The 57671-nt window shown below is 45.0% G+C and carries 49 protein-coding genes (2 of these 49 running past the window's edge); 32 read left to right on the top strand and 17 right to left on the bottom strand.

Features of this window, described 5'->3' with window-relative positions:
- A protein-coding gene (locus tag VER99_RS08885) for a DUF3943 domain-containing protein (RefSeq protein WP_024372913.1) crosses the window boundary here: on the bottom strand, positions 1–851 show its 5' portion. It extends 52 nt beyond the left edge of the window; the window shows 851 of its 903 coding nt (coding positions 1–851); the start codon lies at positions 849–851; the stop codon falls past the left edge of the window.
- Positions 852–1220: 369 nt separating this feature from the next.
- Between VER99_RS08885 and VER99_RS08880 the strand changes: the two genes are divergently transcribed.
- On the top strand, positions 1221–2453 hold the full coding sequence (locus VER99_RS08880; RefSeq protein ID WP_020335556.1) for a CinA family nicotinamide mononucleotide deamidase-related protein: 1233 nt from the start codon (positions 1221–1223) through the stop codon (positions 2451–2453).
- Positions 2454–2513: 60 nt separating this feature from the next.
- On the opposite strand, the gene VER99_RS08875 is transcribed toward VER99_RS08880, so the two are convergent.
- Positions 2514–3137, bottom strand: a complete 624-nt coding sequence (locus VER99_RS08875) for a TetR/AcrR family transcriptional regulator (protein WP_020335555.1) — start codon at positions 3135–3137, stop codon at positions 2514–2516.
- Positions 3138–3245: 108 nt separating this feature from the next.
- On the opposite strand from VER99_RS08875, the gene VER99_RS08870 reads away from it, so the two are divergent.
- Complete coding sequence (locus tag VER99_RS08870) at positions 3246–4310, top strand: MBL fold metallo-hydrolase (protein WP_076633405.1); 1065 nt, start codon at positions 3246–3248, stop codon at positions 4308–4310.
- A 34-nt stretch (positions 4311–4344) separates the two neighbouring features.
- Positions 4345–5337 carry an NAD-dependent epimerase/dehydratase family protein gene (locus VER99_RS08865; protein WP_020335553.1) on the top strand — a complete coding sequence of 331 codons (993 nt, stop codon included), beginning with the start codon at positions 4345–4347 and terminating at the stop codon, positions 5335–5337.
- Positions 5338–5446: 109 nt separating this feature from the next.
- Here the strand turns inward: VER99_RS08865 and VER99_RS08860 are convergent, their stop codons facing one another.
- The 4 genes from VER99_RS08860 to ubiG all read right to left on the bottom strand — a co-directional run bounded on the left by VER99_RS08860 (position 5447) and on the right by ubiG (position 10434).
- Positions 5447–5728 carry a 2Fe-2S iron-sulfur cluster-binding protein gene (locus tag VER99_RS08860; protein WP_014232384.1) on the bottom strand — a complete coding sequence of 94 codons (282 nt, stop codon included), beginning with the start codon at positions 5726–5728 and terminating at the stop codon, positions 5447–5449.
- A complete protein-coding gene (nrdB, locus tag VER99_RS08855) occupies positions 5728–6861 on the bottom strand; it encodes a class Ia ribonucleoside-diphosphate reductase subunit beta (protein WP_020335552.1) in 1134 nt (377 codons plus the stop codon). Before nrdB ends, VER99_RS08860 begins: the two co-directional genes overlap by 1 nt.
- A gap of 92 nt (positions 6862–6953) precedes the next feature.
- Positions 6954–9236 (bottom strand): class 1a ribonucleoside-diphosphate reductase subunit alpha, encoded by a 2283-nt coding sequence (nrdA, locus tag VER99_RS08850; RefSeq protein WP_020335551.1) that lies wholly within the window; start codon positions 9234–9236, stop codon positions 6954–6956.
- 490 nt (positions 9237–9726) lie between these two features.
- Positions 9727–10434 (bottom strand): bifunctional 2-polyprenyl-6-hydroxyphenol methylase/3-demethylubiquinol 3-O-methyltransferase UbiG, encoded by a 708-nt coding sequence (gene ubiG / locus VER99_RS08845; RefSeq protein WP_020335550.1) that lies wholly within the window; start codon positions 10432–10434, stop codon positions 9727–9729.
- A 310-nt stretch (positions 10435–10744) separates the two neighbouring features.
- Here ubiG and gyrA point away from each other — a divergent pair, with 310 nt between their 5' ends.
- The 10 genes from gyrA to VER99_RS08795 all read left to right on the top strand — a co-directional run bounded on the left by gyrA (position 10745) and on the right by VER99_RS08795 (position 23331).
- Positions 10745–13369, top strand: coding sequence for a DNA topoisomerase (ATP-hydrolyzing) subunit A (gyrA, locus tag VER99_RS08840; protein WP_020335549.1), 2625 nt, complete (start codon positions 10745–10747; stop codon positions 13367–13369).
- 682 nt (positions 13370–14051) lie between these two features.
- Entirely contained in the window at positions 14052–14228 is a 177-nt protein-coding gene (locus VER99_RS08835; RefSeq protein ID WP_024372911.1) for a hypothetical protein, read from the top strand.
- 217 nt (positions 14229–14445) lie between these two features.
- Entirely contained in the window at positions 14446–15093 is a 648-nt protein-coding gene (locus VER99_RS08830) for a GTP cyclohydrolase II (RefSeq protein WP_014232379.1), read from the top strand.
- Positions 15094–15269: 176 nt separating this feature from the next.
- Positions 15270–16532 (top strand): imelysin family protein, encoded by a 1263-nt coding sequence (locus tag VER99_RS08825; protein WP_014232378.1) that lies wholly within the window; start codon positions 15270–15272, stop codon positions 16530–16532.
- Positions 16533–16625: 93 nt separating this feature from the next.
- A complete protein-coding gene (locus VER99_RS08820) occupies positions 16626–18026 on the top strand; it encodes a di-heme oxidoreductase family protein (RefSeq protein WP_020335544.1) in 1401 nt (466 codons plus the stop codon).
- A 10-nt stretch (positions 18027–18036) separates the two neighbouring features.
- Complete coding sequence (locus tag VER99_RS08815; protein WP_020335543.1) at positions 18037–19074, top strand: imelysin family protein; 1038 nt, start codon at positions 18037–18039, stop codon at positions 19072–19074.
- Positions 19055–20137 carry a DUF1513 domain-containing protein gene (locus VER99_RS08810; RefSeq protein ID WP_024372910.1) on the top strand — a complete coding sequence of 361 codons (1083 nt, stop codon included), beginning with the start codon at positions 19055–19057 and terminating at the stop codon, positions 20135–20137. The genes VER99_RS08815 and VER99_RS08810 overlap by 20 nt, the downstream gene beginning before the upstream one ends.
- Positions 20138–20268: 131 nt before the next feature.
- Positions 20269–21831, top strand: coding sequence for a L,D-transpeptidase family protein (locus tag VER99_RS08805; protein WP_455685309.1), 1563 nt, complete (start codon positions 20269–20271; stop codon positions 21829–21831).
- Between the two features lie 172 nt (positions 21832–22003).
- Positions 22004–22552 (top strand): DUF882 domain-containing protein, encoded by a 549-nt coding sequence (locus VER99_RS08800; RefSeq protein ID WP_014232373.1) that lies wholly within the window; start codon positions 22004–22006, stop codon positions 22550–22552.
- Between the two features lie 122 nt (positions 22553–22674).
- Complete coding sequence (locus VER99_RS08795; RefSeq protein ID WP_020335539.1) at positions 22675–23331, top strand: MBL fold metallo-hydrolase; 657 nt, start codon at positions 22675–22677, stop codon at positions 23329–23331.
- A gap of 26 nt (positions 23332–23357) precedes the next feature.
- Here VER99_RS08795 and VER99_RS08790 read toward each other — a convergent pair whose 3' ends face one another.
- A complete protein-coding gene (locus VER99_RS08790; RefSeq protein ID WP_020335538.1) occupies positions 23358–24038 on the bottom strand; it encodes a DUF2982 domain-containing protein in 681 nt (226 codons plus the stop codon).
- Positions 24039–24373: 335 nt separating this feature from the next.
- On the opposite strand from VER99_RS08790, the gene VER99_RS08785 reads away from it, so the two are divergent.
- The 6 genes from VER99_RS08785 (at position 24374) to VER99_RS08760 (ending at position 30428) form a co-directional block, all read left to right on the top strand.
- The gene (locus VER99_RS08785) at positions 24374–24775 is read left to right on the top strand and encodes a hypothetical protein (protein WP_014232370.1); all 402 of its coding nucleotides are present in this window, start codon (positions 24374–24376) and stop codon (positions 24773–24775) included.
- Between the two features lie 522 nt (positions 24776–25297).
- Complete coding sequence (locus tag VER99_RS08780) at positions 25298–26386, top strand: TRAP transporter substrate-binding protein (RefSeq protein WP_020335537.1); 1089 nt, start codon at positions 25298–25300, stop codon at positions 26384–26386.
- Positions 26387–26505: 119 nt separating this feature from the next.
- A complete protein-coding gene (locus VER99_RS08775; protein ID WP_014232368.1) occupies positions 26506–27045 on the top strand; it encodes a TRAP transporter small permease subunit in 540 nt (179 codons plus the stop codon).
- Between the two features lie 12 nt (positions 27046–27057).
- Positions 27058–28344 (top strand): TRAP transporter large permease, encoded by a 1287-nt coding sequence (locus tag VER99_RS08770; RefSeq protein ID WP_014232367.1) that lies wholly within the window; start codon positions 27058–27060, stop codon positions 28342–28344.
- A gap of 97 nt (positions 28345–28441) precedes the next feature.
- A complete protein-coding gene (locus tag VER99_RS08765) occupies positions 28442–29797 on the top strand; it encodes a cache domain-containing protein (protein ID WP_014232366.1) in 1356 nt (451 codons plus the stop codon).
- Complete coding sequence (locus VER99_RS08760) at positions 29790–30428, top strand: response regulator (protein ID WP_020335536.1); 639 nt, start codon at positions 29790–29792, stop codon at positions 30426–30428. The genes VER99_RS08765 and VER99_RS08760 overlap by 8 nt, the downstream gene beginning before the upstream one ends.
- A gap of 37 nt (positions 30429–30465) precedes the next feature.
- Here VER99_RS08760 and cosR read toward each other — a convergent pair whose 3' ends face one another.
- Positions 30466–30954, bottom strand: a complete 489-nt coding sequence (gene cosR / locus VER99_RS08755) for a MarR family transcriptional regulator CosR (protein WP_014232364.1) — start codon at positions 30952–30954, stop codon at positions 30466–30468.
- Between the two features lie 392 nt (positions 30955–31346).
- Here cosR and VER99_RS08750 point away from each other — a divergent pair, with 392 nt between their 5' ends.
- A complete protein-coding gene (locus VER99_RS08750) occupies positions 31347–32918 on the top strand; it encodes a BCCT family transporter (protein ID WP_020335534.1) in 1572 nt (523 codons plus the stop codon).
- A gap of 208 nt (positions 32919–33126) precedes the next feature.
- Positions 33127–35010, top strand: coding sequence for a methyl-accepting chemotaxis protein (locus VER99_RS08745; RefSeq protein ID WP_020335533.1), 1884 nt, complete (start codon positions 33127–33129; stop codon positions 35008–35010).
- 70 nt (positions 35011–35080) lie between these two features.
- Here VER99_RS08745 and VER99_RS08740 read toward each other — a convergent pair whose 3' ends face one another.
- Positions 35081–35800: a 3'-5' exonuclease gene (locus VER99_RS08740; RefSeq protein ID WP_020335530.1), complete on the bottom strand. Its 720-nt coding sequence runs from the start codon at positions 35798–35800 to the stop codon at positions 35081–35083.
- An 8-nt stretch (positions 35801–35808) separates the two neighbouring features.
- Positions 35809–37698 (bottom strand): DUF294 nucleotidyltransferase-like domain-containing protein, encoded by a 1890-nt coding sequence (locus VER99_RS08735; RefSeq protein ID WP_020335529.1) that lies wholly within the window; start codon positions 37696–37698, stop codon positions 35809–35811.
- A 206-nt stretch (positions 37699–37904) separates the two neighbouring features.
- Here VER99_RS08735 and VER99_RS08730 point away from each other — a divergent pair, with 206 nt between their 5' ends.
- Positions 37905–38546: an outer membrane beta-barrel protein gene (locus VER99_RS08730; protein WP_020335528.1), complete on the top strand. Its 642-nt coding sequence runs from the start codon at positions 37905–37907 to the stop codon at positions 38544–38546.
- A gap of 68 nt (positions 38547–38614) precedes the next feature.
- Here VER99_RS08730 and VER99_RS08725 read toward each other — a convergent pair whose 3' ends face one another.
- Both VER99_RS08725 and VER99_RS08720 read right to left on the bottom strand, forming a co-directional pair.
- Entirely contained in the window at positions 38615–39805 is a 1191-nt protein-coding gene (locus VER99_RS08725) for an amino acid aminotransferase (protein ID WP_014232358.1), read from the bottom strand.
- A gap of 692 nt (positions 39806–40497) precedes the next feature.
- Positions 40498–40758 carry an SMI1/KNR4 family protein gene (locus tag VER99_RS08720; RefSeq protein WP_020335526.1) on the bottom strand — a complete coding sequence of 87 codons (261 nt, stop codon included), beginning with the start codon at positions 40756–40758 and terminating at the stop codon, positions 40498–40500.
- Positions 40759–40930: 172 nt separating this feature from the next.
- On the opposite strand from VER99_RS08720, the gene VER99_RS08715 reads away from it, so the two are divergent.
- Together VER99_RS08715 and VER99_RS08710 are read left to right on the top strand one after the other, a co-directional pair.
- Entirely contained in the window at positions 40931–42328 is a 1398-nt protein-coding gene (locus VER99_RS08715; RefSeq protein ID WP_031334744.1) for an aminotransferase-like domain-containing protein, read from the top strand.
- An 86-nt stretch (positions 42329–42414) separates the two neighbouring features.
- On the top strand, positions 42415–42633 hold the full coding sequence (locus VER99_RS08710; RefSeq protein ID WP_020335524.1) for a hypothetical protein: 219 nt from the start codon (positions 42415–42417) through the stop codon (positions 42631–42633).
- A gap of 72 nt (positions 42634–42705) precedes the next feature.
- On the opposite strand, the gene asnS is transcribed toward VER99_RS08710, so the two are convergent.
- On the bottom strand, positions 42706–44106 hold the full coding sequence (gene asnS, locus VER99_RS08705; RefSeq protein ID WP_014232354.1) for an asparagine--tRNA ligase: 1401 nt from the start codon (positions 44104–44106) through the stop codon (positions 42706–42708).
- A 513-nt stretch (positions 44107–44619) separates the two neighbouring features.
- On the opposite strand from asnS, the gene queD reads away from it, so the two are divergent.
- A complete protein-coding gene (gene queD, locus VER99_RS08700) occupies positions 44620–44982 on the top strand; it encodes a 6-carboxytetrahydropterin synthase QueD (RefSeq protein ID WP_014232353.1) in 363 nt (120 codons plus the stop codon).
- A 133-nt stretch (positions 44983–45115) separates the two neighbouring features.
- Here the strand turns inward: queD and VER99_RS08695 are convergent, their stop codons facing one another.
- From VER99_RS08695 to pabB, 4 genes are all read right to left on the bottom strand, one after another.
- Positions 45116–46477, bottom strand: a complete 1362-nt coding sequence (locus tag VER99_RS08695; RefSeq protein ID WP_014232352.1) for an L-serine ammonia-lyase — start codon at positions 46475–46477, stop codon at positions 45116–45118.
- A 98-nt stretch (positions 46478–46575) separates the two neighbouring features.
- Positions 46576–47829 carry an aromatic amino acid transport family protein gene (locus VER99_RS08690; RefSeq protein ID WP_014232351.1) on the bottom strand — a complete coding sequence of 418 codons (1254 nt, stop codon included), beginning with the start codon at positions 47827–47829 and terminating at the stop codon, positions 46576–46578.
- A 365-nt stretch (positions 47830–48194) separates the two neighbouring features.
- Positions 48195–48794, bottom strand: a complete 600-nt coding sequence (locus VER99_RS08685; protein ID WP_020335522.1) for a CoA pyrophosphatase — start codon at positions 48792–48794, stop codon at positions 48195–48197.
- 196 nt (positions 48795–48990) lie between these two features.
- Positions 48991–50352, bottom strand: coding sequence for an aminodeoxychorismate synthase component I (gene pabB / locus VER99_RS08680; RefSeq protein WP_020335521.1), 1362 nt, complete (start codon positions 50350–50352; stop codon positions 48991–48993).
- A gap of 288 nt (positions 50353–50640) precedes the next feature.
- Here pabB and VER99_RS08675 point away from each other — a divergent pair, with 288 nt between their 5' ends.
- The 7 genes from VER99_RS08675 to VER99_RS08645 form a co-directional block, all read left to right on the top strand.
- Positions 50641–52158 carry a fumarate hydratase gene (locus VER99_RS08675; protein WP_014232348.1) on the top strand — a complete coding sequence of 506 codons (1518 nt, stop codon included), beginning with the start codon at positions 50641–50643 and terminating at the stop codon, positions 52156–52158.
- 175 nt (positions 52159–52333) lie between these two features.
- Entirely contained in the window at positions 52334–52519 is a 186-nt protein-coding gene (locus tag VER99_RS08670) for a hypothetical protein (RefSeq protein ID WP_014232347.1), read from the top strand.
- 178 nt (positions 52520–52697) lie between these two features.
- Positions 52698–54074 (top strand): YcjX family GTP-binding protein, encoded by a 1377-nt coding sequence (locus VER99_RS08665; protein WP_020335520.1) that lies wholly within the window; start codon positions 52698–52700, stop codon positions 54072–54074.
- Positions 54071–55111, top strand: coding sequence for a YcjF family protein (locus VER99_RS08660; RefSeq protein WP_020335519.1), 1041 nt, complete (start codon positions 54071–54073; stop codon positions 55109–55111). Before VER99_RS08665 ends, VER99_RS08660 begins: the two co-directional genes overlap by 4 nt.
- A gap of 100 nt (positions 55112–55211) precedes the next feature.
- Entirely contained in the window at positions 55212–56756 is a 1545-nt protein-coding gene (gene tyrR, locus VER99_RS08655; protein ID WP_014232344.1) for a transcriptional regulator TyrR, read from the top strand.
- A gap of 36 nt (positions 56757–56792) precedes the next feature.
- Positions 56793–57377, top strand: a complete 585-nt coding sequence (gene rimJ / locus VER99_RS08650) for a ribosomal protein S5-alanine N-acetyltransferase (RefSeq protein WP_020335516.1) — start codon at positions 56793–56795, stop codon at positions 57375–57377.
- Position 57378: 1 nt separating this feature from the next.
- On the top strand, positions 57379–57671 hold the 5' portion of the coding sequence (locus tag VER99_RS08645; protein WP_020335515.1) for an HD domain-containing protein. The gene runs 295 nt beyond the window's last position; 293 of the gene's 588 nt are visible here — the first part of the coding sequence; its start codon is at positions 57379–57381; its stop codon lies beyond the right edge, outside the window.

The raw sequence follows: 57671 nt of genomic DNA, 5'->3' as shown, positions 1-57671 counted from the left end.
CCTGCGTTCATCGCAAACTTGGCTACATCCTGATTACCAAACCAAGGGGATGAACTAAATTGAAGTTCGGCACTGCCACCCCATGCGTCGGTGACCCAGTAGTGGACATGACCAACTGGGTTTAGGAAGAAAAGTGATATATCACCCACCGTTTCTGAACCCAATACTTCACCACCATTTGCCAGGATATCTTGCTCAGCGGTTACCATCATCTCACCAACGACAGCACCAAAAAACGGCGTAATGAAAAGGTCTTGCCAAGAAGGCACTTCAGCAAAAGCTTCCACACCATACTCCCAGAAGAACGCTGACATCGTAGCGGAATACAAGAACGATTCAAATTCGTTATAACCAGAGTGGCGGGCCGCGGTATAGTAAACACCACCAAAATAAGGGTGCATAATATAGTTGAGAACATGCTCATCTCGGTCCCAAACCGGACCATCAGAGACATTATCTTTCCATTTCTGCCCCAGCTTACTCATATCACGGTCTTCTTCATCCCACTTAGTGATACTTTCTGGAAGGAAGGTCATCAAACCGACAGTCGCAACACTCAAGCCAAGAATGGTGTACGTTTGGCCCATGAGGTAATCCCAGTCTTTATCTTGAGGAACGATAAGATGTTTGGGTTGAAGACCAGCGTCAAGATTTAAAGAATCATCATTATCCTGTTCAAAAGCCAGACTGCGGTTTTGAGCTTCAAAGGTGTATAGATTGGTCGTTGCACAGTAGCCGGACAGGCAATCAGGGGCGTACGAAAACTCCGAATGTCTGGCCATATCGTATTGGCTTGCGTTTGCAACGGTTGTTGTTACAAAGCCGAGTCCTGCTAGAGTCTTCTTGAATATGGATGATTTTGACACAAAGGTCTCCGAGTAATTGATTTGATGATCTAACTCAAATTATCCCTTAAATAAAAAACCATTTAAATACTTGATGTTAATTTATATCAAAATGATTTCATTACACTAGCTTGCACCTAGAGGTGTTCGGCTTAAATTATCAACGTGATTAGAGCGTCGGCATGTGTCCTTTTTCATCACCCTCAAGCGCTGTCGTGGTGGCTTCTTTTGTTCCGGTTACCCAGTTTGAACCATGCAATTCAAGCGGATTTGTGTATAGTTAACACCAGTGCAGGTAAAACTAATTCAATAAATAGAACATGATATGAGTACAGCATACAAAATTAGAAATGTGCTCATGGTGAGGAGTCAGTTGTGAAAATTGCAATGCTTAGTACCGGTGAAGAAGTTCTTCACGGGGATATTGTTGATACAAATGCGGCCTGGATGTCTAGTCTGTTTTATCAGCAAGGATTTGGCTTAACTAAACGCTCAACAGTCGGTGATAAGCAATCGAGCTTGATTGAAGAGTTTTTAATGCTGAGTTTTAATAATGACGTTGTTATCGTTAATGGTGGTTTAGGGCCAACGACCGACGACTTGAGTGCCGCGGCAGCAGCAAAAGCGGCTGATTGTAAGTTGGTGCTGTTTAAAGAATGGCTTGAGCAGCTAGAGAGCATGTATGCGCGACGTGGCAAACCTATGCCAGATAGTAATTTAAAACAAGCTATGCTCCCTGAAACTGCTCAAATACTCGATAACCCAATCGGTACTGCCTGTGGTTTTAAAATGTTGATTAACGATGCGGTTTTCTATTTTACGCCAGGCGTACCCAGCGAATTTAAACTGATGGCAGAAACGCAGATTTTGCCTGATTTGAAGCGCACTTTCCCTGATGTTCAAGGCTCTTCATGTAGCCGCATTTATACATTTGGACTCTCAGAGTCGGGCATCTCAGATAAGTTGGATCCGATAAAGTTACCTGAGGGGTATGAGCTTGGTTATCGCTCTTACTTACCTTTCATTGAAGTGAAACTGTTTGGTCCTAACGATCAGTTTGATCAGCGTTTAAAGTTATTGCAGATAATCAATCAACATCTGGAGGCTAATACAGTCAGCATCGACCAGCCTATGATCGAGCATGTCGGCCAGGTGTTAGTAGAGAAAGCGTTAACGCTATCAGTTTCTGAAAAGAGCAGTGCAGGGTATTTGACCTATTGGCTCAACGGTGATGAAAACGCCGAAAAGCAACTTGGCCACAGCTGGGTTTTATCAGGCAATAATCAAGCTATCAAAGACGAAGGTGACCCATTAGCCGCAACGTTTGCACTATCGGGAGCCACTCGTGAAAAATGCCGAACTGATTTGTCGTTAGTTACAGGCGAACTCGATGATGGTCTGTTTTCTGTCGCGCTATCGACGCCTAAAGGGGAATGGGGAGCTGTCTACAAGCTGTCCAGAAAATATCAGCGCGATGATCAAGTAAAAGTTATCAGTACGGCTGCTCTCGATCTACTGCGCCGTTATCTGGAAGGTAAGCCGATGTTTGCCCACTATGCATTTTTAGAAAAAGTGAAAGAGATGCACATTCCATCCAGTTTAATTTAGTGCCGGTTTTTACACGACTTTTGGATAAAAAAGCCAACTCTGTTGGCTTTTTAAATATGCCTATTCTTCACGTTGGGATTTTTCATAACGAGCAAGGAAAAGTCGTGTCGTTTCTTCGACCAAACGTTGCTTCTCTTTTTCTGTTAGTGGTGCTTTGATACGCATCAACTGTGGCCACAGCGCGCTTCCTTTGATCAAACTATGCAGCTGTTCTTTAGCAAACTCGGCATCAAGATCGATCAGTTTGCCGTCATCACTCGCAGCAAGGATCCAGCGATAAACTGCGGTTTCTTTTTCTGCCAGCTTCTTCAATTCTTCCTGCAACATATCCGGGTTGCTGAACAGATAGTCAAATGCTACTCGAGCCAAGTCTTGATATTGTGGCGAAGATAGAAATTCCAACTCTTCGGTCAGTAGTGACGCAAGTTGAGTACTCAATGGCTGCTTGCCACTGTATGTGACGTTGCTTTGTATTATCGCTCTTTGCCATAGTTCAGAAAGCAAATGTAGAACCAGCGCTTCCTTACTTTCAAAGTGATTGTAGATCGTGCGCTTTGACACATTGGCTAACGCGGCTAATTTATCCATGCTCGTCGCTTTCACGCCTTCTTCACGAAAAGCTTCAATGGCTGCCTCAACTATCGCTTCCCGTTTTAACTCACTTCGGCTCAGCTTTTTTTCCATCATAAAGATCATTGCTCGTAATTATTTGATCCAATTTTACACTGCATAGTTTACTTTTCAATCTAGTTAAGTAAACTACACCGTATAGTTTACTTTTGGTGACAAAGAATGAAGTCAGTTACTTTTATCTTCTTAGGAATATTGGTGGTCGGTATGCTAGCGAGCTTAGCTTCTAATAAACAAAAGTTTTACAACAGCGAAATGCGATATTCATCGACGCTGGGCGACTCGGTGAAGATCGTTCATGCATTCTTAACTGCAAAACGTGTTGATGCCGTACCAAAAACACCGCTTCTCAATTATGAAATCAATCCTAACGATCTTCGTCATCCGAAGAGCGACTTCTTATATCGTCTCGGCCATTCAAGCGTGTTAATGCACATCGATAGCACTTGGATTCTTACGGATCCTGTATTCAGTGAGCGTGCTTCTCCAATACAGTGGGCTGGACCGAAGCGCTTTCATCCGGCTCCAATCACAGCAAGTTCGTTGCCCTACATCGGCATTGTGATTATCAGTCACGATCACTATGACCACCTGGATAAAGCGACGATAAAAGCGATCGATGAAAAAGTTGGTGTATTTGTTACGCCTCTTAAAGTGGGTGACCGATTGCAAAATTGGGGCATCTCGAGAGAAAAGATCATCCAGCTAGATTGGTGGCAATCGGTGTCGCTGAACAACATTGAACTCGTTTCAACGCCTTCTCAGCACTTTTCAGGTCGTGGCTTGTTGGATCGTAATCAAACCCTCTGGTCGAGCTGGGTTATTCTAGGCAGCAAACATCGTATTTTCTTTAGTGGAGACAGCGGGTACTTCTCTGGTTTCAAATCTATCGGCGAGCGTTATGGCCCATTTGATTTCACTCTAATGGAAGCGGGGGCTTACAACTCGCTTTGGAGCGATATTCACATGATGCCGGAAGAAAGCGTGCAAGCACATATCGACCTGAAAGGGAAATTTATGATCCCAATCCATAACGGTACATTCGATTTATCCATGCACCCATGGTACGAGCCTCTTGAACGTATATCCGCAATAACTGCGAATCGTGGCGTTCAACTCGTCACTCCTGCTTTCGGTGAACAAGTCGTACTTGATGCGCCATCACTTAAGAATCGTTGGTGGCTAGAGCAATCAGCAAACAGCAACCTCGAAATCGCTCAGTTTTGAACCAATAGTCGATGAAAACTTTAAGGAGAAGATTATGAATAGATGTTTAGTCACAGGCGCAAGTGGTCACGTTGGTAATAACCTTGTCAGGGCTCTCTCTCGACAAGGAGACTACGTGCGTGCAGGCATCCGTAACTTGAAGAAGTCTGATTCATTGCAGGGAATCGATTGTGATGTTGTTTACTGCGATTTATTAGATAAAGCGTCACTGCGAGAAGCGCTTAATGGCATTGATACCCTCTATCAGGTTGCAGCAGTCTTTAAACATTGGGCAGAAGATGAGGAGGCTGAAATCGTAACCCCGAACCTGATCGGAACGAGAAACATACTGGAAGCCGCAAAAGAAGCAGGGGTAAAACGAGTCGTTTATGTAAGCTCCATCGCTTCTTTAGAACAAACACATCGCAACGAAAACGGCGAAATTATTGTTGAAGGATACAATGTTTCTGACCAGGTCAACCCATACTGCCGCGCGAAAACCCTTGCAGAACAAGAGGCATGGAAAGTTTCGGAAGAGTTAGATTTGGATATGGTGACGGTACTACCTTCCACTATTCTAGGCGGGGAATACAAACCGAATACTGAATCGCTCGACGCTTTCTCTGCAATCGTGAATGGTAAAATGCCATTCTTATACGAGTTATACTTAAGCCCTATTGATGTTGATGATGTCGTTAAAGGAATGATTAGCGCAGCAAAAACAGGCGTTCGTGGGCATCGCTATGTTTTAGCCAACACTTCCACCATTTCCACTAAACAAATCATTGATATTGCCCGCGAGATCAACCCGTCTCTCGTTGCTCCGAAGATACTGGATGAAAATGAGATTTACGCACTTGTTGATCAAGCTGAAGCGGAAGCGCTTAACACGAATACTCGGCCTAAGATCATTCGCAGCAATGTGGCACGTACCCTCAAACATAAGTTTGTGTTTGATTTGCACAACTCATTGATGCATCTCGGCCATTCACCTAAAGCGGCAGAGACGGTTGTTAGAGAGACCATGCAATCTTTGTATGTCCGCTGATCAATGTGTAGTCTCACAAAAAACGAACCCCACCTGTATGAGGTGGGGTTCTGAAAACAAACAAAGGTGTTTACTTTGTCTTGTTACGTTCGATGCTACTCAGTTGACGTCAGGCACGCTGTTTTTCTTTCATCGTGTAGTTAACGCCACTGAGTGAAACATTGGACTTCGCTTTACAGATACAAGGCAAGATTTCTTCGCCTTGAGTGTAAGCCATAGCAAAACCAACATACTCAACTTCACCAGACTCTAACGTACAGCGACATGCACCACAGTGGCCGTCACGGCAGTTATATTCTGGTAATAAGCCAGACTGTTCCATTGTCTCCAAAATAGTATTGGAAGGGTTAGATTCAATGCTGATAAGTTTGTTGATTTTGATTGTCGGCATTACAGCTCAAATCCTTCAAAGTCGTCCGCGCTTACTTCGTTGTCAATCTGACCAACAAGGTAAGATGAAATCTCTGCTTCTTGAGGCGCAACTTGAACGTTATCAGAAGACAACCAAGCATTAATCCATGGAATAGGGTTGCTTGTCGCTTCAGGGTACGCTGCTGGTAGACCTACCGCTTGCATACGAATATTGGTGATGTACTCAACGTACTGGCTCAGAATGTCTTTGTTCAGGCCGATCATTGAACCGTCTTTAAACAGGTACTCTGCCCACTCTTTCTCTTGCTCTGCCGCTTCTTTGAAAAGTTCAAAACACTCTTGTTTTGCTTCTTCTGCGATTTGCATGAAAGTGAAATCATCCTGACCGTTACGTAGCAGGTTGATCATGTGTTGAGTACCGTTTAAGTGAAGCGCTTCATCACGAGCAATCAGTTTGATGATTTTCGCGTTACCTTCCATTAGCTCACGCTCTGCGAAAGCGAATGAACATGCGAAACTTACGTAGAAACGAATCGCTTCTAGTGCATTCACAGACATCAGACAGATGTACAGTTTCTTCTTAAGGTCGTACAGGCTGACTTTAACGGTTTCACCGTTAAGGACATGCTCACCTTCACCGTAGCGATGGTAGTCATTCGTCGCTTGAATCAAATCGTCGTAGTAGTGCGCGATGTCTTTCGCACGCTTTAGAATGTGTTCATTCTCAACGATGTCATCAAATACCACAGCAGGGTCGTTCACGATGTTACGAATGATATGCGTGTACGAACGAGAGTGAATCGTTTCAGAGAAAGACCAAGTCTCAATCCATGTTTCTAGTTCAGGCAGAGAAACAAGAGGAAGCAGCGCAACGTTCGGGCTACGGCCTTGGATTGAATCGAGAAGCGTTTGGTACTTCAGGTTAGAAATGAAGATGTGCTTCTCGTGATCTGGCAACTTGTTGTAGTCGATACGGTCGCTAGATACGTCAACTTCTTCTGGACGCCAGAAGAAAGAAAGTTGCTTTTCGATCAGTTTTTCGAAAATTTCGAATTTTTGTTGGTCATAGCGAGCAACGTTTACTGATTGACCCAAGAACATTGGTTCTTTTAGTTGGTCATTTTTTTTCTGGTTAAAAGTACTGTAAGCCATAATGCCTCAATTCCTTTTAAACCTCCCGTGTAGGGGAGGTTTTCGATATTCTGTTACTATTCAGTTACTGCGGATTGCTAGGGTCGTGTAGATTAAATCTTACAACCGCCACCTGCACAATCTTCTTCTTCCGGTTGAACTGCGTCTTTCTGTTCATCCTTAGCGCCATCACGAGTGTTATGGTAGTAAAGCGTCTTCACACCAAACTTGTACGCAGTCAGCAGGTCTTGAAGAAGTTTCTTCATTGGAACCTTACCCGTCTCGTAGCGTGATGGGTCGTAGTTAGTATTCGCAGAGATCGCCTGGTCAACGAATTTCTGCATGATACCGACAAGGTGCAAGTAACCATCGTTAGAACCGATGTTCCAAAGCAGCTCGTAATTGTCTTTTAGCTCAGTAAATTCTGGCACAACTTGTTTCAGGATACCGTCTTTCGACGCTTTTACTGACACAAAACCACGAGGTGGCTCAATGCCGTTTGTTGCGTTCGAAATCTGAGAAGAGGTCTCAGAAGGCATCAGCGCAGTCAGCGTTGAGTTACGTAGACCGTGTTCCATGATTTCTGCACGTAGGCTATCCCAATCGTAGTGAAGCTCTTCGTTACAAATCAGGTCGATATCTTTCTTGTAAGTATCGATTGGCAGCAAGCCTTTCGCGTAGTTTGTCTCGTTGAACGAAGGACACTTACCTTGCTCTTTTGCCAGCGCTACTGAAGCTTTCAATAAGTAGTACTGCATCGCTTCAAATGTACGGTGAGTCAGGCCGTTTGCACTGCCGTCAGAGTATTTCACACCGTTCTTCGCTAGGTAGTAAGCAAAGTTGATCACACCAACGCCCAGAGTACGACGGTTCATTGTCGACTTGTATGCTGCTGGTAGTGGGTAATCTTGGTAGTCCAATAGTGCATCAAGAGCACGAACAACCAGATCAGATAGCTCTTCAAAATCATCCAGAGACTTGATAGCACCTAAGTTGAACGCAGACAGCGTACATAGTGCGATCTCACCTGAATCATCTTCTACGTTAGTCAGTGGTTTGGTTGGAAGTGCGATTTCCAAACACAGGTTAGACTGACGAACAGGCGCTACTTCAGAATCAAATGGGCTGTGAGTGTTACAGTGGTCCACGTTCTGAATGTAAATACGACCTGTAGACGCACGCTCTTGCATTAGCAAAGTGAACATCTCAATCGCTTTGACGGTTTCCTTCTTAACTGAAGGATCGTTCTCGTACTTAACGTACAGACGCTCGAACTCTTCTTGGTTTTCGAAGAATGCGTCGTATAGACCTGGCACGTCCGAAGGTGAGAATAGCGTGATGTTACCACCTTCAACCAGACGCTGGTACATCAGCTTGTTTAGCTGTACGCCGTAGTCCATATGACGAACACGGTTTTCTTCAACACCACGGTTGTTCTTAAGCACCAATAGTGAGCGTGCTTCACCATGCCACATTGGGTAGAAAACAGTTGCAGCACCGCCACGTACACCGCCCTGTGAACAACATTTCACAGCGGTTTGGAAGTACTTGTAGAAAGGAATACAACCAGTGTGGAATGCTTCACCACCACGGATCTCTGAACCTAGAGCACGGATACGACCTGCGTTGATACCGATACCAGCACGTTGAGAAACGTAACGAACAATAGAGCTTGCTGTTGCGTTGATAGAATCCAGGCTGTCACCACACTCAATCAGTACACAAGAGCTGAACTGACGGGTAGGCGTGCGCACACCTGACATAATCGGTGTAGGCAGAGAAATCTTGAATGTTGACGTCGCATCGTAGAAACGTTTGATGTAATCAAGACGTGTTTCTTTCGGATACTTAGCAAACAGACATGCAGCCACAAGAATGTACAAGAACTGAGCACTTTCGTAGATTTGGCCCGATACACGGTTCTGTACAAAGTACTTACCTTCAAGCTGTTTAACTGCAGCGTAAGAGAAGTTCAGGTCGCGCTTGTGGTCAATGTACGAATCCAGTACGTCTAGCTCTGCTTTTGTGTAATCTTCTAGCAGATGTCCGTCGTACTTACCCATATCAACGAGTCTAGCTACGTGATCGAAAAGCTTAGGTGGCTCATATTGGCCATACGCTTTTTTACGTAGATGGAATACAGCTAGACGAGCTGCCAAGTACTGGTAATCCGGTGTCTCTTCTGAGATAAGGTCGGCCGCAGATTTAATGATAGTCTCGTGTATGTCTGACGTTGTAATACCATCATAAAACTGGATGTGAGCTCGTAACTCTACTTGAGAGACAGAAACGTTGTGCAGACCTTCTGCAGCCCAAGTAATAACGCGGTGGATTTTATCCAGATCGATAATTTCTTTACGGCCATCACGCTTGGTGACGGTAAGTTGTTGGTTCATTCTGCTTTATTTCCCTAAGAAAACTGATAAAAGCCGTGTTTTTGTCTATTTATATGCAAAGCTTTTGAGTCTTGCGGTGGCTTTGTGATCAAAGTCTATCTATATATTGTAGCTTAAACACAATATATAGGGGTTAATTTGTTTGCGGGTTACAAGATAGTGCTATTGCTCAGATTGATCAAGGTACATGTTTGGGATGACTTGTGGATAACTACCCAAATGAAAAAAAACAGTAAGTGAACACTAACCGATGAGAAAAGGGCAGACTTGAATAGGTAAAATCACAGTTTTGAGATCGGTTTAGAAATAACCGCTCGGAAAAATATTTTCCTTGATCTTTGGACATTTTTATTTGCGAAAAATAGGTTGGTTAAAATGCTATCTACAGCACAAATCTTATACACAAAAGCGGTAACTTTGTGCTACCGCTTCTGACGATTTTCTTAACTGAATGGTCAACTAGAACAAGGTTTTTTTAACGTTACGGCGTTCAGTATTTTTTAGTATGAACGATGTAGTTTACATCCACATTACGACCAAGTTTATAAGTGTCGTTAAGTGGGTTGTAATGCAAACCTGTGATACCTAAATCAGTCAGATCGGTTTGGTCAATCATCTTCAGCATTTCTGCTGGTTTGATGAACTTCTCATGGTCGTGAGTGCCTTCCGGAACAATCTTGAGTAACTTCTCTGCGCCAACGATGGCAAACAAGTAAGATTTTACGTTGCGGTTCAAGGTTGAAAAGAACACGTGACCACCAGGTTTCACCAGTGCCGCGCAAGAACGGATAACAGAAAGAGGGTCCGGTACGTGTTCAAGCATTTCCATACACGTGACGACATCGTAAGTCGCGGCATTTTCTGCAGCGTGATCTTCGATGGTGCTTTGGATATAGGTTAGCTTTGTGCCCGTTTCCAGAGCATGCAAGCGCGCCACTTCTAGTGGCTCTTTACCCATATCTAGTCCGGTTACGATTGCGCCTTCTTTTGCCATGCTCTCTGCGAGAATGCCACCACCACAACCAACATCGAGTGCGCGTTTGCCAAACAAACCATCTGCTTTTTCGAGTACATAGTTCAAACGAAGTGGGTTAATTTGGTGAAGTGGTTTGAATTCACCCTCTAAATCCCACCAACGAGAAGCCATGTCCTCGAATTTCTTAATTTCACTAGGGTCGACGTTTTGTGCTTTAGTCATAATGGTTGTACTGCATTCAATCTGAGTCCGTTAGAGGGCGTCAGTATACTCTAACGTTTTATCAGTATTAAACTGATTAATCCCCGTTTTGTTCACCAGAATTCTATTTTTGCTTAATATTGAACGAAATATAGTCACTTTTCATAAGGATATCGGATGAGTGTGCAAATTCTCGACATTTGAATCTCAACAAAGCTCACAACCTGATAAAAGGAGAGGGAAAGGGATGCCGAAGTGATGAAATGTGTGTTATATTTTTCGCCTTACACGTATCGTAATTACGATCAGATAATAGAGGGATAATGGCTCCATGAGCGATTTAGCTAAAGAGATCACGCCCGTAAACATTGAAGACGAGCTTAGAGGTTCATATCTAGACTACGCGATGTCAGTAATCGTGGGTCGTGCTCTTCCAGATGTGCGTGATGGTCTAAAACCAGTGCACCGTCGCGTTTTATTCGCGATGAACGTACTAGGCAACGATTGGAACAAACCATATAAAAAATCAGCCCGTGTTGTCGGCGACGTAATCGGTAAATATCACCCTCACGGTGATAGTGCTGTGTACGACACAATCGTACGTATGGCTCAGCCGTTCTCACTTCGTTATATGCTGGTCGATGGCCAAGGTAACTTTGGCTCAATCGATGGCGATTCTGCTGCGGCAATGCGTTATACCGAAGTACGTATGGCAAAAATTGCCCACGAGCTTCTGGCTGACCTAGATAAAGAAACCGTAGACTACGTACCTAACTACGATGGTACTGAACAGATTCCAGCGGTTCTTCCAACAAAAATTCCAAACCTATTGGTAAACGGTGCCTCTGGTATCGCAGTAGGTATGGCGACCAACATCCCGCCACATAACCTTGGCGAAGTGATCGATGGCTGCCTTGCATACATCAATAATGAAGCCATCACTATTGATGAACTAATGGATTACATCCCTGGTCCAGATTTCCCGACGGCAGCACTTATCAGTGGTCGTAAAGGCATTGTAGACGCGTACAAAACAGGTCGCGGTAAGATCTACATGCGTTCAAAAGCGGACATCGAAACAGAGAAAAACGGTAAAGAAACCATCATCGTTACCGAAATTCCTTACCAAGTGAACAAAGCTCGTTTGATCGAGAAGATTGCTGAACTGGTTAAAGATAAGAAAGTAGAAGGCATCAGTGCGCTACGTGACGAATCTGACAAAGATGGTATGCGTATCGTTATTGAATGTAAGCGTGATGCAGTAGGCGAAGTGGTTCTGAACAACCTTTACGCTCAAACTCAGCTGCAAACGACTTTCGGTATCAACATGGTAGCGCTGAACAACGGTCAGCCACAGCTATTCAACCTGAAAGACATGTTGAAGTGCTTCGTGGATCACCGTCGTGAAGTGGTAACTCGCCGTACTATTTTCGAATTGCGTAAAGCTCGTGAACGTGCCCACATCCTAGAAGGTTTGGCACTTGCACTAGCAAATATCGATGAAATCATCGACCTAATTCGTAAAGCACCAACGCCAGCAGAAGCAAAAGCAGGTCTTATCGCACGTGGTTGGGATCTTGGCAACGTAGCAGCAATGCTAGAGCGTGCTGGTACTGATGCTGCGCGTCCTGAGTGGCTAGAGCCTCAATATGGTATCCGTGACGGTCAGTACTTCCTGACTGAGCAACAAGCGCAAGCAATCCTAGATCTACGTCTACACAAATTGACTGGTCTGGAACACGAAAAGATTCTGGCGGAATACAAAGAGCTTCTAGATGAAATCGCTGAGCTAATGCACATTCTTGCAAGCACTGAGCGTTTGATGGAAGTGATTCGTGAAGAGCTAGAAGCCGTTCGTGACGGTTTTGCTGATGAACGCCGTACTGAAATTACTGCAGCGAGCCATGACATTGACATGGAAGAGCTGATTGCTCGTGAAGACGTAGTAGTCACTCTGTCTCACGGCGGTTACGTTAAGTACCAAGTACTGAGCGACTACGAGTCACAGCGCCGTGGTGGTAAAGGTAAGAGCGCAACTAAGATGAAAGACGAAGACCATATTGAGCGTCTTCTAGTGGCGAATACCCACGACAACATCCTGTGTTTCTCTACGCGTGGTAAAACTTACCGTTTGAAAGTTTACCAATTACCGCTTGCGAGCCGCACTGCTCGTGGTAAGCCTATCGTTAACATTCTTCCTCTGGAAGATGGTGAGCGTATCACGGCTATCCTGCGTGTAGATGAGTTCTCTGAAGATAAGTTCATCTTCATGGCGACGGGTGACGGTACAGTTAAGAAGACACCACTGAACCAGTTTGCCAACGTTCGTTCAAACGGCCTTATCGCCGTTAACCTGCGTGATGATGATTCGCTGATCGGTGTTGATATCACCAATGGTGACAGCGACATCATGCTGTTCTCTAAAGCAGGTAAAGTTGTTCGCTTCAGCGAAGATAAAGTACGTGCTATGGGTCGTACTGCTGCTGGTGTTCGCGGTATGAAGTTGGGTGAAGATGACCAAGTTGTGTCTCTAATTGTTCCTTCAAACGAAGGTGACATCCTGACTGTGACCGAAAATGGCTATGGTAAACGTACCGAGCTTGCCGAGTACCCAACTAAGGGTCGTGCAACGCAAGGTGTAGTATCTATCAAAGTTTCTGAACGTAACGGACCTGTGGTTGGTGCGGTACAAGTAGAAGAAGGCGACGAGATGATGATGATCACCGACGCTGGTACTCTAGTTCGTACTCGTGTAGCAGAAGTTAGCCAGGTTGGTCGTAACACTCAAGGTGTCACACTGATCAGAACCGCTGAAGATGAAACAGTAGTAGGCCTGCAACGCATTGATGAAATTGAAGACGCTGATTTACCAGAAGGTGAAGACGGCGAGTCAACGGAACCAAGTGCAGAGCAACAAGCTCCTGAGTCTCCTGCTGCGGAAGATAGCGAAGATTAATCTTTAATTCTGCATCTCTTCTAACTAAAAGCCGAGTATTTTACTCGGCTTTTTAGTGCCTACCCTAAAATCCACCCAATATATTGTTCTTGTTGGTATTAACTCACACGAATATAACGAGTGTCTTTGATTTTAATAAATGAGAGATATAGTTACTGCTTATATTCTGTTGCTACTTATATGTTTTTCATTATCTGAGGTTTTAATATAAATCCTCGTAGCTATTCGAAACTGATTAACTTGGAGTTTGTCTCATGTATAACGGCGTTTGTATAGAGTCGGTGTGTATAGTGTTAAAGTTATTGCATATTTCGTGATCGTCTTTATAGCCAAATAACTTCTAAGTGTTTGGTTCGCTGAGAATGAACCGATCCTCAGATGTGGTAAGGGCTCATTATGGCAATTGGACGCTTCATATATATGAGAGTGGATGAGTTAGAGGGGAATTAGCGTATGTCGAATAACATAATATGTCGGTGATTGATTTCAGCTTTTAATCATTGGCTAGAATAAAGACAAGTCAAATTAGTGTTAGTTGTGTGACTGTAATTCCATAATTTGAAACAATCTGTGAAAATAACAAGCAGAGTGTTATTCTTTCTTAAGATTTCGAAGGCTCCAGCATATATAAAATGAAAACGTTACGCTGGGTACGTAATAAAAGATCTCAATAGGTAAACGAGTGGATTCAGTTATATCGCAGTTAAGAAAGGACTTTCATGCGCATATTCGCGCTATGCAGGCACTAAGATTGCCACAAGTTACTTCAACTCTCGCCGTTTTGACCGACGAAGAAATTCAAGAACTCGAAACCGTATGGGTAGAGTTTGCCGTCTGGAAGCGTCGTCAAACACATTAATCCTCTTTTTTACACTCGCATTTATCAACCCCAGGCAAAATTTGTCTGGGGTTTTTTATTGTAGTTTGACGGAAATGTTATATTATAACACTTCGTCAACGTGACGGAGGTCATCCATCGTCATGTATCGTTGAGAGGAAAAGATCTAAGATATAGTGATCTATGCATTGAAAAATGTGGTATCAATCCCCATAGTTGAAGAGCATGAGTTCATCCCATGAATGTAATAACGAAAGTGCATCAAGAAATAAATCGAGTGAGTGTAGATATGGCTGAAGTACGTGCCAGAGTAGATTTTAAAGTCGGGGCTAAGAGTAATATTGATGCTGAAATCCTGTCTTTCCGTGGTTTGAAGACGGATAAAGAGCATGTAGCAGTTATCTTTAAACAAGCAGACCAAGTTCAAGAAACGCCACTGGTGCGTATGCATTCTGAGTGTCTGACCGGCGATGTTTTTCACTCCTCTCGTTGTGACTGTGGTGAGCAATTAGAAGAAACGATTCAACGTATGGGAGAATCGGGCGGTATTATTCTGTACTTACGTCAGGAAGGTCGAGGTATTGGCCTGTACAACAAGATTGATGCTTACCGACTACAAAGTCAGGGTATGAACACCTACGAGGCGAATAACCACTTAGGGTTTGATGATGATCTGCGTGACTTCACTGAAGCAGCTCAAATGTTGCAAGCTTTAGGTGTGAGCAAGATCCGCCTTGTGACGAATAATCCTAAAAAAATCCGCGAGCTCGCCGAGTACGGGGTCGAAATTGTTGAAGTTGTAAACACTTCTGCTCACGTCAAAGATGGTAACGAGAATTACCTCAAAGCAAAAGTCTCTCACGGCAAACACAATCTCAAGGTTTAGCCTTAAAAACAGAACTGTTAACAAGTCATGTTAAAAGCCTCACATTGATGAGGCTTTTTTTTCATCTTAAGTTGCAAAAAAATTGTAAATTTGTATTATCTCGTGACTAAAAGTGCAAATAAGAATAATTAGCACTTCGAATACAAAAAACAATTTGCTCAACAAGGATGCTTCTAATGAATGCAAAAACAGTATTAGTTCAAGCTATTGCTGCTTCACTTCTTATTTCCAGTGGTACTGCGGTTGCTGCTCAAGTAACCAAACAAGGCGTTGTCGAACATTATGCAGACGTCGCACATGCTGTATTCGCAGATTCATTAAACACGGCTAAAGCGCTAGACGTGAAAATTGATGAGTTCCTCAAAGCCCCTTCAGCGAAAAAGCTAGAAGAGGTTAAACAAGCATGGCTTGATTCTCGCGTACCATATCAACAGTCTGAAGTATTCCGCTTTGGTAACGCGATCGTCGATGATTGGGAAGGTCAGCTTAACGCTTGGCCGTTGGATGAAGGCTTAATCGACTACGTCGCTACGGATTACCAATATGAACTTGGTAACGAAGGCGCTGCGGCAAACATCGTGGCTAACAAAAGTCTGACTATTGGTGCTACGACACTAGACGTATCAAAAATCACACCTGAACTGATTGCTGATCTGAATGAAGTTGGTGGTTCTGAGGCGAATGTTGCTTCTGGCTATCACGCGATTGAATTCCTACTTTGGGGACAGGATCTTAACGGAACAAATGCTGGCGCAGGTCAACGTGCTTACACGGACTTTGTTGTCGGTTCTGCTTGTACCAATGGCAACTGTGACCGTCGTGGTGAATACCTGAAAGCGGCAGCTGATCTATTGGTTCAGGATCTTGAATGGATGGAGAAACAGTGGTCTGCGGATGTGAAAGACAATTACCGTCAGGAACTACTGGCAGATTCAGCAGAGAATGGCCTGCGCAAAATGATGTTTGGTATGGGCTCGCTGTCTCTTGGTGAACTGGCCGGTGAGCGCATGAAAGTGGCGTTAGAAGCGAACTCAACAGAAGATGAGCACGATTGTTTCTCTGATAACACGCACAACTCTCACTACTACAACGAGCAGGGTATCTACAACGTGTACATGGGGCTTTATAAGCGCCAAGACGGTACGTTACTGACTGGTCCAAGTATTGCTGACCTGGTTGCACAACAAGATGAGCAAGCGGCGAAAGAGATTCAAAAGCAGTTTGATGACACTCGTAGTCAAGTAGGTGAGTTGGTGACTTCTGCCGAGAAGAAAAACCAACACTTCGACCAACTGATTGCTGCTGATAACGTTCAAGGTAATGCGCTAGTGAACGAAACCATCATGTCGCTGGTGGCTCAAACGGGAGCAATTGAACGTGCTGCAAACATCATTGGCATTGAAAGCTTAAGCCCAGATACAGCAGACCACGAGTTCTAATAAAAAATATAATAACCAATCAAGGGCTCATTTTACGGACTGAGCCCTTTGCTGTTTGCGCTCGCTGTTATCAATTCATTTAAGAGCAATGATATGAAGCCATCATCCCTAAATTACTCCCATTTAGCGCTACTTTTTACTGCTGCATTTTCTACGTCTGTAACTGCCTATGAAGTGCGTTCTGGCGGAAAAACCAGTGTTAAAAAAGACGGTGCGAATGCTTATTCCCTTCCTGCGGCAAATTTACCGATGAGTAAGCGACTCGACTTTAGTGTCGGGAATAGCTTTTTTAGAAACCCTTGGGTACAAGCGCCAGCGACTACAGAAGCGCGAGATGGACTCGGACCACTATTCAATACCAATGGTTGTCAGAACTGTCATATCAAAGATGGCCGAGGTCATCCGCCTGAAGAAGGGGATATCCACGCTGTTTCAATGTTGGTGCGTTTGAGCATTCCTGCTGTAACGCCAGAGCAAAAAAAAGCGTTCATCATTGATGGTGGTATTCCAGAGCCAACCTATGGTGGCCAGTTACAAGATTTTGCCCTACAGAATCAAACTCCCGAAGGTAAAATTTCGATTACTTATAGTTATGTTCCGGTGCAATTCAACGATGGCACAATGGTAACGTTACGAAAACCAACGCTAAAGATTACTGATCTGGGTTATGGAGACATGCACCCGGATACCCAATTTTCTGCGCGTGTTGCGCCACCAATGATAGGTTTAGGGCTGCTGGAAAGCATTCCTGACGACACTCTACTTGCTTGGGCGGACGAAAACGACACTAACAAAGATGGTATTTCTGGGAAGGTAAACAAAGTTTGGGACATCGAAAAAGGTGACTTCGCGCTCGGTCGTTTCGGCTGGAAAGCGGGTCAACCAACATTGATGCAGCAGAATGCAGCCGCCTTTAATGGTGATGTTGGCCTCACAAGTCATTTGTTCCCAAATGAAAACTGTACCTCAAAGCAGACAATATGTAATGAGCTGCCAAATGGTGGTGATCCAGAAGTTAGCCAGAATATTCTCGACTTCGTGGAGTTTTACAGTCAGCACCTGGCCGTGCCAATTCGTCGTAATGTCGAAGACCCGCAAGTGCAACTAGGTCAGAAAATTTTTGCTTCATCAGGTTGTGAAAGCTGCCATAAAACTAACGTTAAAACCGCTAAACGAGCTGGTTTACCTGCGCTTTCAGAACAAGAAATACACCCATATACCGATCTACTGTTACACGATATGGGCGAAGGTTTGGCAGACCACCGACCTGAATATCTGGCGAATGGTCGTGAATGGCGCACCCCACCTCTTTGGGGGCTTGGCTACACCGAAGAAGTTAATGGTCATACTTACTATTTGCACGATGGTCGTGCACGTAACGTTATGGAAGCAGTACTTTGGCACGGTGGCGAAGCAGAAAATTCAAAACAGAGCGTATTGGCGTTAAGCAAGAGCGAGCGTGAAGCGCTGGTGGCTTTCCTGGACTCGTTATAAGGAATCGAATGTGAATAAAAAACTATTAGTGTGTGCCGTTGTTACTGCGCTGAGTCTGACGGGTTGCCAATCGACATTGAGTTCAGCCGATGATCAGGCAGAGAAAACGAGCCATATTTCGCAAAGTGTGTATGAAATCGAGTATCAATCTGCTCATACCTTTTTAGAACAGAGCGCATCATTAGAACGTGCTTTTAATGATTTTTGTGCATCAGGGGATAAAGACCCATCTTCAGTAAAACAACAATGGCATGAAACCATGCGCGCCTGGATGGCTCTACAAGGACAGGAGCGCGGGCCTGCGAGTGCGTTGGAGCAAAGCTGGAATGTGCAATTCTGGCCAGATAAAAAGAATACCACCGGACGAAAAATGTCGGCACTAACCAAATCGGATCAAGTCTGGAGTGCACAACAGATCTCAACGCAGAGCGTGACGGTACAGGGCTTGGGTGCACTAGAGTGGTTACTTTACGATAGTGGTTCGACACTGGAAACAAACAGCAATACCTGTTCCACAGCGGTATCAATTTCTCAAAACCTCAACGCTAAAGCCGACTTGATTGCGAACGCTTGGGCCGAGAACCCGTGGAAAGCAATGAAAAAGACGGAGTGGGAGTCGGAATATATTTCGCTACTGTCCAACCAGCTTGAATACAGCATGAAAAAGTTGAGCCGCCCGATGGCGAAAATTGGTCATCCGAGACCTTACTTTTCTGAGTCTTGGCGTTCAGGCACTTCACTCGCGAATTTGAAAGCAAACGTGCAAAGCATGCAAGCTTTATACTTGGCCAATGGCGATGGCTTAGACGCTCTTTTGCGCGAACAGGGCAAGTTGGAACTCGCCGATCGAGTTTCGCGTCAGTTTGACATGACACTTGAGACTTGGCCTGAGGAGAATAGCTTATTCGAAGCACTACAAACGGTAGATGGTTACCGCATGGTGTTGGCGCAATACAACAAGTTAGAGCAATTGAAGTACCTCATTCATGAAGAGGTAGCAATCGAACTCGGCGTGGTTATAGGATTTAATGCTACCGATGGTGACTGATCAAACAAGACGCACATTGCTTAAAGCCGCTCTATTTGGAGCGGCAGCCCCATTACTGCCTTTTGGTTGTGCTAGTACGACTCCGCGAACGCCAGCGTTAATTGGATGTTCAATCATTGGCCGTGACAAATATGCAGCAGTTGTTGCCGATGAACATGGGATGCCGATTTCCAAATTGCCAATTCCAGAACGTGGTCATGGTGTTGCTATCAACCAACACGGTCATGCGACGGTGTTTGGTCGTCGGCCGGGTACCTTCTTCATGGTATTTGACTATCGGAATGGGCAAGCGATAAAGCTGCACACGGCAAAAGCAAATCGTCACTTCTATGGTCACGGCGTGTATTCCCACGATGGGAACTATCTGTTTGCGACAGAAGGTGAAAGGGGAACAAGCCGAGGTATTATTGGCGTTTACGATGTGCGCAAGCAGTATCAAAAGATGGATGAGCTGTCAGGCTTTGGTATCGGACCACATGAAGTCATCATGATGCCCGATGGTGCATTAGCGACCGGTGTTGGCGGTGTGCATACTAATGGAAGAGAGCCTCTAAACCTCGATTCGATGACCCCAAGTCTGAGCTACCTGTCTCAAGATGGTGAGTTGCTCGATCAAGTTTCTCTGCCCGATCACAAGCTGAGCATTCGTCATCTTGCGCACGATGGCTCAGAGACAGTGCTATGCGGCCAGCAATATCGAGGTGAGCCAGATGAATACCCGGCTCTTATCGCGATGCACACTCGGGGTGAAAAAATGCTGGAGCTTGAGGCTGAACCTGAAGAATGGGCGCGTTTCAATCATTACGTTGCCAGCATTGCGGCGACTGATGAGTGGATATTAGCCACTTCTCCTCCGGGAAGCTGCTATGGCATTTGGTCCAAAGCGACGGGCAAGTTGGTTGAGTTGAACGCGTTACCCGATGCATCGGGTGTTGTGATCTACGGGGATGAGTTCCGCATTAGCTCTGGTGCAGGCAAAGTTGTCGAGCAACAGCCAATAGAATTTAAGAATACATTTTCAACAGGTATACAGTGGGACAATCATTGGTCTAGAATTGTGTGAAAAACAACCTTATTGATAGTTTTATGTGAAACTTATCGGAAAAAATATTGTCCCGTTCTTATTTTTAAAGCAGCAACCTGTGAGATATTTGCCATACTTTCTAATAAGGCAAGTAGGTAAGGGTTGTATCAGTGTTTGCTAGGGTTCTAATAATGACGGCACTTTTAGTGCCGTTTTGCAGCTTTTCTACCGCAGTTTCTCTTGACGATACTTCACAAGTGGAGCAAGAGGGAGCGGTTAAGCAGCTCTCAATTGAAAAAATGATCCACTATCCATCTGTGGTGGAGCAATTGTACCAGAGCACAAACTACCGTTTGAACTGGCAGAATGAAAGTGACGTTGAACAGTTCATCTTTCAGCTGAATGTTGTCGCGCTTGCAGACGTCACTAAAGAGTTTGATAACCAGCTGCATAGAATCAACCAGATCAAATGGCAAGGTGACAACCTCGACTTTGATTTGGTGATGACAGATTCATTGCTGATGTATTTAAGTTACCTGGAGCAGTTGCCTCACGAAGGGGTTAACTGGCTATTTGCCAATAAAACGCAAGTTGATCTTCCTCCGCCGAGTATCGATACATTATCGGTTCTTAGCAATGAGCTGACTGTTGGTAAGCTGGGTCAGTTTTTGTCCAGTTTGCGTTCTCCGCTGCAAATGGATCGAGATTTCAACTCGGCTTTTTCAGCCTTATCTGAGCACGCGCAATACCAATACCCTTTATACGAGCAACAAGGCTTGCTTCGTCTTGGCGATCCAATAACCAATAAAGCCTCTTTGGCAGAGCGCCTTGCGATAGTGGGCGTGGATGTCAGCTATGTTGACCCAAATTCGGCGCGATATGATGAGAACCTTGAACTGGCTGTAAAAGAATTTCAGCGTATTCATGGTTTGAAGCAAGACGGCGTTATCGGGCCAAATACGATCCGTTGGATTAACTTTTCTCCTAAGCAGAGGCTGCATTTGCTTGCTTTAAATGCTGAGCGCTCAAGAATATGGGCGAAAGAGAGAGATAATGTCGTATTCGTCAATGTGCCAGGGTATCAAGTTACATACTGGCATGATGGACAGCCACTGTTTGAGTCGAAAGTCGTGGTTGGTAAGAGTTCAAGAAAGACGCCGATAATGACGGTCAATATGGATTCGGTTATTTTGAATCCAACATGGAATGTGCCATGGAAGATCATGGTCAAAGACATCATTCCTAAAGTAAAAAGCAACCCAATGTATTTGATTCACAATAACATTCAAATCATTCGATCTTGGACTTCACGAGAGATCATCGATCCTACCACTATCAATTGGGCGACGGTTAATCCTCGAACTTTCCCATACCGAATGCGTCAGGCATCGGGTTCACAAAATGCGTTGGGCTTGTATAAGTTCAACATGCCAAACCCGCAGGCCATTTATTTACACGATACGCCAAGTAAAAACTTGTTTGAGCAAGATCGTCGAGCATTCAGTTCTGGTTGTGTTCGCGTGGAAAATGCCGATCAATTAGCTGAACTGCTTTTCAAAACGCAGGGGCTGGAAGAGCGTTTCGCGAAAAAACGCGAAAGTGCCCGTCGTTCTAATACGTCGGTTCCTTTAGGCGAGCGTATTGCGGTCCACATCATCTACCAAACTGCGTGGTTAGAAGAAGGTACGCTGTATTACCGTGATGATATTTATTCTTACGATAATCAAGGGTAGCGGCACACAAAACTTTAAGTAAATTTACATTGCAGAAAATTTACTTGTCGTTCAACCAGTAATCCATCCAAAATAGTCGATTAGGACATTCCAGACTGATTTGTGCGTTTGACGAAATGCACCAGTTTGGTTAATGTCCGCCTTTCGTGTAGTTTTTGAGCAGTATTTCTATATGGTAAGTCGTAATTTTTCCCGTCGTGATTTTCTTAAAATGACCGCTGGTGGTGTTGTATTGGCGTCTGCAATGCCAACTCTCTCATGGGCTTCATTGCCTGATGAACCTCGCGTACTAGCGATGAATAACCTGAATACTGGTGAGCAATTGGAAACGTGCTACTTTGATGGAAGTGGCTACGTAAAAAGTGAGCTTGAAAGGTTAGATGAGTTCTGTCGCGATCACAGACGTAATGAAACCTTCCCTATGGATCGACGTTTGTTTGATCAGATCAGCCAAATCCAAAAGCTTATTGGTACGGAGTCAGAAGTCATTGTGATCTCTGGGTATCGTTCACCAAAGACGAACTCTTCATTGCGTAACAACTCTTCTGGTGTGGCAAAGAAAAGCCTTCACATGGAAGGTAAAGCCATCGACTTTCGTTTAGACGGCGTAAAGTTGTCTACTGTACGTGACGCCGCTTTAAGTCTGAAAGCTGGTGGTGTTGGCTACTACCCGGGCAGTAACTTCGTTCATATTGACACTGGTGCGGTTCGCTCCTGGTAGGTGAGGTTGCAAGTCACCTTGAAAGTCTTGACGCGCAAGGTTTTCACAAGTCTTGAAGTCATTTAGGCTTAGTGTCATAGTTGCGGAAGTCTTAATAAAATTTATGTGGTGATAGGTTATCCATGGCTCTTAAATACCAAATTGTCCCGGTGACAGCTTTTTCTCAAAACTGTTCTATTGTCTGGTGTGATGAAACGATGAAAGGCATCGTGGTTGACCCGGGCGGTGATGAGAAGCAGCTTGCTGTGTTAATCAAAGAGTTAGGCGTTGATGTTGTTCAATTGGTATTGACGCATGGACATTTGGACCACGTTGGTGGCACTCAGCCATTAGCGGCTTTGCTTGGTGGAAAGGAAATTGTTGGGCCTCATAAAGCGGACAATTTCTGGTTACAAGGCTTAGAAGGGCAGAGCAAAATGTTTGGCTTCCCGCTAACTGAAGCATTTGAACCTGATCAATGGCTTGATGAGGGTGACACTGTCACATTTGGTAATCAAGTGCTGAAGGTGATCCACACTCCGGGTCATACACCTGGTCACGTTGTGCTTTACAGTGAAGAAGCTCGCGTAGCATTTGTGGGTGATGTCCTGTTTAACGGCAGTATCGGTCGTACAGACTTCCCTCAAGGTGATTTCAATACCTTAATCACGTCGATCAAAGAGAAGCTTTGGCCACTGGGTAACGATGTGACCTTCATTCCAGGCCACGGCCCACAATCTACTTTTGGTCATGAACGTAAAACCAACCCATTTGTTGCCGATGAGATGCCGCTTTACTAGCGAAGTCTGACTCGGGCAGAACAAAGTTATTTTGTCTCGAGTAAGTCTGGCTCGGCGGCAGCTAAATACCGCCGAGTTAACCCGACAAAATCTTCGGCTTCTCTATCCAAATCACTGGCTGAGATAAACACGTCGTAGCCATAAAAATCTCGCTGATATTTCATTCTGTTTGCAAGCATCGCAAGCAAGCCATCGTATTGCTTTCCCTGACTGCTCAGGTATGGCCTTGGATCGAGCACCATATCTTCGAACTTTTCTTCACATTGATTTTGTCGTGCCCCTAAATACAGAAGCGCACGTTGGCTCAGGAGGATTTCTGTCGCGATGCGAGGGCAAATCGCATCCAAGTAAGGAGAGTAGTGTTTTAACCGTACGCCAATCCAGGGCAGTGGTTGGTACCATCCGTCTTGTTGATAGCTACAAATACCTATCGATTCAATATTGCACCAGCGAACAACCCAACCACCCTTAAAAAGGTGTTGTTGAAAGTGGGTTGCGGTTAGCGTAAACGAGACTTGGCTTTTCTTAATCATCATAACTGCAAAGCCGACAATAACCGCCATTAATACCACAGACAATATCGCTTGCTTCCATCCAGGTGATATCAACACAAGAAAAAAAGTTATTAAAGCGACAACCAACAAGGTTATTCGGGTAAGAATAGAACCAGGTTTAAAATGTGAATTTGTGAGATGTAGCGTTTCCATGCATTTAACCTCATAGAGTCAACAAAATACCCAAATGCTTTCCCGTTGATCACGATCTAATTTAACTGTGCTTCTAGGCTATTTGCGGTGCGATTACTTCATTTGTCCGGTGTGAAACAAAATGCATTTGGTGGATAAAAAACCTCTGTTTTTATACCCAGTATTCAATAAAACAGTTCACAAATTACCTGTATAAATTCTAGACGCTCTGCGTTTTGAGCGCATTTTTCATCGCGTTTCGGCGCTAAAACCTACAAATTGCTTGTGAATTTTGGTATAAAACGCGCTTCAAATTTTCATCCCTGCTGATATGCAGTGAACTGGAGACATATTCAATGAGACTTGCTCATAAGCGTAAAGTGCAAATGAAATTGCAAAAGCGCATTAAAGCGACAGTAGCAAACATTGCTGCAGTACAAAAAGCAGCGAAGCCTGTTGCTGAGAAAGCAGCACCTTCTGTTACTGAGAAAGCTGTTGCCGAGAAAGTAGTAGCTGAGAAGAAAGTAGCTGTAGCGAAAACAGTAGAAGTTGCGCTAACTCCAAAACAGCAACAAGTGCTAGATATTGTTGTCGCAAATGCGGACGGTATTAACCCTAAAGGCATCGGCCTTGCTGCAGGTCAAGAAGACACTAAAGCGGCATCATGGGCAACTGGCGCTCTGAAGAAGCTTCTTGAAGAAAACCTGGTTCAAAAAGAGCAATTGGCAGGTAACAAAGTTATCTACAAAGCGATTTAGTTTTTAAATCCTCAATCTTATTAAGATACAGCTCTCTAATACCTCGACTATTGTCGGGGTATTTTTTTGAGCGACCTAACGTCCCGTCACTCCGTGTTTCTGCTCCTTCTTTGGCAAGTCTAGCGACGTCAAAATGGCAAATGTCACAATTCTTTAAATACTTTGTAAATTTTTTGGAAAGTTACTACTTACGTGGTTTTCTATTTTCGATATTTTTAATCTCTTCCTAACTAACTGTTTAATTTAGGCTTGAAATTTTAATTGGGTTAATCTCCTACGTATAAATACGTACTACCAATGGCTAATGTATGAGTGGTAGGCAGTAAAAATTGCGTGTTCCTGCCCATTTAAGAATCAACGTTATTGATACATCTTTAGCATCAAGTTACGCCCTGTAACTCAAATGATGCTGCGCTATTTTAAGAGTCAACTTTAGACAAGCACATTGTTCGTTACTTGGTGTAATACAAATCCTTGTGAAATGGATGATAACAATAACCTTGGTGACAAAGGACGTGAACGATGAGTTTGATCCAAAAATCTCTTAAAAGAGTGCTGAAAACTACTGCTGTGGTTGCCGCGATGGCCTTCGCTGCAACTTCTGCTAATGCTGCGGAAAAAGTCTACCGCCTGAAACTTGCAGAAACATGGGGACCTAACTTTCCTATCTTCGGCGATACCACGAAAAATATGGCTAAAATGGCAGAAGAAATGTCAAACGGCCGTCTGCAAATTCGTATTGACTCAGCAAACAAGCACAAAGCACCTTTTGGTGTGTTTGACATGGTGAAATCAGGTCAATACGACATGGGCCATTCGGCGTCTTACTACTGGAAAGGAAAAGTGCCAAACACACTTTACTTTTCTTCTATGCCTTTCGGTATGTTACCTACAGAGCAGTACGCTTGGTTCTACTATGGCGGTGGCATGGAGTTGATGGACAAAGTGTACGCTCCTCATAACCTGATGTCGTTCCCTGGTGGTAACACAGATACTCAAATGGGTGGTTGGTTTCAAAAAGAAATTAAAACACTGGATGACCTTCAAGGTCTGAAAATGCGTATCCCTGGTTTTGCTGGAGAAATTTTGGCTGAACTGGGCGCTAAGCCAACCAATATCGCACCGGGTGAACTGTACACGTCTCTTGAACGTCGCACCATTGATGCACTTGAGTGGGTTGGACCTTCGCTAGACCTTCGCATGGGCTTCCACAAAATTGCGCCTTACTACTACACAGGTTGGCATGAGCCAGCGACAGAGCTTCAGTTCCTGGTCAACAAGCGTACTTGGGAAAAACTGCCTGATGATCTTAAAGCGATCTTAAAAGTGGCAATGAAAACTGCAGCTTACGATATGTACACGCAGTCTAAACACGAAAGTGGTAAAAACTGGGCGACGATCAAGTCAGAGTACCCGAACGTAGAAGTGAAGGACTTCCCGCCAGAAGTAATGGCAGCAATGAAAGAAGCTAATGATCGCCTTCTGAAGAAACACGCGGAAGAAGATGCCTTGGCGAAAGAGATTCAAGAGTCTCAAGCTGCTTACATGGAGCAAGTTCGTCAATGGACTGATATCTCACAACGTGCTTATCTAAACAGCCAAGCTGACTAATACGTCAGTATGCTGCCCAAGCGAATTGGTTTGGGCAGCGAGTGAAGCCCAAGAAAAAACTCATAATAAAATGCTCCGCCACTTAGCGGAGCTCAACCATACGTTCCACGGAGTCAGGAATGAGAAGCCTTATTTATATTGAGCGGATGTTTAACCGCTTCAGTGATTTTTTGGGGTGGTTGTCCAGCATCCTCTTCATCTTACTGCTACTAAATGTGGTATACGACGTTGTTATGCGATACGTGTTCAACGATGTTTCTATCGCCTTTCAGGAAATGGAATGGCACCTTTTTGCCTCAGTATTTTTGCTGGGTGTACCATACGCCATCAAAGCTGGTGGTCATGTTCGAGTCGACATTTTCTACGAGCGTTTATCTTATAAAGCGCAATCCATTATCGACATAATAGGCACGTTATTTTTCCTGCTTCCTTTTTGCTTATTGGTCGCCTGGTTCGGTATCGACTTTGCCAAAGAAAGTTATGCACTAGGGGAGACTTCTGGAGACCCAGGTGGTTTGCCTTACCGTTGGATCATTAAGGCAATGATCCCATTATCATTCTTTTTTATGGCAGTGAGTGGGATTGGTTTGTTGCTGCACTCTATCAATAAAATTGTTAACCCTCATCTTATCTATGCCGGTAATAACGGTAAGTCGTAAAAGGAAGTTATTATGATCGGTATAGTCATGTTTTTTGTAGCCTTATTTGCGCTACTTCTGGGTTTCCCCGTTGCGTTTACCTTCGGTGGTATCGCACTGATTTTTGGTGTTTGGGCAGAAGGCATTGAAATGTTTGCCTTTATGCCATATCGAATTCAATCGATTATGCAAAACACGGTACTAATGGCTGTGCCGTTATTTGTGTTCATGGGGCTGGTTTTACAGAAAACCAAGCTTGCAGAGCAGCTACTAGAGTCAATGGGGCGTCTGTTCGGTGGCGTTCGTGGTGGTATCGCCATTTCTACTGTACTGGTAGGGGCGTTACTTGCTGCATCTACCGGTGTTGTTGGCGCTTCTGTTGTGGCAATGGGGCTTATTTCCCTGCCTGTGATGCTCAAGTACAACTATGACAAAGGTCTGGCGTGCGGCACCATCTGTGCTTCAGGTACGCTGGGGCAAATTATCCCTCCATCGATTGTTTTGATCCTACTAGGGGACGTATTAGGTGTACCTGTTGGTGATCTTTTCCAAGCAGCGGTATGGCCGGGAATCACACTGGTTGTAGCGTACGTGATCTACATTCTGGTGTATGCAAAGTTGAACCCGCAAGCCGCTCAGCCTATCGAGCGTGATGAGTCTGTCAGCCGAAAAGAAGAAGTCATTAGCGCGCTCAAAGCGGTTCTGCCACCTCTGGCCTTAATCATCGTGGTATTAGGTTCTATTTTCGCAGGTGTTGCCACGCCGACAGAATCGGCGGCATTGGGTGGTGCTGGTGCGATCGTACTTGCTGTGTTGTACAAGCAGTTCAGCTGGTCGATGGTTTATGATGCTTCAAAAGAGACGGTAAAAGTCACCGCGATGGTATTTGCGATATTGCTTGGTGCGACCGCATTCTCCATGGCATTTACGTACACTGGTGGTGATTACTTAGTCGAAGAGTGGATGTTGAGTATTCCAGGTGAAAAATGGGGCTTCCTCATCATCACCATGCTTGTCATTTTGATTCTAGGCTTCTTCATCGACTTCGTCGAAATCTGTTTCATCATCGTTCCAATCCTCGCCCCAGTTGCAGAGATGCTAGGCATTAATATGACGTGGTTTGCGATTCTGGTAGCGATGAACCTACAAACCTCTTTCCTAACGCCACCATTTGGTTTCAGTTTGTTCTACTTGAAAGGGGTAGCGCCAGCAGGGGTAACAACGCGTGATATTTATAAGGGCGTGATGCCGTTTATCGCTATTCAGATAGCCGTGCTTGCGTCGCTCTTATTCTTTCCTGGTTTTTACGGCATGGGCTAAAAGGAGATTTTGTGACCTGAGAGTTTCCTCCTTTTGAAACAAGTTGTTAAGCTGCTTATGCGTTGACGCTTGGAGCAGCGTTTCATGGAGGGAAGGGATGCCTCTCAAAGCAAAGTTAATTCTGCTGACACTGATACCTGTGGTATTGGTGTCAGCCAGTATCAGTTGGATTTCTATCTACCAAGCCAAGACCCTTGGTCAGCGAGAAGTGGAGCTTTTCCACCAAAACCTCATTCAGTCAAAAGAAGCGGCGCTAAAGGATACCGTCGATGTTGCTTTTGACGCCATCATTCACATCTATAACGACACAACGATTGAAGAAGACGTTGCCAAAGCTCGTGTAAAAGCGATTTTAAACCACTTAACCTATGGGTCTGATGGGTACTTTTTTGCTTACGATAAACATGGCACTAACCTTGTCCATCCAGCACAACCTGATTTAGTCGGGGAGAACCTGCTTGGCCTCCAAGATGAGAATGGCGATCGACTCATTGAGGCGCTGTTATATCAAGCGCAAACGGGTGGTGGCTTTCACCAATACTTATGGCAAAAGCCGTCGACAGGTGAGGTTGTTCCAAAGCTCAGTTATGCGGGTTGGTTAGATAAGTGGGAGTGGATGGTCGGAACCGGGCTGTACATAGAGGATGTCAGCCAGGAAGTGGCCAGCATGCGCGCGGCAGTGAACAAAAATATCGAAACGACCTTCTTTTCGGTCGTTGTGATTCTGGTCGTTACGGTTGCCGTGATCATCGTATTAACCCTTGCCATTAACTTGCACGAACATCGCCTTGCAGATAAAAACCTGAAAGAACTGGCGTATAAAACCGTGATGTTTCAGGAAGATGAGAAAAAACATTTGGCGCGCGAGCTTCATGATGGCATCAATCAGCTGTTGGTCTCTAGCAAATGCCATTTAGATCTGATGAGTCATCGTTTGGAAGACGAAAAACTCAAGCAGCACTTGGATAAATCTCAACGTTCGTTAGTTACCGCCATCAATGAAGTCCGGCATATTTCCCACCAGTTGAGGCCAAGTGCGCTGGATGATATTGGTTTGGAAGCGGCGCTTACCACATTACTACAGGATTTTCACTCTCACTCTGGGATTGATATTGATAGCCATTTTGATACCCAGCAGCAAAAATTGACGTCGGAAGTCGCCACTACCTTATATCGCGTTGCTCAGGAATCATTGAATAACATCGAAAAGCACGCGAAAGCGAAAAAAGTGACGGTGATTTTGCAAAAAATGGGCAATATGCTGCAATTACTGATACGTGACGACGGAATTGGATTTGTCGTCAACCAAGCGGTCCATCGTCAAGGGATTGGCTTGCGAAACATGCAGGAGCGTGTTGAGTTTATTGGTGGTGAATTTGAATTGATGAGTGAACTCGGTCTGGGGACCGAAATAACCGTGCTGCTAAATTTGGATGAAGGTGTTTATGGATAAACCGATTAGTGTGTTGATTGTCGATGATCATCAGGTGGTGTTAGATGGTTTTATGGCACGGTTGGAACTAGAGCCGGACATTGAAGTCATAGGTACCGCCAGTAACGGCTTGGAAGCAATAGAAGTGGCCAAGCATCTTCATCCTGACGTGATCCTTATGGATATCAGTATGCCCATAATGAACGGCATTGAGGCAACGGGAATCATAAAAGAGGAAGTGCCTGAGAGCCGAATTTTGATGTTAACCATGCATGACAACCGAGAGTACATCATGAAAGTGATGCAAGCCGGGGCAGTAGGGTACATGTTGAAAGAGATTTCAGCAGAGAAAATGGTTCAGGCGATCAAAACGGTTAATCAGGGTTCAACCTATTTTTGTGAGTCCGTCACCCAGACGTTGTTCACGCAAGATGTTACCCCAATCAATCAAAGGCCTAACCCACTGAGTCGCAGAGAAGAAGCGGTGCTCAAATTAGTTGCGCAGGGGAATAGCAGCAAAAAAATCGCTACATTACTGAGTATCAGTTATAGAACAGTTGAAACACATCGTCATAATATTAAGCACAAGCTAGATCTGCATTCGACCGCCGAGTTGGCCAAATATGCATTTGAGACAGGACTTACCAAATAACACAGTGCCCGCGTCAGGCGAGCACTGACGGGAGTGATTACTCAGCTTTAGGAACGGTACCAGTAATGCTGCCAATTTCAAGCATTGGGGCAACGTCAATATCTTCTGCATTCATCATGGTCGAAATACGCTGTACTGAAGAAAGTAGCAGTGTTTGTTCCCATTCTTCCAGCTTCTGGAATCGATTAATGAAATGCTCTTGTAGCGGCGTCGGTGCTTGCTTTAATACTTCTTGTCCCTGTTCTGTCAGTACAGCGTGCACTTTGCGCTTATCTTCAACGCTACGGCGACGTTCTACAAACTGATTACGCTCTAATCGATCGAGAATGGTGGTCGCTGTGGCTTGACTCATATTGGTATGGCTAGACAATTGTTTGATAGTGACATTATCTAACTCGTTGATAGCACGCATTAAAATTAGCTGAGGTGCAGTCAGACCAGACTCTTTACTCAGCTTTTTAGAGTGTAAATCAATAGCGCGGATGATCTGACGAATCGAGACCAATACTTCTTCGTACTTTTCCAATTTATTCATCCAGTCTGTAGGAACATTTAACGAGGCGACACTAACTCAAATGCTTTGTTATTTAAAGAGCTGTGTAAAAAAATTCCGTCGTTTCTCTTCCGGCACTTCTTTGATGATTCCAATTTCCATTTACAGCATGGTGGAAGTGAATCACTACGCTCTAAAATTATTATAGCAACAATTGTTTGTGGTCTAATTATTAATGCAATGTGTTGCATTTATTTGGTCAGAAATCTCTGATTGAAAGGTAATAAATGTGGATTTTTTATGGAAAATCTAGACAAAAACACCTCAAATGTTAGGATCTTGACCCTTCACGGAATTTAAAACGTATCGTGTTCGAATGATTTTATTGTTTGGTGCGTAAAGATTACAAGAATTAGAGAGGAACGATGACAAAGGGTATAGATAAGTACAGTATCGATAGTACCGACTATACGGTAGGTCAGGATAACGTTCAAAAATGGGGGTTTGATGTACATAACCCTGTTTTTGGGATTAGTGCGGGTTTAATTGCACTGTTTCTTGTGGCTGCATTGGTTTTAGATGCACACACTGCTAAGACGGTACTTGATGGAATCAAATGGCAAATCATCGGTTCATTTGATTGGCTATTCATTATTTCAGGTAACATTTTCGTTATATTCTGCCTGGTACTGATAGTATCCCCGATGGGGAAAATCCGCCTCGGCGGTAAAGACGCAGTTTCCGATTACTCGTTCCTATCGTGGTTAGCTATGTTGTTTGCTGCAGGTATGGGTATTGGTCTTATGTTCTGGAGTGTGGCAGAACCCGTTGCTTACTTCACAGGTTGGTATGAAACACCATTAGGTGTGGAAGCAAACACCCCTGAAGCAGCGCGATTGGCATTGGGTGCAACGATGTTCCACTGGGGTCTGCACCCATGGGCCATTTACGGTGTTGTTGCGCTTTCCTTAGCTTTCTTCGCTTACAACAAAGGGCTTCCATTGTCGATGCGCTCGATCTTTTACCCACTATTGGGTGATCGTGCTTGGGGCTGGGCTGGCCATATTGTTGATATTTTAGCGGTACTGGCAACACTATTTGGTCTGGCAACATCGCTGGGTTTGGGAGCACAACAAGCCGCAAGTGGTATTCACCATGTGTTTGGTATCGAGGCTGGTATCGGGCTGCAGGTAATTGTCATCACTGTGGTGACATTACTTGCAGTGGTATCGGTTGTTCGCGGTATTGATGGCGGGGTGAAAGTCATCAGTAACATCAACATGATTGTTGCTTTCTTACTACTTATCCTTGTTGGTTTAATTGGCTGGGCGGCTAGCCTGGGCTCTATTCCAACCACATTGATGGCATACGTAGAAAACATCATTCCACTGAGCAACCCGTTTGGCCGTACTGACGAAGCGTGGTTCCAAGGCTGGACTGTATTCTACTGGGCTTGGTGGATTTCTTGGTCACCATTCGTAGGTATGTTTATCGCGCGTGTTTCCCGTGGCCGTACAGTACGAGAATTCATTACCGCGGTTCTGCTTGTTCCAACCGCAGTGACGGTGGTTTGGATGTCTGTATTTGGTGGTCTGGCTATCGAGCAGGTGGTTGATAAAGTGGGCGATCTAGGTGCGAATGGTCTGACTGACGTGTCACTGGCCATGTTCCAAATGTTTGATTCACTGCCATTTGGTAACATCCTGTCGTTTATTGCTATCGTTCTGGTTTTGGTGTTCTTTATTACCTCTTCAGATTCAGGCTCATTGGTTATCGACAGCATCACGGCAGGTGGTAAAGTTGACGCACCAGTGCCACAGCGAATTTTCTGGGCATTGATGGAAGGTGCCATTGCGGTTGCACTGCTTTGGATTGGTGGTTCGGAAGCCGTTCAGGCTCTGCAAGCCGGTGCCATCTCTACGGCGTTGCCATTCACTATCATCTTGCTTGCGATGTGTGTGAGCTTATTGATGGGTATGAGAACCGAGCGTCAATAGTCGGAATAAAATACTATGTTTAAAAAGCCAGCTTAGCTGGCTTTTTTTGTGTTGTTTTTCTGACGACAGACAAAAGAATGACACTGTTAAAGTTTATATCTTACAATAAGTTAGCAATGTAATTGATTGTTTTGAAACTTGGTGATTAGTGCCAAGAAAGTGTGTAATATTCACGCTCCTAGGTTGTCCTCCCAAATAATATAAAAATATGAAATTTTCACTAAAACAAAAACTTATCGGCGCGAGTCTTTCGGCTGTGGTTATTATGGCTGCTGCACTGACTTGGTTGTCGGCTGGTCAACTGTTTGATCAGACTTCTGCTGGTGTTTATTCAAGAGCACAAAGCTTGAGTGCCGTTGCATCGGAAGGGATTTCTGACTGGATTACCATCCGTAAAGAAATCGCCACCGCATTTAATGATTACTCGACCGAACAGGACGTTGTGCCGTTCTTACAGCAAGCACGCAAAGCTGGCGGCTTTGATGATATCTTCCTTGGTACGCCAAAAGGAGAGATGTACCGTTCTCATCCTGAGCGAAACCGTGCTGATTATGATCCGCGAACTCGCCCTTGGTATAAAGATGCCAATGTCGCGGGTAAACAGATCATCACTGAGGCTTATCAAGACGCGATCACCAATGCGCTTTTGGTTACTATCGCAGAGCCGGTTATGAAAAATGGTCAGTTTATCGGGGTAGTCGGGGCCGATGTTCTTATCGATCAGCTTATCAGTGATGTGATCAACTTAGATGCTGGTAAAAATGCCAACGCGATGTTGATTGACATGAACCAAGGGACGTTTCTTGCTCATCCGGATAAAAGTTTGACGTTAAAGCCAATCAGCAGCTTATCGACAGACTTTTCACGACAGGCGATCGAGCGCGCTGCTGACGAAGGTAAAATTGAAAGCACGATCATCAGAGGGGTAGAAAAACTCTACTACTTCCACAAAGTAGCGGGAACGCATTGGATGTTCGCCATTGAGATGGACCGCGCGACGGAAGAGGCGGGCAATGCAGTACTGTTGCGTGACTTGCTGATCACTGCTGTGATGATCACAATCGCGGTGATTGTTGCGGTTTCTTGGCTAGTTGGCTTCTTGTTCCGCGATCTAAACCGAGTATCTCATGCACTGGAAGAAATTGCTTCTGGTGAAGGTGATTTGACTCAGCGTCTGGAACCACGCAGTGACGACGAAGTTGGTAAACTGGCAGAAAACTTTAACCGCTTTGTTGGCAACATGCATACCATGGTGACCACACTTAGCCATGTCTCTTCATCACTGTCTGAACAGGCTCGTACCACGGCTCAGCAAGCAGAGGAACGTAGTCAGCGTATTTCTTATCAGCAAGATGAAATCAACATGGTGGCGACTGCGGTTAATGAAATGGCGGCCGCTACGCAAGAAATTGCGGGTAACGCAGAAAGCACGGCTAGCCACTCAGAAGAGGCGGTAGGCGCTTGCGCTCACGGTTCTAGCCAAGTTTCGCAGACGCAATCTTCAATCCAGAATCTGGCCAAAGAAGTGCAGGTTGCGACCGATGTTATTCAGGATTTGGAAGCGCACGGTAATAGCATCAATACGATTCTATCGACCATTCAAGACATCGCAGAACAAACAAACTTGCTGGCACTTAACGCTGCTATTGAAGCGGCACGAGCAGGTGAGCAAGGACGTGGCTTTGCCGTGGTTGCTGATGAAGTTCGTGTATTGAGCCAACGCACACACGCTTCAACAAAAGAAATTCAAGAAACCATCGAGATGCTGCAAGGTACGACCAAGAAAGCGGTGGGTATCATGGGTGATAGCCGTCTTCTGGCTGATACCAGCGTTGATGATGCGAACTCAGCAGCAGCGAGTCTGACTCAAATTCATAGCGCAGTTGAGCAAATCAACGACATGGCAACACAGATCGCTTCTGCTGCTGAAGAACAAGCGTCGGTAACGACAGAGATTACTCGTAACACTGAAGGCATTCGTGATGTTTCTAACGAGCTTTCAGCAGAAGCGCATCAAGCTGCTGAACAAGCCGCTTACTTGTCTGAGCTATCACATGAGCTTGAGCAGGAAATCAAACGCTTTAAGTTATAATTTCGAAATATCTCGAGCGCGTTAAATTAAAAAGGAGCCATTGGCTCCTTTTTGTTTTTCTGGCTGTAGGCTAAAGCCAGAATTCGCTGATTGCTTGACTTTCATCGTAATGGTGCGCGATTTGTGCCTGAAGCAGTTCAGCAGTAGCTATCGCATCAGTCAGAGCGTGATGAGGAGTATAGTCCGGCAAGCCATAACGGCGTCGTGATTGAGCTAATCGCAACGATTCTGGTTTCTTGCCTTTTAACGACTCCCACAGACTTCCCGGTCGCTTTTTCTGAATGTCTTCCTCTATCTGGAAAGTATCCAATACCGGAAATTCAATGCCTTCATTGATGCGATCTCGCAATGCTTTATCGAGAAATTCCCTCTCTATGCGACGATAATGCACCACTACGATCTTACCGCTTAAACAGGGCAACAGTTCATTGAGAATATCCCCTAAATCAGGCGCATCAATCAGCTCACTATGGGTAATACCGTGAATGATGACAGAGTCTTCATCCAGCTTTTGTTTCGGTCTTACTTTCCAATGACGAGCATTACGCAAAAAGATACGCTTCAGGTTAAAAGGGACCAGCCCAATCGTAATGATGTCGTTCTTATCAGGATCTAAGCCCGTGGTTTCTAAATCCAGTGCGACAAACTCAACGTCTGAAATCGGTGTGTCTGGCGATGGTAATTCAGTGCCGTAAAAGGCTACCAGATTTTCATCCGTCGCCATCTCGACTTTTTGCTTAAACTTCGTGTGCCATTGGATAGTCGGCTTTTGAAAGAGCTTTTTTAACATGTTAAGCCTCACTTAAAGCTCTTGTTTGCTTGATAGCGAAACTTAAGGAAGTTTTGGCCATTACTCAGAATTTGGAAGGCATCCTTAAGGTTTCGGCGCTCAAAGTCCGACAGATTCTCCGGTTCAATATTGTTGTCAGGCTCAATGCCCATTTCAACATCGTACGCTTGGTGGCGAATTCGAACCATGGAGATGAACTCTAACGCATCTTTTAAATCTTGAGCGCGACCTTTTGGCAGAATACCGGCGTCAATAATGTCATCTAGGCGTTCAAATGAGTTCTGTGTACGAGATCCAACAGCCAACGCGTGAACCCTGATCAAATCGACCAGCGGGGCTGTACCACGACGCTTGAGGTTGATGGAGTTTTTATGCTGCCCATCTTTTTCCACCACAAAGCTCTTAAAGAAGCCGAGTGGAGGCGTTCGGTTAAGTGCGTTACGTGCAAGGCAAGCCAGGAAGCGATTGTTTTTACGTGCACGACGGACGATAAAGCTGGTTAACTGCTCTGCCCATTTTAGTCGTCCGTACACGCCGTCCAAATCAAAGAAGATGGATGCGTTGAGCAAGGCTTTCGGGTTTGGATCGTCGATCCAGTCGGCGAAACACTCTTCCCATTGTGAACGTGTCATTCTCCACATTGGGTTGGTTGCCATGATATCGCCTGTACAATATTTGTAGCCACAGGCATCTAAGCCATCGCTGACAAACTGCGCTAACTCCTCAAAATATTTACCATGCTTCGACTCCTGGTAGCTTTCGTCGAGAATGATGGCATTGTCCTGATCGGTAACCAGAAGCTGCTCATCACGCCCCATGGAGCCAAGCGCGAGAAAACAGTAAGGGACAGGTGGTGGACCTAACTTTTCTTCGGCCATTTCCAGTAAGCGCTGTTTGAAGCTACGACCGATTACGGACATGGCACTGCCGACCATGTGAGAATTGGCGTCCTCGTTCACCAAACGAACAAAACTGCTTTTGACTTCTTCAGCGACGGCGGCCAGCTCTTCGATGGTGTGCTGGTGGAAAATACTGCTTACAAGTAGCAATGAGTTTTGTGATTCGTAACGAACAATATCCGTCGTTTCAATGATACCGATTGGCTGTTGATCTTTCACAACAGGGAGGTGGTGCACGTTATAACGCAACATTTTCAGCATGGCTTCATAGATGTAAGCGTTATGATCGAGTGAGATCACTTCGGTAGTCATTACCGTTGCAACATCTTCATGTGGGGATAAACCCTCGGCCAGTACACGCGCGCACAAGTCTCGGTCGGTGACAATACCTAATACTGGAGACTGTGGGTCGTCTTCGTCTCGCACAAAGTCCGGGTCAATAATAAGCAGTGACGAGACGTTATCTTCTGCCATAATTTTTGCTGCTTCCTGAATCGACTGGCCACGCTCGATCGTCGGAGTGTCACGCGTTAGCAACGTTTTCACTTTGGAAGTCGTGAGATCGTTGGCTTCTTTATTTTCAGAGATAGCCATGCGCAGGCGAGCGCTGTTTTCAACTTCGACAAAGTCAGCAAATGAGTCGTAGTTATCGTACATTTCCTGGAAAACGTCGCCAGGGATACAGTAGATCAGGGCATCATCGATCGCTTTTACAGGAAAACGAACTTTATTATTGGTAAGCAGGCCCATCTGACCAAAAAGATCGCCTTCATCCAGTCTGCTATAAAGTTCACCTTTACGTCGGTAAACCTCAACGACGCCACTTCTCACGACGAAGAGCTCTTGAACTTCATCTCCAAAGTGGATAATCGGAGTATCTTCTCGATAATACGAAATTTCGACACTTTCGGTGACTTTGCTTAGTGCTTCTTCTGGGAGTTCGTTAAAAGGGGGATACTTGGCGAGAAAGTTATAAATCTCGAGAAGTTCTGCATCCATAAGGTTGCCTTTTGATTTTCAAGTAATAAAGTAATCTTAACTTAGTTTTAAAACAGAGTCTTACTCGTTCGTTGTTTTGAGCACTTAATCATAAGATTCCGACGTGTAACACGACAATAGTAATGTCATTCGGCTAATATCGTGGATGTCGAATGAGTAAAATCGGGTTACGAAAGCATCTATTGATTCTCATGAAAGGAAATCGAATGTTGAGAAGTTTATTACTTGTGCCACTTTGTGTTTTTTCTGCACTTAGCGTTGCTTCAGAGGCGGAACAAGCGGACAAATTTGGTTATGAACATATTTATCTAAACGTTGGTGCAGGGACAACCAACGAAGAATGGTTAGAAAATGCGAATGTTACGACGATTGATTTGGGTGGTAACTATTTAGTCACGGATAACTGGCTGTTTAATGCAGACTATTCCGCACAGTTTTTTCATCCAGATACTTACACGCTGCGCATCGATCGTTTAACGGTTGGTGGTGGTTACCGATATGGCATAACCCAACAACTCGACCTTTACGGTGTTTATCGTTTAGGTGCAATTAAGGCAAAAGCAACGGATGACGATACGGATAAAACACTGGTATCCGAATCGGAATTCCTACACGCGGCAGTATTTGGCGCAAACTACTTGCTGAGTGAAACGCTGATTGTTAACGCTGAGATTGAAGCCAATCGCAGTGATATTGTTGACGAAAACAAATATAAAATCGGCTTTAACTATCAGTGGCATGACGTCATTGGTACCGGTCTATACTACCAATACCGAGATACGGACTACTCGGGAGCACCCTCTGATTACATCAATGAGGTGGGTTTAAGCCTCAGGTTCGTTTACTAGCTTAAAGTCTTAATTGAATACAAAAAAGGTCAGCAAGTGCTGACCTTTTCTTATCTTATCGCTGCAGATTAAAGAACTGCTGCAATGCCTTTACATAGTGGGCCCATGTTTGACTTAGTCATACCAGCCACACTGATTCGGCCAGAGCCGACAATGTAAATAGCGAATTCTTCTTTCAGACGGTTCACTTGCTCTTTAGATAGACCAGAGAAAGAGAACATGCCGTTTTGGCGTTCGATAAAGCTAAAGTCTGCATCTACACCTTCTTCTTTCAGTGTCGCTACAAACAACTCACGCATCTCTTGGATACGATCGCGCATTTCTGCTACTTCTGCTTCCCATTCTGCACGAAGGTCAGCATCGTTTAGAATATGCGTAACAACAGCGCTACCGTGAGCTGGTGGGTTCGAGTAGATAGAACGGATGATTGCTTTAACTTGTGAGAATGCTGTTGTTGCCACTTCTTCTGACTCAGCAACAAGAGTGAAGGCACCTACACGCTCGTTGTAAAGACCGAAGTTTTTAGAGAACGAGCTAGCAACTAGGATTTCTTTGTTGTACTTGGCAAAAGTACGTAGACCTGCTGCATCTTCCTCTACACCTTTCGCGAAACCTTGGTATGCGAAGTCGAATAGAGGAAGCAATTTCTTCTCTGCCACTAGCTTAGCTAGTGTTTCCCACTCTTCTGCTGTTGGATCGATACCAGTAGGGTTGTGGCAGCAGCCGTGTAGAAGAACGATGTCGCCTTCAGAAGCCGCTTGAAGATCGTTAAGCATCGCATCGAAGTCTTTGTCTTTTGTTTCTGCGTTGTAGTAGCTGTATTGAGCAGTTTCGATGCCAGCCGCAGTGAACACACCATTGTGGTTTGCCCAAGTAGGGTTGCTGATCCAGATTTTAACGTCGCCTAGCTGACGTTTGATGAATTCACCAGCAACACGCAGTGCACCTGTACCACCTGGCGCTTGAGCTGTTTTTGCACGTTTGTCTGCAACCACTTCAGCGCTCTCGCCGAATAGCAGTTTTTGTACTGCTAGAGCGTATTCTGCAGTCCCTTCGATGGTTAGGTAAGATTTAGTTTTCTCAGTCTCAATTAGAGCTGCTTCAGCTTTCTTTACCGTAGCAAGAACAGGGGTTTCACCTTGTTCGTTTTTGTAAATACCTACGCCAAGGTTGATTTTTTCTGCGCGAGTATCTTTTTTAAATTCTTCAGTAAGACCAAGAATAGGGTCGGCCGGAGCGGCTACTACTTTTTCAAACATAATCTTCATCCATGTTAATCGAAGGGTGTGCCCGTATTTATACCTTTCAGCATTACTTGTTACAACACCTTCTGATAAGAAAACCTAAAAAAGATGCTATTAGAAATCGAATTCAAAGATAAACCAGACTTTTGGCATGCTAACAGTGCTAAGAAGGGGAGTTAGAAGCAAGCTTTATCGAGAATTGATGCTGTTTTGTACATCGAATGCAATCGTTTACTTCGAAAGTGTCTATGTGCCAAATTGTTACGGAAAAGTTACATGGTTCTGCTTAACTGATGGCATAGAAAGCCTAGGTAAACTCGTTACAAAACAAGAACGCAAAACTAACACCGGAGAATCAGATAGAGATGTTTTTGGGTTCAATTTCTTGTTCTTCTTTTTTAATGGATTTTTGAGGTTAATGTCGGGTTTGACTGGATTGGACGAGAAACCAGATTAGACGTTGTTTTTTCTATGTCAGGATGTCTTTATTTGATTCAAAATTACGTCAACTAGAGGTCATTGGGTGGAATATTGGCAAACTTAACAGAGCATAGCTGGTTAACGAAAACACTTTCGTTGTTTTGACCCGGAGGTGTGCATCATCAATGACTCAATACAACCAACATATTTAAGATAGCACTTATAGCCAGTGAGCCGACCCGCTAGTCGGCCCATGATGATGCACCTAATTTTACCGATGTGCGCGTCTAGTCGTCTTGTTTTTCTTCTTTGCTAGCGTTTTCCTCGTTGAGGTGTTTTACAATCGCCTCTTTAGCATGTTCTTCCGTTGCTGTTTCACCTGGTGGCACAACGAGATCCGCCATTTTGTGTACACCCATTGCATCTTCAGCAATATGTAACCAGTCTGGGTGCCAATAATAAGGATCGGACGCACCAGGGTGGTCCCAGCTATGGACACCTTTATGCGCTCCTCGGTATGAGAGATCATCCATGGTAAACACTTTCATAACTTCCTCCAAAAACGTCATTTCTTTGAAAGTATGGAACATAATTCTACACTTCGGATCGCGAATTCATCTTACTAAGATTGATTAATTACCTTGCAAGAACGATAAGTCAGCTATCAGAATATCGGCGCGAAGTATGCTAAGGTTCACCCGAAGTCAAAGTGAGAGAATGATGAATCGATACCGTCAATTAGCTGAGCTGTTTAAAACTCAGATTCAGCAGAATACATGGAGAGCAGGGGAGAAGCTGCCATCTGTGCGTGTGACCAGCCGTAATCATTCAGTGAGTGCGGGGACGGTATTACAGGCTTACCAGTTACTGGAAGCTCAGGGCTGGGTAAGTGCTAAACCTCAATCCGGCTATTATGTTACGGCCGAATTAGAGCGTTTTGAGGCAAGCAATGAAGTCGTGCCAGCTTATCGCTCTAGCTTCAATGATGAGCTTTACGATTATCTTAAACATCAAGGATTGCCCGATGCAGTGCGTTTGGGCTCCGCGTTTCCCGACGCCAGTTTATTTCCTTTCGAAGCCTTAAACCGCAACCTCGCCAGCTCTGGCCGTAAAATGGGGCCAGAAAGCTTGCTTGATAACATGCCTCCGGGGAGTGAGTCATTACGTCGTTTGATCGCGCAACGGTACATACAGCAAGGCATATTGATTACGCACGAAGATATTGTGATCACCTCTGGCGCGCTCGAGGCGTTGAATCTGAGCTTGCAAGCGGTTACTCAGCCCGGAGATACGGTTGTTGTGGAGTCACCGGCTTTTTATGGTGCGCTTCAAGCGATAGAACGTCTTGGGCTGAAGGCAATCGAGGTTTCTGTAGACAGCCAAAACGGGCATGATCTTGAACAGCTTGAAGCAATATTTGCAAAACATGCTGTTCGCGCTTGTTGGCTGATGGTTAATTTTCACAACCCGACGGGTGCACTGCTGTCAGATGAACAAAAGGAACGGATTGTCCGGATGGCGGAACAACACGATGTCTACTTGATTGAAGATGATGTCTATTCCGAGCTTTATTTCACGGCAAATAAACCGACGTCTCTTAAAACTTTTGACACGCAAGGGCGAGTGCTTCACTGCTCCTCACTCTCTAAGAGTCTCTGTCCGGGGTATCGGCTAGGATGGGTCGTAAACCATCGCTTTAACGAGCCGATCCAAAAGCTACAACTTATCTCTACTTTGTCGGGTAGTGCACCGATTCAGCAAGGTATCGCCCATTATCTGCAAAATGACAGCTACGACAATCACTTGAGAAAGCTTCGAAAAATCATGCAACAGCGCCAAAGCTTGTTCATTGAACTTATACAACGCTACTTGCCCCAAAACCTGATTTATAACGTACCTGAAGGTGGCTACTTTGTATGGGTTAAGTTGCCAAATGGGACGGACAGCAAGTCGATTTATCAAGCTTTGTTGCAACAACAGATAACTGTGGCATATGGGAAGTTGTTTTCAAGCGATACCAAGTTTAAAAACTACCTGCGACTAAATACTTCCATGCCTCTCGATGGGGCATTAGAAAATGCCATCAAGAAAATAGGCGAGTTACTGACAACTGTTTAGGCATTTATCACGTTAACTGTACCAGTTCATCTTACTTGGATTGTGGTTTAATCAATGCAGTAACAACTTCTTACCTCGGAGTGATGATGAAAAAGCAGTTGGTGAAACATGAATTAACACTGATCATTGTGGCGATATTTAGCGCTTTCTTACTGGTGTTTGGACACCTTATTTTGGCCAAGTCATTTGCACATTATGCGTGGGTTGAATACACCGCTGCGGTCATTCCGTTCGTTATCTTTGGTTTGTGTTTTGTCGGTGTGAGGTATGCGGTGAAAGCCGATCAAGAGGAAAGTAATTCTTAATTTGGTGAGTGCCAGATAAAACAAAAGACCTCCACTTGGGAGGTCTTTTTAATTCTGTTTCACTAAAAGTGATTAGAAGTTCGCAGAACGTGGTGTACGTGGGAATGGGATCACGTCACGAACGTTGCCCATGCCTGTTACGTAAGAAACCAGACGCTCGAAGCCTAGACCAAAGCCTGCGTGTGGCACTGTGCCGTAACGACGTAGGTCGCGGTACCAGCTCATGTGCTCTGGGTCGATACCCATTTCACGCATACGTGAATCTAGGATGTCTAGACGTTCTTCACGTTGAGAACCACCGATGATTTCACCGATGCCTGGTGCTAGAACGTCCATCGCTGCTACTGTTTTGCCATCGTCGTTCATACGCATGTAGAACGCTTTGATGTCTTTCGGGTAGTTCTTAACGATTACTGGCGCTTTGAAGTGCTCTTCCGCTAGGAAACGCTCGTGCTCAGAAGACATGTCGATACCCCATTCAACTGGGAATTCGAACTCACGACCAGAATCCAGAAGGATTTGGATTGCGTCTGTGTAGTCTACTTGTGCGAAGTCAGAAGAAACGAATTGCTCCAGACGAGTGATCGCTTCTTTGTCGATGCGTTGTGCGAAGAACTCAAGGTCATCACGACGCTCTTCAAGTACTGCTTTAAATACGTACTTCAGCATGTCTTCAGCAAGTTTTGCTACGTCGTCTAGCTCTGCAAACGCAACTTCAGGCTCAACCATCCAGAATTCAGCCAGGTGGCGGCTTGTGTTTGAGTTTTCAGCACGGAAAGTAGGACCGAAAGTGTAAACTTTGCTGATTGCACAAGCGTAAGCTTCCGCGTTTAACTGACCAGAAACTGTCAGGAACGTCTCTTTACCGAAGAAGTCTTCGTTGTAATCTACTTTGCCAGCGTCTGTGCGAGGTAGGTTTTCCATGTCTAGCGTAGAAACGCGGAACATTTCACCCGCACCTTCTGCGTCAGAAGCGGTGATTAGTGGCGCAGATACCCAGAAGTAACCTTGCTCGTGGTAGAAACGGTGAATAGCTTGAGACAGGCAGTTACGTACACGAGCTACCGCGCCGATCACGTTTGTACGTGGACGAAGGTGCGCTACTTCACGTAGGTACTCGATCGAGTGACGAGTTTTTGCCATTGGGTAAGTTTCAGCATCTTCAACCCAACCAACAACTTTAACGTCAGTTGCTGCCAGCTCGAAGTCCTGACCTTTCGCAGGAGACTCAACAATCTTACCAGTTACTTCAACAGAGCAGCCTGTAGTCAGCTTTAATACTTCGTCGTCGTAATTATTAAGATTATTAGGGACCACGGCCTGAATCGGGTCGAAACAAGAGCCGTCATAAATGGCAAGGAAAGAGATTCCAGCTTTGGAATCACGACGTGAACGGATCCAGCCACGAACAGTCACTTCACTGTCTACTGCTAGCTGACCTTTCAAAACGTCTGATACAGGCGCGTAAGTCATGTTTTCAATATTCTCCATAGAGGTAAAAATTCAACGCAACGCTCTTTAAAGTCCTTGTTTCATAATCTTTTTGTTTAAAAAACAAGCAAAGCGCCGGGTTGGGTAGAATTTTACAGATTCAACGAGACATATTACCTGTCAATTCGTCAGCTTCAACCTTTATATTCATTTTGAAGGTCAGAAAAAGATGATTTCATCTTAGTTTTACCCCGGATGAAAGCAGGAATAGCGAAAAACGTTCAGACAGAAATGCAAGTAGACACTGATATTCCGTTTATGGGGAGTTCGAAACTACGTTTTTAAACACATGCCGCGTTAATCACACTGTTTTCTTTGTGTATTCATAACGTGATTATTATGTAATCAAATAACTGGCGAATGGCAAAACTCGACGCTCGGATATCATTCACTTAAATAAAAATACTGATTTATGGCTCAATAATGGACTAATGCTTGTCTCTTGGCAGTGATTTCCTTAGTATATCGCGTCTTTTTTAAAGCCTGAGAATCAAGATGAAAACAGAATTGTACAAAGAGTTCATGTTCGAAGCGGCACACCACTTGCCACATGTACCCGAAGGTCATAAGTGTGGTCGTTTGCACGGACACTCTTTCCTTGTTCGTCTTTATGTAGAAGGTGAGGTAGACCCACATACGGGTTGGGTTGTGGATTTTGCAGAAATCAAAGCCGCTTTCAAACCAATTTACGATCGTTTAGACCATTACTACTTAAACGATATTGAAGGCCTGGAAAACCCAACCAGCGAAGTGCTCGCGAAATGGATTTGGCAGCAACTGAAACCAAGCCTTCCGCTGCTAAGCAAAGTAGAGATCAAAGAAACTTGCACAGCAGGTTGTATCTACAAAGGCGAGTAATCGCAACTAGCGTCATTTACAAAGGCAAGCTTACCGGCTTGCCTTTGTTGTATCTGGAAGATGAAAACTACGCTAAACGCAGATACAAAAAAGCCCGAGCAGATGGCTCGGGCTTGGTGTTCAGAAGGTAGGATTAGCAGATAACTTTTATTGCCAGACCACCTTGAGAAGTTTCTCGGTATTTCGCGTTCATGTCTTTACCTGTCTCTAGCATGGTTTCGATAACCTTATCCAGAGATACGGTAGGAGCTGAAGAACGACGCAAAGCCATACGAGTCGAGTTGATCGCTTTTACAGCCGCAATACCATTACGCTCGATACATGGAACCTGTACCTGACCAGCGACAGGGTCACATGTCAGACCCAGGTTGTGCTCCATTGCGATTTCTGCTGCCATACAAACCTGCTCTGGGCTACCACCCATCAGCTCTGCAAGGCCAGCAGCTGCCATTGAACACGCCACGCCAACTTCGCCCTGACAGCCAACTTCTGCGCCAGAGATAGATGCATTACGCTTGTAAAGACCACCGATTGCACCAGAAGCTGCAAAGTAACGGATGTAGTCTTTCTCTGATACGGTTTGAATGAACTTGTCATAGTAAGCCAGTACCGCAGGGATAATGCCACACGCACCGTTCGTTGGTGCTGTTACAACACGACCACCTGCTGCGTTTTCTTCGTTTACAGCAAACGCAAACATGTTTACCCAGTCAACCACAGACATAGGATCGTTGGTTGTCTTTTCAGAAGTAAGCAGTTGTTGGCGAAGCGCTGCAGCACGGCGAGGCACACGCAGTGGACCAGGCAGAATGCCTTCTTCGTTCATACCGCGATCCATACATTCGCGCATGGTACGCCAGATGTTCGCGAAGTAGGTACGAGTCTCTTCGTCAGAATGAAGCGCTTGTTCATTTTTCATGGTTAGCGCACTGATAGAAAGGCCACTTTCACGGCACTGATTTACCAGTTCTTCTGCTGTTGTAAATGGGAAAGGAACTTTGATCGGGTTCTCTTCCTCTTTACCGAAGTTTTCTTCATCAACGATAAAACCACCACCGATAGAGTAGTAGGTCTTTGAGTATGCTTTTTCGTCATCAATCCAAGCGTGGATTTGCATACCATTTTCGTGAAGTTCCAAATTCGTTTTGTGGAAGTTCATTCCACCTTCGCGCGGAAACGATACTGTATGACAGTGCATGCCAACAGGAAGACGTTCAGTTTCTTCTACGCGAGCAATAAAGCCCGGAATAGAATCGATATCTACTTTCTCAGGGGAGTTGCCTGCAAGACCCATGATAATAGCAATATCTGTGTGGTGACCTTTCCCTGTCAGTGATAGCGATCCATAAACGTCAACGGTGATTTTAGTGATGTCGCGTAATTTTCCCATTGCGCGAAGATCATCAATAAACTCTTTACCCGCTTTCATTGGGCCTACAGTGTGTGAGCTTGAAGGTCCAACACCGATTTTATAGATATCAAATACACTAATCATATCGATTACCTCAGAAGAAAGCCTCCCAAGGGGATTTGGGAGGCTTAATTTTTTATCGTTATATTTTTCGATTAATCACGCTGGTATTTCAGCTGAGATTAAAGAGCGCCGTAGATTACAGAACTAATCGCTGCAAGACCACAGATAGCTGTGAAAATTTGCACAGGTGCTGAAGTTTTGTACTTCGCCATTGCTGGAACTTTGTGCATAGCGAAAACAGGCATCAGGAATAGGATTGCCGCAATCATTGGCGCACCCATCGTTTCAATCATACCTAGGATGCTTGGGTTAACGATAGCAACCACCCAAGTAGTTAGTACGATGAAGATTAGAGACGCTTTTTCAATCTTGCTTACTTGAGTGTTAGAGCGAGACTTGATTAGGCCAACCAGACCTTCGTGAGCACCCAGGAAGTGACCGAAGTAGCTAGAAGTGATTGCTGCAAACGCAACCAGTGGACCTAAGTAAGAGATCAGTGGAGACTCATGAACGTTCGCTAAGTAAGAAAGAACAGAGATGTTTTGTGCTTGTGCTGTAGCCAACTGCTCTGGAGACAGAGAAAGAACCACAGAGAACACGAAGAACATAACAAAGCCCATTAGCATCATTGCTGCACCGCCAGTGATAGCGTCAGTTTTCTTCACTGCATTTTCACCGTAAACACGACGTTGCTCTTTAGAGAACTGAGAAATGATAGGGCTGTGGTTGAATGAGAACACGATGATTGGAATTGCCAGCCAAACGATTGAAGGCATTTCACCCCAGTTTGGTGAAACTTCCATCATTGAAGTATTCCACTCAGGAATCAGGTAGAAAGACAGCGCTAGTAGAATGAATACCAGTGGGTAAACCATTGCTGATGTTGCTTTCAGCATGAGCTCTTTACCAAATACCACACCTGTAGTCATTGCTGCGATCAGAGCACCAGACAGTAGCCAGCGAGGAATAGATTCCATGCCCATTTGGTTAACCAGGAATGAGTCAACCGTGTTAGTGATGCCGACACCGTAGATAAGTACGATAGGGTAAATAGCGAAGAAGTAAGCGAAAGTAATAAGGTTTGCGCCAGTTTTACCGAAGTGCTCTTCTACTGTGTCAGTGATGTCTGCTTCTGGATTCTTAGCTGAAAGAACAAAGCGAGCCAGAGATTTGTGTGCGAACCAAGTCATTGGTGCTGCGATTAGGGCTAGGATTACTAATGGCCAGAAACCACCAGCACCCGCTTTAATCGGAAGGAATAATACACCTGCACCTACGGCTGTACCGAACAGCGACAGACACCAGGTGAAGTCTTTGTAAGAAAACTTACTAGACGATTGTGCGGTAGAAACCGCAGAATTGATTGAATTCATTTTATGTTTACTCATTTTGGGAACAGGAAATAAGTCGGGTGCAATTTTGCAAGATTTTGCATTGGGAAAATTAGATCTAAGTCATGTATTGCTCGGGCTTATTGAATAATATGTCAAAAACCTGTTTTTTATCACGAAAATGATGTGCTACTAGTGATTAATGCTAATGTGTGGAATTAGAAAATCTAATTGATAGTCTTATTTGTACATATTTTTATCAGCGCAAACGCTTGCGGTGAAAACGACAAATTAAACTAATGTAAATGAGAGGTTACGAATAGGTTTTTTGAAGTGAAATGTTGGATGGAAGTGCCCCTAAGTAGCCTCATGCTTGTTCGGAAATTATACATATTTGTAAATCACCGTTACTTAGCGATGATGTGCCTTTGCATTGACTCAATAATTTGAGCGGTCATACCCCAAATGAAGTGCTGGCGGTAAGGAATAGCAAATACACGGTGGCTAGTTTGTTTAAGATTAAATTTGCTGCTGTAGAGTTTGCTCGGGTTCAAAATATGGTTTGCAGGAACTTCGAATACATACTCAACTTCATTGGGGTCAATGTGCGTTTTGTAGTTTGGCGATACAAAAGCTAAAAATGGAGTGACATTAAAGCGGCTAATGGTAGGAAGTTTAGGTAATTGGCCAAAGACATGTATGTCGTTATTTGCGATACCAATTTCTTCTTTTGTCTCACGAAGCGCAGTATTCACTAAGTGAATGTCTTCAGGTTCAAATTTACCGCCGGGAAAGCTGATTTGTCCCGGATGATGGCGTAAGTGTTCAGCTCGTTTGGTCAAAATCACCTGTAATCCTTCCGGGCGTTCGACAAATCCAATCAATACCGCAGCGTCACGCAGTGGCTTGTCTTTTAAAAAGCTTAATCGAGCGAGTGATTCTTTGTGATACCCAGTAGGCAACTGCAGTTGAAAGTTTTGCAGTAGCTTCGTTTTATTGATGACCAAATTGCGTCCTTTTATCTACTATCTATTGATAATTATAGAGGAGCAGTATCCTCTCTCAATGTGTTATCAAGATTATAACGATGGTGAATCGGAGTAAATCAGACGTTAGGGTAAGAAAGCTAATGTAAAAACGCTAATGCAAAAACGCCTCCAGTTGAGGAGGCGTTGAGATATGGTTTGAAGAATATCACTGGCGTTACTTCAATGCTGGTAAAATTTTCGACAGCTTATCCAGCGTCTCCTGATACTCGGCCGCGCATTCGCTGTCTGCCACTACGCCACCGCCAGCCCAAGCATACAAGTTGCCTTTTTCTGCAACCAACGTGCGAATGGTAATGCTGGTGTCCATGCGACCATGGCGAGATATGTAACCAATACTGCCGCAGTAAGCGCTGCGTCGATGAGGTTCTAGCTCTTCAATGATTTGCATCGCACGCACTTTGGGTGCACCAGTGATTGAACCGCCAGGGAAGCAAGCTCGCAACAAATCCGCAGGCGAATACTGTTCATCCAAATCTGCACGAATCGTACTGACCAAATGGTGAACCGCCGGGAAGCTCTCGATATCAAACAATTTTGGTACATGAACACTGCCAGGTGAGGCAACACGGCCAATATCGTTTCGCAACAGATCGACAATCATTAAGTTTTCAGCCTGATCTTTTTCTGCGGTCTGCAAATCATAGGCGTTCGCCTTGTCTTGCGCTGCATCCAGACTGCGAGGTCGCGTGCCTTTGATTGGCTTAGTTTCGATGACTCTCTCTTTTAGCTCCAGAAAACGCTCTGGTGAGATGCTTAAAATCGAAGACTCAGGCATACGAATAAATGCAGAAAAAGGCGCTTGGTTGGCGGATTCGAGCTTCAGGTAGGCTTGCCACTCGCTGCCTGTGTATGGCGCGTTAAAGCGTTGCGCTAAGTTGATTTGATAACAGTCACCGCTTAGCAAGTACTCTTGCACGCTATTAAAGCGAGTACCGTAAGATTGCTCGGTCATGTTCGATTGCCAAGCGCCAGTCAAACTAAATTCAGCGTCTTGTACGGCGGTTTGTTTATCGAGCCAATCCCACGCTTGAGCAATATTTTGCCCAACGATACAGGCCTTGCTGAGTTTATGATCGACAACGATCGCCCATTCATAAAGGCCAACCGCCATATCCGCTGTTTGCAAATCCTTTTCCGCAAGCTCTGGCATAGCTTCAACGCGGCGACCTAAATCATAGCTGAAGTAGCCAAGCGCACCGCCTACGAAAGGCAGATCCCACTCTGAATCGAGCTCAACACTCGGTAGCCATTGCTGTTGCAATTGATCGAGTAGAGAAAAGGGGTCGTCGCCCGACACATAATCGTCAGATGGTGTCTTGATGCATGTGTTATCGGCAATGGTTTCTAATGTTGCTACCGGGTTTGCAACAAGCACATCGAAACGGCTGTCGATGTGAGTTTCTGACGCAGAACGCAGCAACATCGCCCAAGGCTGATGCTGAATATGCGAAAAAAGGTGAAGTGCTAAGTCTGGTGCGTAATCCAACGCTTTAAAATCAATGAATTGATTATCCATGTTGTTCATTTGTGTAATTTGTGACAAAGAGATCGTTCACTGCATGGCATGTCATGGGCAGCAAGAGTATCATATTCCACCGTATAGCCAAACTTCCTCTATACAAAGGGTTCTGAGGAGGTTTTACTATACAAGAAGGCGACTTCAGTAACTCGTGTGTCGAGATCAGCCATCCGACAACTGTTTATATAATGTGTTTATAAAAATGAAGCTCAAAAGAGCAACTTGCTCAACAAACACGATTGAAGCCAAGCCAGTAATGGAAGCATAACTATAACGAGGCATGTAATGACGGTAATTCGCAAGCAGGATGTCATCAGCAGTGTTGCTGATGCGCTACAGTACATTTCTTACTACCACCCGCTAGACTTTGTTCAAGCCCTTGAAAAAGCCTACCACCGCGAAGAGAGCCAAGCCGCGAAAGACGCGATTGCGCAGATCTTAATTAACTCCCGTATGTCGGCAGAAGGCCACCGCCCAATCTGTCAGGACACCGGTATCGTGACGTGTTTTGTCAACATCGGCATGGGCGTTCAGTGGGACTCGACGGACATGACGGTTCAGCAAATGGTAGATGAAGGCGTTCGACAGGCCTACACGAATCCAGATAACCCATTGCGTGCATCGGTTTTGATGGATCCTGCTGGTAAACGTATTAACACTAAAGACAACACGCCAGCGGTAGTACACATCAATATGGTACCGGGCGATAAAGTTGAAATTCAGATCGCGGCGAAGGGCGGCGGCAGTGAAAACAAAACTAAGATGGTGATGCTAAACCCATCTGATGATATTGCCGAGTGGGTAGAAAAAACACTGCCAACGATGGGCGCTGGTTGGTGTCCTCCGGGCATGCTTGGCATTGGTATCGGCGGTACGGCTGAAAAAGCAGCGGTACTGGCAAAAGAATCGCTAATGGAGCATATCGATATTCAAGAGCTTATCGACCGTGGCCCACAAAACGCAGAAGAAGAGCTTCGTCTTGATATCTTCAATCGCGTAAACAAACTTGGTATCGGTGCGCAAGGTCTTGGCGGCCTGACTACCGTAGTTGACGTTAAGATCAAAACAGCGCCAACGCACGCAGCGTCTAAACCAGTATGCTTGATCCCGAACTGTGCTGCGACTCGTCACGTACACTTCACGCTAGATGGCTCAGGCCCGGCAGACTTAACGCCGCCTAAGCTTGAAGAGTGGCCAGATATCACTTGGGAAGCGGGCGCGAATACTCGTCGCGTTAACTTAGACGAAGTGACACAAGCTGATGTTGAGCAGTGGAAGACAGGCGAGACAGTTCTTCTTTCTGGTAAGATTCTTACTGGTCGCGATGCGGCACACAAACGCATCCAGACTATGTTGCAAAATGGTGAGGGTCTACCTGAAGGTGTCGATTTCAAAGGTAAATTTATCTACTACGTTGGCCCTGTAGACGCTGTAGGTGATGAAGCTGTAGGTCCTGCTGGCCCGACTACGTCAACTCGTATGGACAAATTCACCGACATGATGCTTGATGAAACGGGCATTATGGGCATGATCGGTAAAGCAGAGCGTGGCCCTGCGACCGTTGAATCTATCAAGAAGCACAAAGCGGTTTACTTGATGGCGGTTGGCGGCGCGGCTTACCTGGTTGCGAAGGCGATTAAGAAAGCGCGCGTAGTAGCGTTTGAAGATCTCGGTATGGAAGCGATCTACGAATTTGAAGTAGAAGACATGCCAGTAACAGTCGCGGTAGACTCAAACGGTGTGAACGCTCACCAGATTGGTCCGGACACTTGGAAAGTGAAAATCCAAGAGATGGAAGCTTAATGTAAATGGCACTTTGAGGACGTCTCAGTCTTGAGAATGTGACAAGGTGCTGATTTACCTAGCAAACAATTGACAAAAGTGCAGCGAAAACTGCACTTTTTGTCTATATACTAGGTATATTAACCTTTGGGCATAGCAACAGACGTTATGCGAACAATAATAATTAGGAGACGGCATGCCTCGTTTTATTCAAATTCTACAAATTATTCTTGCTGTTGTGGTGGGTGGCTTTGTTGGCTATGACTTGATTCTTCACGGTATCAGTATCTTTGATGAAAAATACGTCACGATTACTTGTGTACTGTGGGTAGTGCTAGAGGTGGCGCTATTCGTTATCTACAAACTGATTGAAGAAGATTAGAACGTTTACGCTTAAATCGTTTGATCGATAGTTAGAATACCGAAGCCTCTGAGAATTCTCAGGGGCTTTTGTGTTTTTGGGCAATGCCTTTTGCTGTGAGTCGTTTGTTCATCTTTGATTAATGTATGTAAAATTAGACTCATACCTTCGTCGTTTACTAATGAGATAAATAAAAAGCATGAAAAGAATAACAAAAGAAGTGAATGACTTTATCAACCGCGGCATGGACTCTAATGTCCGAATCGCCGTTACAGGCTTATCCCGAGCGGGCAAAACGGCGTTTATTACTTCCCTGGTCGATCAGCTGCTTTATACGGCGACGCACGACAATTTGCCATTATTGGCCGCGGCCAGAGACAAACGATTGATAGGCGCTAAACGTGAGCCTCAATCGAATATGATGGTTCCCCGTTTTGCTTACGACGAAGCCATCGCTCAAATTCATGCCACGCCTCCAGCGTGGCCAGTGCCAACGCGTGATGTTAGTGAAATTCGACTGGCGCTGAAATATAAGCCGAATAAAACCACCAAAAAGTTATTGAGCAAAACCGCTGTTCTTAACGTGGATATCATTGACTACCCGGGAGAGTGGTTGCTTGATTTACCGCTTCTGGATATGGATTTCGCCACCTGGTCGCAAACGCAGTTTAATGCGCTAAAAGGTCAACGCAGTCAGTTGGCAGAAACGTGGTTAGAAGAACTGGAAAACCTGGACCTTAACGAGAGTGTTAATGAAAAGCAGCTCGAGAGCATTGCGTATTCTTACACGCAATATCTACATGGTTGTAAAGACGCTGGGTTGCATTGGGTTCAACCGGGGCGTTTTGTTCTGCCGGGTGAATTGGCCGGAGCACCGGTTCTGCAATTTTTTCCTTGTCGGGTTGAGGCAGAGACCAAGCCTGTTAAAGGCAGTAATCTAGCGATGCTAGAAGCGCGTTTCCATGAATATCAGCAAAAAGTAGTGAAGGCGTTCTATAAACATCACTTTGCGACGTTTGACCGCCAAATCGTGCTGGTGGATTGCTTACAACCTTTAAATGCCGGAGATGAGGCGTTTTACGATATGCGTCAGGCGCTGGAGCAAATCATGCATAGCTTCCGCTACGGACGCAGCAGTTTTATTCGTCGGCTATTTTCTCCCAAAATCGACAAAGTTCTCTTCGCTGCAACCAAAGCAGACCACGTTACGCCAGAACAGCATCCGAATTTGGTCTCTTTGCTCCAGCAGATGGTGCATCCCGCTTGGCAAACGGCCGCTTATGAGAACATTGAAATGAGCTGTATGAGTATTGCTTCGATTCAGGCCACGACGCCTGGGTTTATTTCCACCGGCGACAAGACCGTTCCGGCTTTGCAGGGCATAACACTGGATGGCGAACCAATGACGATGTTCCCTGGTGAAGTACCAAGGAAACTACCGAATGCGGCATATTGGCAAAACAGTGGTTTTGATTTCACTTCGTTCCGTCCAATGCCGTCAGCAAGTGATGAACCGATGAAACATATACGTTTAGACAAAGCACTGGATTACCTGATCGGAGATAAGTTGAAATGAGTGAATTCAAACAAAAGCAGGTCTTCTCCGACAATGTACTAGAAAAAGAAAAGGATTCTGTACCAGAGGAGTTAACTGCTCAAAAGGCCTTTAGTGACAAAGAAACCTTTGTGCCTGTTACTGTGCAAGAAGAGCCGCAAGAAACGGAGCAGGAATTGCAGCTTGAGCATGTGATTCGCCCTAAATCTGGTCGAAAATGGTTGGCGACAGGGTTACTTACCGCGTTTTCTGGTCTGGTGGGGTGGCAGGCGATCGATTCAGTTGTCACGGCGGTTCAAACGTCCGATTGGCTTGCATTGGGATGGGCAGGTTTTATTGCAACCATCGCCTCATTTGGTATTGGCGCGCTAGGCAAGGAGTTGTGGAAGCTGCGTAAACTGAGAAACCACTTCAGCATCCAAGAAGAGAGTGAATTGCTTGTTGGCAGTGATAGCGTGGGCAAGGGCAAAGCGTTTTGTGAAAAAGTGGCTGAACAAAGTGGGGTATTGGCAGAAAATCCGGGCTTTGACCGCTGGAAAAACAGTGTTAACCCTGCACACAGCGACGCTGAAATTCTCGATATGTACGACTCAATGGTGGTTAGTCAGCAAGACAAACTGGCTACAAAGATCGTGTCTCAACATGCCACCGAATCCGCTGCGTTAGTTGCAGTCAGCCCTCTCGCCGCAGCAGATATGTTTTTGGTAGCTTGGCGTAACTTCAAAATGATCGACAACTTATCCAAAGTCTATGGCGTTGAGTTGGGCTATGCGTCGCGAATAAAACTGCTCAAAGCGGTCTTTGTGAATATGGCTGCCGCTGGTGCGAGTGAGCTAGCGATTGATGCTGGCATGGATTTAATGTCGATGGATCTTGCGGGCAAAGTATCAGCTCGCGCAGGTCAGGGGCTTGGTGTCGGTATTCTTACCGCTCGTTTAGGCTTAAAAGCAATGACACTGTTGCGCCCATTACCTTGGTATCCTGAGCGTCAGGTTAAACTGGGTACAATTCGCAAAGCGGTAGTGGCGAAAGTTGCATCAATTACGATGAAACCGTAACCAATATCACCATTGATGAATAGGATTGCTTGACGCCATTCCAAGCTTGATAGAAACTACTGTCAACTTTTCCTGACAGTTGTGAATTGGGATATTTTCAGTGCGTCTTGAAGTCTTATGTGAAGATAGACTCGGTCTTACCCGAGAACTGCTCGATATTTTAGCATCTAAAAGTATCGACTTGCGTGGTATTGAGATTGATATCAGCGGCATTATATATTTGAATTGCCCGGATATTGATTTTGATACCTTTAGCGAATTAATGGCCGAAATCCGACGTATTTCGGGGGTTAAAGACGTACGTAAAATTCAGTTCATGCCTATGGAACGCCATAATACCGAGCTGCTTTCTCTCGTGGATAATCTGCCGGATCCTGTCTTTGCTATCGATCTTAAAGGCGCGGTAGACATGGCCAACATGTCTGCGTTGTCTCTGCTAGGTTTGCACAAGCAAGAAGTTATCGGCACACAAATTGGTACGCTATTACCAAGCATGCGTTTCTCTCGTTGGTCTGAAGGAGTGAACGCCCGAACTCGTGAAAATCTGGTGATTGATGGTCTGGATTATATTCTTGAGTTAATGCCAGTTTATATCAAAGATGAAGCGCAAAACTCGACACTGGCGAGTACGTTGATCACGATTCGCTCCAGCCAGCAAGTTTCGCGAATTGAAGAAGCCGTGCCGCTGCATAACCCGCTTGGTTTTGAACACTTTGTCGGATTATCTAACCGCCATAAAGCATTGATGAATCAAGCCAAGAAGCTGTCTGTCCTTGATCAGCCTTTACTGATTGAAGGTGAAACTGGCACTGGTAAAGAAATGCTGGCAAAAGCGTGTCACAGCCGATCTAGCCGAGCGAGCAAGCCTTTCCTCGTACTGAGCTGCGCGTCTATGCCGGATGATGTGGCTGAAACTGAACTGTTCGGCCATGCGCCAGGCTCATTTAACCACGAGCAGGGGCACAAAGGCATTTTTGAACAAGCGAATGGCGGCACCGTCTTCTTGGACGAAATTGGTGAAATGAGCTCCCACTTGCAAATCAAGCTACTGCGTTTTCTTCAGGATGGTAATTTCCGTCGAGTTGGCGCAGAGGATGAAATGCACGTTGATGTGCGCATTATCGCCTCTACCAAGCATAACCTTGCTGAGCTGTCGGAAGCGGGCATGTTCCGTGAAGATTTATACTATCGCCTGAACGTTCTTACGTTGACGATTCCTCCTTTACGCAAGCGCTCTAATGATGTCGCTCCACTATTAGAGCTGTTTGTGACTAAGCACGCGCAGCAATTGGGTATTGATAAACCTGATTTCGACGAAGATTTGATCGACGGACTCGCAAACTACCAATGGCCAGGCAATATGCGTCAGCTGGATAATATGGTTCTGCGAGCGTTAACCGAGATGGATGGGCATTTATTGAAGGTTGAACACTTTAATTTGCCACAACCTCAATCGGTCGGTGGTGGCAGTGCGACACTCAATTTAGATGGCTCTTTGGATGAGATCATGCGTGATTACGAGTCTCAGATCCTTGAGCGTTTGTATCAGTCATTCCCATCAAGCCGCAAGCTGGCGAAGCGTTTGAATGTATCACATACGTCAATTGCCAATAAACTGCGTGACTATGGGATTCGTAAAAATTAATCCTGAACGAAGAGAAAACGGACGTTGTCATTTGTAATGGAAGATAAAAGTTCATCCGTCGCCGTTCATAAGTTGGACGGCGACTTACTTCTGCGTACTGCTGAAATCGCAGATGCTGATATGATTGCCGAATATTTTCAGGTAAATCGCGAGTACTTAAAGCCGTTTGAACCAACCCGCGAGGACGCCTTCTTTACCGTCAATGGTTGGCTACAAAAACTCATTAAACTAAGCGAACTCCACCGTCAGGGGCTTGGCTATTACTGTCTTCTCATTGATACCCAAAAACAACGCATGTTAGGCACAATTTCCTTCAGCGGTCTGGTTCGTTTCCCATTTCACTCATGCAGCGTTGGTTACTCTCTTGCCCAAACGGCGCAGGGTAACGGATACATGCGTCGTGGTCTTAAAATGGCTTGTGATTACATGTTCGACGTACAAAATATGCATCGAATTCAGGCAGGGTACATGCCACACAACAAACGCAGCGAAGCCGTTCTGGAACATGTTGGCTTTAGTAAAGAAGGCTATGCGAAGGACTATCTTTTGATAGATGGCGAGTGGCAAGATCATATCTTAACCTCACTGACTAAACCTGACTGGCAACCAAAGGCTCGATGATATGGAAAGACTAGAGAAGCAGCTAAAGCTATTAATAGAGTTGGATCAGTTGAAAAATGTGCTTCGTCGAACCCGTGTTAAATGCGCGGAAGGCAGACTGGAAAACAGCGGAGAACACAGTTGGCACGTAGCCCTGATGGCCGTCTTGATGGAAGAACATGCCAATGCTCCGGTCGATATTTGCCGAGTCATGAAAATGCTGTTGATCCACGATGTCGTAGAGATCGACGCGGGCGACACCTTTGTTTATGATACGGCCGCTTCAAAAGAGCAGGCGGAAAAAGAAATCAAAGC

It is taken from the genome of Vibrio natriegens NBRC 15636 = ATCC 14048 = DSM 759 (assembly GCF_035621455.1).
GTDB lineage: Bacteria > Pseudomonadota > Gammaproteobacteria > Enterobacterales > Vibrionaceae > Vibrio > Vibrio natriegens.
Note: the sequence above shows the minus strand (reverse complement) of the source record. Positions and strands in the feature narration are given on the sequence as shown.

Coding starts and splice junctions, on each gene's coding strand:
- VER99_RS08715 (WP_031334744.1), top strand. CDS start 40,931: ATGAATCGATACCGTCAATTAGCTGAGCTGTTTAAAACTCAGATTCAG.
- VER99_RS08730 (WP_020335528.1), top strand. CDS start 37,905: ATGTTGAGAAGTTTATTACTTGTGCCACTTTGTGTTTTTTCTGCACTT.
- VER99_RS08790 (WP_020335538.1), bottom strand. CDS start 24,038: ATGGAAACGCTACATCTCACAAATTCACATTTTAAACCTGGTTCTATT.
- VER99_RS08765 (WP_014232366.1), top strand. CDS start 28,442: ATGCCTCTCAAAGCAAAGTTAATTCTGCTGACACTGATACCTGTGGTA.
- VER99_RS08710 (WP_020335524.1), top strand. CDS start 42,415: ATGAAAAAGCAGTTGGTGAAACATGAATTAACACTGATCATTGTGGCG.
- VER99_RS08780 (WP_020335537.1), top strand. CDS start 25,298: ATGAGTTTGATCCAAAAATCTCTTAAAAGAGTGCTGAAAACTACTGCT.
- VER99_RS08660 (WP_020335519.1), top strand. CDS start 54,071: ATGAGTGAATTCAAACAAAAGCAGGTCTTCTCCGACAATGTACTAGAA.
- pabB (WP_020335521.1), bottom strand. CDS start 50,352: ATGGATAATCAATTCATTGATTTTAAAGCGTTGGATTACGCACCAGAC.
- VER99_RS08770 (WP_014232367.1), top strand. CDS start 27,058: ATGATCGGTATAGTCATGTTTTTTGTAGCCTTATTTGCGCTACTTCTG.
- VER99_RS08695 (WP_014232352.1), bottom strand. CDS start 46,477: ATGATTAGTGTATTTGATATCTATAAAATCGGTGTTGGACCTTCAAGC.
- VER99_RS08665 (WP_020335520.1), top strand. CDS start 52,698: ATGAAAAGAATAACAAAAGAAGTGAATGACTTTATCAACCGCGGCATG.
- VER99_RS08690 (WP_014232351.1), bottom strand. CDS start 47,829: ATGAATTCAATCAATTCTGCGGTTTCTACCGCACAATCGTCTAGTAAG.
- VER99_RS08795 (WP_020335539.1), top strand. CDS start 22,675: ATGGCTCTTAAATACCAAATTGTCCCGGTGACAGCTTTTTCTCAAAAC.
- VER99_RS08745 (WP_020335533.1), top strand. CDS start 33,127: ATGAAATTTTCACTAAAACAAAAACTTATCGGCGCGAGTCTTTCGGCT.
- VER99_RS08825 (WP_014232378.1), top strand. CDS start 15,270: ATGAATGCAAAAACAGTATTAGTTCAAGCTATTGCTGCTTCACTTCTT.
- VER99_RS08830 (WP_014232379.1), top strand. CDS start 14,446: ATGAATGTAATAACGAAAGTGCATCAAGAAATAAATCGAGTGAGTGTA.
- nrdB (WP_020335552.1), bottom strand. CDS start 6,861: ATGGCTTACAGTACTTTTAACCAGAAAAAAAATGACCAACTAAAAGAA.
- VER99_RS08675 (WP_014232348.1), top strand. CDS start 50,641: ATGACGGTAATTCGCAAGCAGGATGTCATCAGCAGTGTTGCTGATGCG.
- VER99_RS08725 (WP_014232358.1), bottom strand. CDS start 39,805: ATGTTTGAAAAAGTAGTAGCCGCTCCGGCCGACCCTATTCTTGGTCTT.
- VER99_RS08875 (WP_020335555.1), bottom strand. CDS start 3,137: ATGGAAAAAAAGCTGAGCCGAAGTGAGTTAAAACGGGAAGCGATAGTT.
- nrdA (WP_020335551.1), bottom strand. CDS start 9,236: ATGAACCAACAACTTACCGTCACCAAGCGTGATGGCCGTAAAGAAATT.
- rimJ (WP_020335516.1), top strand. CDS start 56,793: ATGGAAGATAAAAGTTCATCCGTCGCCGTTCATAAGTTGGACGGCGAC.
- VER99_RS08800 (WP_014232373.1), top strand. CDS start 22,004: ATGGTAAGTCGTAATTTTTCCCGTCGTGATTTTCTTAAAATGACCGCT.
- queD (WP_014232353.1), top strand. CDS start 44,620: ATGAAAACAGAATTGTACAAAGAGTTCATGTTCGAAGCGGCACACCAC.
- VER99_RS08860 (WP_014232384.1), bottom strand. CDS start 5,728: ATGCCGACAATCAAAATCAACAAACTTATCAGCATTGAATCTAACCCT.
- VER99_RS08750 (WP_020335534.1), top strand. CDS start 31,347: ATGACAAAGGGTATAGATAAGTACAGTATCGATAGTACCGACTATACG.
- VER99_RS08865 (WP_020335553.1), top strand. CDS start 4,345: ATGAATAGATGTTTAGTCACAGGCGCAAGTGGTCACGTTGGTAATAAC.
- VER99_RS08760 (WP_020335536.1), top strand. CDS start 29,790: ATGGATAAACCGATTAGTGTGTTGATTGTCGATGATCATCAGGTGGTG.
- VER99_RS08810 (WP_024372910.1), top strand. CDS start 19,055: ATGCTACCGATGGTGACTGATCAAACAAGACGCACATTGCTTAAAGCC.
- VER99_RS08785 (WP_014232370.1), top strand. CDS start 24,374: ATGAGACTTGCTCATAAGCGTAAAGTGCAAATGAAATTGCAAAAGCGC.
- gyrA (WP_020335549.1), top strand. CDS start 10,745: ATGAGCGATTTAGCTAAAGAGATCACGCCCGTAAACATTGAAGACGAG.
- VER99_RS08775 (WP_014232368.1), top strand. CDS start 26,506: ATGAGAAGCCTTATTTATATTGAGCGGATGTTTAACCGCTTCAGTGAT.
- VER99_RS08740 (WP_020335530.1), bottom strand. CDS start 35,800: ATGTTAAAAAAGCTCTTTCAAAAGCCGACTATCCAATGGCACACGAAG.
- VER99_RS08735 (WP_020335529.1), bottom strand. CDS start 37,698: ATGGATGCAGAACTTCTCGAGATTTATAACTTTCTCGCCAAGTATCCC.
- VER99_RS08720 (WP_020335526.1), bottom strand. CDS start 40,758: ATGAAAGTGTTTACCATGGATGATCTCTCATACCGAGGAGCGCATAAA.
- ubiG (WP_020335550.1), bottom strand. CDS start 10,434: ATGACTAAAGCACAAAACGTCGACCCTAGTGAAATTAAGAAATTCGAG.
- asnS (WP_014232354.1), bottom strand. CDS start 44,106: ATGACTTACGCGCCTGTATCAGACGTTTTGAAAGGTCAGCTAGCAGTA.
- VER99_RS08670 (WP_014232347.1), top strand. CDS start 52,334: ATGCCTCGTTTTATTCAAATTCTACAAATTATTCTTGCTGTTGTGGTG.
- VER99_RS08870 (WP_076633405.1), top strand. CDS start 3,246: ATGAAGTCAGTTACTTTTATCTTCTTAGGAATATTGGTGGTCGGTATG.
- VER99_RS08820 (WP_020335544.1), top strand. CDS start 16,626: ATGAAGCCATCATCCCTAAATTACTCCCATTTAGCGCTACTTTTTACT.